The 53,397-nt window shown below is 60.6% G+C and carries 48 protein-coding genes and 1 pseudogene; 26 read left to right on the top strand and 23 right to left on the bottom strand.

The features are described 5' to 3' along the window. Window positions 1-64: 64 nt before the first annotated feature. Window positions 65-1,066, bottom strand: coding sequence for a type I glyceraldehyde-3-phosphate dehydrogenase (gap, locus tag WBR57_RS30965; protein ID WP_034109185.1), 1,002 nt, complete (start codon window positions 1,064-1,066; stop codon window positions 65-67). A 221-nt stretch (window positions 1,067-1,287) separates the two neighbouring features. Here gap and edd point away from each other — a divergent pair, with 221 nt between their 5' ends. From edd to WBR57_RS30945, 4 genes are all read left to right on the top strand, one after another. Then, window positions 1,288-3,114, top strand: coding sequence for a phosphogluconate dehydratase (gene edd, locus WBR57_RS30960; RefSeq protein WP_424089515.1), 1,827 nt, complete (start codon window positions 1,288-1,290; stop codon window positions 3,112-3,114). Continuing rightward, window positions 3,111-4,067, top strand: coding sequence for a glucokinase (locus tag WBR57_RS30955; protein WP_424089513.1), 957 nt, complete (start codon window positions 3,111-3,113; stop codon window positions 4,065-4,067). The genes edd and WBR57_RS30955 overlap by 4 nt, the downstream gene beginning before the upstream one ends. Window positions 4,068-4,141: 74 nt before the next feature. Continuing rightward, a complete protein-coding gene (locus tag WBR57_RS30950; protein WP_122541106.1) occupies window positions 4,142-4,876 on the top strand; it encodes a response regulator transcription factor in 735 nt (244 codons plus the stop codon). A gap of 28 nt (window positions 4,877-4,904) precedes the next feature. Continuing rightward, on the top strand, window positions 4,905-6,332 hold the full coding sequence (locus WBR57_RS30945) for an ATP-binding protein (RefSeq protein ID WP_424089519.1): 1,428 nt from the start codon (window positions 4,905-4,907) through the stop codon (window positions 6,330-6,332). A gap of 34 nt (window positions 6,333-6,366) precedes the next feature. On the opposite strand, the gene WBR57_RS30940 is transcribed toward WBR57_RS30945, so the two are convergent. Beyond that, window positions 6,367-7,296, bottom strand: a complete 930-nt coding sequence (locus tag WBR57_RS30940; protein WP_424089510.1) for an AraC family transcriptional regulator — start codon at window positions 7,294-7,296, stop codon at window positions 6,367-6,369. 328 nt (window positions 7,297-7,624) lie between these two features. On the opposite strand from WBR57_RS30940, the gene WBR57_RS30935 reads away from it, so the two are divergent. Beyond that, window positions 7,625-7,966, top strand: coding sequence for an antibiotic biosynthesis monooxygenase family protein (locus WBR57_RS30935; protein WP_122758497.1), 342 nt, complete (start codon window positions 7,625-7,627; stop codon window positions 7,964-7,966). Window positions 7,967-8,008: 42 nt separating this feature from the next. Next, window positions 8,009-8,254: a hypothetical protein gene (locus tag WBR57_RS30930; protein ID WP_122772562.1), complete on the top strand. Its 246-nt coding sequence runs from the start codon at window positions 8,009-8,011 to the stop codon at window positions 8,252-8,254. A 48-nt stretch (window positions 8,255-8,302) separates the two neighbouring features. Here WBR57_RS30930 and WBR57_RS30925 read toward each other — a convergent pair whose 3' ends face one another. The 5 genes from WBR57_RS30925 to WBR57_RS30905 all read right to left on the bottom strand — a co-directional run bounded on the left by WBR57_RS30925 (window position 8,303) and on the right by WBR57_RS30905 (window position 15,423). Beyond that, entirely contained in the window at window positions 8,303-8,935 is a 633-nt protein-coding gene (locus WBR57_RS30925; protein ID WP_424089507.1) for a flavin reductase family protein, read from the bottom strand. 151 nt (window positions 8,936-9,086) lie between these two features. Next, complete coding sequence (locus WBR57_RS30920) at window positions 9,087-10,406, bottom strand: MFS transporter (RefSeq protein WP_424089505.1); 1,320 nt, start codon at window positions 10,404-10,406, stop codon at window positions 9,087-9,089. A 260-nt stretch (window positions 10,407-10,666) separates the two neighbouring features. Beyond that, window positions 10,667-11,992 (bottom strand): sigma-54-dependent transcriptional regulator, encoded by a 1,326-nt coding sequence (locus tag WBR57_RS30915; RefSeq protein WP_424089503.1) that lies wholly within the window; start codon window positions 11,990-11,992, stop codon window positions 10,667-10,669. Then, complete coding sequence (locus WBR57_RS30910) at window positions 11,986-13,752, bottom strand: ATP-binding protein (RefSeq protein ID WP_424089501.1); 1,767 nt, start codon at window positions 13,750-13,752, stop codon at window positions 11,986-11,988. The genes WBR57_RS30915 and WBR57_RS30910 overlap by 7 nt, the downstream gene beginning before the upstream one ends. A 147-nt stretch (window positions 13,753-13,899) precedes the next feature. Beyond that, window positions 13,900-15,423, bottom strand: a complete 1,524-nt coding sequence (locus WBR57_RS30905) for a fumarate hydratase (RefSeq protein ID WP_424089499.1) — start codon at window positions 15,421-15,423, stop codon at window positions 13,900-13,902. Between the two features lie 214 nt (window positions 15,424-15,637). On the opposite strand from WBR57_RS30905, the gene WBR57_RS30900 reads away from it, so the two are divergent. Both WBR57_RS30900 and WBR57_RS30895 read left to right on the top strand, forming a co-directional pair. Then, a complete protein-coding gene (locus WBR57_RS30900; protein WP_424089497.1) occupies window positions 15,638-16,570 on the top strand; it encodes an iron-sulfur-binding ferredoxin reductase in 933 nt (310 codons plus the stop codon). Window positions 16,571-16,600: 30 nt separating this feature from the next. After that, window positions 16,601-17,350: an enoyl-CoA hydratase-related protein gene (locus WBR57_RS30895; RefSeq protein ID WP_424089496.1), complete on the top strand. Its 750-nt coding sequence runs from the start codon at window positions 16,601-16,603 to the stop codon at window positions 17,348-17,350. Window positions 17,351-17,538: 188 nt separating this feature from the next. Here the strand turns inward: WBR57_RS30895 and pyk are convergent, their stop codons facing one another. Beyond that, a complete protein-coding gene (gene pyk / locus WBR57_RS30890; RefSeq protein WP_122538680.1) occupies window positions 17,539-18,990 on the bottom strand; it encodes a pyruvate kinase in 1,452 nt (483 codons plus the stop codon). Window positions 18,991-19,165: 175 nt separating this feature from the next. Between pyk and WBR57_RS30885 the strand changes: the two genes are divergently transcribed. After that, entirely contained in the window at window positions 19,166-19,540 is a 375-nt protein-coding gene (locus WBR57_RS30885) for a tetratricopeptide repeat protein (protein ID WP_424089493.1), read from the top strand. Between the two features lie 225 nt (window positions 19,541-19,765). Beyond that, entirely contained in the window at window positions 19,766-20,125 is a 360-nt protein-coding gene (locus WBR57_RS30880; protein WP_424089491.1) for a PilZ domain-containing protein, read from the top strand. A 55-nt stretch (window positions 20,126-20,180) separates the two neighbouring features. On the opposite strand, the gene WBR57_RS30875 is transcribed toward WBR57_RS30880, so the two are convergent. The 6 genes from WBR57_RS30875 to WBR57_RS30850 are packed head-to-tail and all read right to left on the bottom strand — an operon-like array spanning window position 20,181 to window position 26,863. Further along, entirely contained in the window at window positions 20,181-21,512 is a 1,332-nt protein-coding gene (locus tag WBR57_RS30875) for a DUF58 domain-containing protein (protein WP_424089489.1), read from the bottom strand. 7 nt (window positions 21,513-21,519) lie between these two features. After that, window positions 21,520-22,515, bottom strand: a complete 996-nt coding sequence (locus WBR57_RS30870) for an AAA family ATPase (protein ID WP_424089487.1) — start codon at window positions 22,513-22,515, stop codon at window positions 21,520-21,522. Further along, window positions 22,512-23,681, bottom strand: coding sequence for a DUF4350 domain-containing protein (locus tag WBR57_RS30865; RefSeq protein ID WP_424089485.1), 1,170 nt, complete (start codon window positions 23,679-23,681; stop codon window positions 22,512-22,514). The genes WBR57_RS30870 and WBR57_RS30865 overlap by 4 nt, the downstream gene beginning before the upstream one ends. Next, window positions 23,678-25,207: a DUF4129 domain-containing protein gene (locus WBR57_RS30860; RefSeq protein WP_424089483.1), complete on the bottom strand. Its 1,530-nt coding sequence runs from the start codon at window positions 25,205-25,207 to the stop codon at window positions 23,678-23,680. The genes WBR57_RS30865 and WBR57_RS30860 overlap by 4 nt, the downstream gene beginning before the upstream one ends. Further along, window positions 25,194-26,174: a stage II sporulation protein M gene (locus WBR57_RS30855; protein ID WP_424089481.1), complete on the bottom strand. Its 981-nt coding sequence runs from the start codon at window positions 26,172-26,174 to the stop codon at window positions 25,194-25,196. The genes WBR57_RS30860 and WBR57_RS30855 overlap by 14 nt, the downstream gene beginning before the upstream one ends. Next, entirely contained in the window at window positions 26,171-26,863 is a 693-nt protein-coding gene (locus WBR57_RS30850) for an RDD family protein (RefSeq protein WP_424089479.1), read from the bottom strand. Before WBR57_RS30850 ends, WBR57_RS30855 begins: the two co-directional genes overlap by 4 nt. Window positions 26,864-27,030: 167 nt before the next feature. Here WBR57_RS30850 and sbcB point away from each other — a divergent pair, with 167 nt between their 5' ends. Next, window positions 27,031-28,458, top strand: a complete 1,428-nt coding sequence (gene sbcB / locus WBR57_RS30845) for an exodeoxyribonuclease I (RefSeq protein WP_424089477.1) — start codon at window positions 27,031-27,033, stop codon at window positions 28,456-28,458. A gap of 90 nt (window positions 28,459-28,548) precedes the next feature. Here sbcB and mvaT read toward each other — a convergent pair whose 3' ends face one another. Next, complete coding sequence (gene mvaT, locus WBR57_RS30840) at window positions 28,549-28,923, bottom strand: histone-like nucleoid-structuring protein MvaT (protein ID WP_005790963.1); 375 nt, start codon at window positions 28,921-28,923, stop codon at window positions 28,549-28,551. Window positions 28,924-29,273: 350 nt separating this feature from the next. On the opposite strand from mvaT, the gene purU reads away from it, so the two are divergent. Both purU and WBR57_RS30830 read left to right on the top strand, forming a co-directional pair. Continuing rightward, a complete protein-coding gene (purU, locus tag WBR57_RS30835) occupies window positions 29,274-30,122 on the top strand; it encodes a formyltetrahydrofolate deformylase (RefSeq protein ID WP_424089474.1) in 849 nt (282 codons plus the stop codon). Between the two features lie 83 nt (window positions 30,123-30,205). Continuing rightward, window positions 30,206-30,394, top strand: a complete 189-nt coding sequence (locus WBR57_RS30830; protein ID WP_424089472.1) for a hypothetical protein — start codon at window positions 30,206-30,208, stop codon at window positions 30,392-30,394. 17 nt (window positions 30,395-30,411) lie between these two features. Here WBR57_RS30830 and WBR57_RS30825 read toward each other — a convergent pair whose 3' ends face one another. Together WBR57_RS30825 and WBR57_RS30820 are read right to left on the bottom strand one after the other, a co-directional pair. Beyond that, complete coding sequence (locus WBR57_RS30825; protein ID WP_424089517.1) at window positions 30,412-31,176, bottom strand: methyl-accepting chemotaxis protein; 765 nt, start codon at window positions 31,174-31,176, stop codon at window positions 30,412-30,414. Window positions 31,177-31,269: 93 nt separating this feature from the next. Next, window positions 31,270-32,301 (bottom strand): annotated as a pseudogene (locus WBR57_RS30820) (HAMP domain-containing protein); the annotation flags it as partial. A 204-nt stretch (window positions 32,302-32,505) separates the two neighbouring features. Here WBR57_RS30820 and WBR57_RS30815 point away from each other — a divergent pair. After that, window positions 32,506-33,984, top strand: coding sequence for a helicase HerA-like domain-containing protein (locus WBR57_RS30815; RefSeq protein ID WP_424089470.1), 1,479 nt, complete (start codon window positions 32,506-32,508; stop codon window positions 33,982-33,984). Window positions 33,985-33,988: 4 nt separating this feature from the next. Here the strand turns inward: WBR57_RS30815 and WBR57_RS30810 are convergent, their stop codons facing one another. Further along, window positions 33,989-34,444, bottom strand: coding sequence for a DUF721 domain-containing protein (locus WBR57_RS30810; protein ID WP_424089468.1), 456 nt, complete (start codon window positions 34,442-34,444; stop codon window positions 33,989-33,991). Between the two features lie 305 nt (window positions 34,445-34,749). Between WBR57_RS30810 and secA the strand changes: the two genes are divergently transcribed. The 3 genes from secA (at window position 34,750) to WBR57_RS30795 (ending at window position 39,791) form a co-directional block, all read left to right on the top strand. Further along, window positions 34,750-37,485, top strand: coding sequence for a preprotein translocase subunit SecA (secA, locus tag WBR57_RS30805; protein WP_424089466.1), 2,736 nt, complete (start codon window positions 34,750-34,752; stop codon window positions 37,483-37,485). Window positions 37,486-37,608: 123 nt separating this feature from the next. Next, window positions 37,609-38,826, top strand: coding sequence for a bifunctional glutamate N-acetyltransferase/amino-acid acetyltransferase ArgJ (gene argJ / locus WBR57_RS30800; protein WP_424089464.1), 1,218 nt, complete (start codon window positions 37,609-37,611; stop codon window positions 38,824-38,826). A 20-nt stretch (window positions 38,827-38,846) separates the two neighbouring features. Beyond that, window positions 38,847-39,791: a Nudix family hydrolase gene (locus WBR57_RS30795; protein ID WP_424089462.1), complete on the top strand. Its 945-nt coding sequence runs from the start codon at window positions 38,847-38,849 to the stop codon at window positions 39,789-39,791. A gap of 111 nt (window positions 39,792-39,902) precedes the next feature. Here WBR57_RS30795 and WBR57_RS30790 read toward each other — a convergent pair whose 3' ends face one another. Genes WBR57_RS30790 through WBR57_RS30780 form a run of 3 tightly spaced genes read right to left on the bottom strand, consistent with a single transcriptional unit; the run spans window position 39,903 to window position 43,484 of the window. After that, complete coding sequence (locus WBR57_RS30790; protein ID WP_424089460.1) at window positions 39,903-40,481, bottom strand: cob(I)yrinic acid a,c-diamide adenosyltransferase; 579 nt, start codon at window positions 40,479-40,481, stop codon at window positions 39,903-39,905. A 2-nt stretch (window positions 40,482-40,483) separates the two neighbouring features. Beyond that, window positions 40,484-42,520: an ATP-binding protein gene (locus tag WBR57_RS30785; RefSeq protein WP_424089458.1), complete on the bottom strand. Its 2,037-nt coding sequence runs from the start codon at window positions 42,518-42,520 to the stop codon at window positions 40,484-40,486. Between the two features lie 46 nt (window positions 42,521-42,566). Continuing rightward, the gene (locus tag WBR57_RS30780) at window positions 42,567-43,484 is read right to left on the bottom strand and encodes a putative 2-dehydropantoate 2-reductase (protein WP_424089455.1); all 918 of its coding nucleotides are present in this window, start codon (window positions 43,482-43,484) and stop codon (window positions 42,567-42,569) included. Window positions 43,485-43,607: 123 nt separating this feature from the next. Between WBR57_RS30780 and WBR57_RS30775 the strand changes: the two genes are divergently transcribed. Further along, window positions 43,608-44,093 carry a YajQ family cyclic di-GMP-binding protein gene (locus tag WBR57_RS30775; RefSeq protein ID WP_116628665.1) on the top strand — a complete coding sequence of 162 codons (486 nt, stop codon included), beginning with the start codon at window positions 43,608-43,610 and terminating at the stop codon, window positions 44,091-44,093. A 136-nt stretch (window positions 44,094-44,229) separates the two neighbouring features. Continuing rightward, window positions 44,230-45,072 (top strand): mechanosensitive ion channel family protein, encoded by an 843-nt coding sequence (locus WBR57_RS30770; RefSeq protein ID WP_424089453.1) that lies wholly within the window; start codon window positions 44,230-44,232, stop codon window positions 45,070-45,072. A 191-nt stretch (window positions 45,073-45,263) separates the two neighbouring features. Here the strand turns inward: WBR57_RS30770 and WBR57_RS30765 are convergent, their stop codons facing one another. Then, on the bottom strand, window positions 45,264-46,544 hold the full coding sequence (locus tag WBR57_RS30765) for an OprD family porin (RefSeq protein WP_424089451.1): 1,281 nt from the start codon (window positions 46,542-46,544) through the stop codon (window positions 45,264-45,266). A gap of 872 nt (window positions 46,545-47,416) precedes the next feature. On the opposite strand from WBR57_RS30765, the gene WBR57_RS30760 reads away from it, so the two are divergent. Together WBR57_RS30760 and WBR57_RS30755 are read left to right on the top strand one after the other, a co-directional pair. Beyond that, the gene (locus WBR57_RS30760) at window positions 47,417-47,842 is read left to right on the top strand and encodes an HIT domain-containing protein (RefSeq protein ID WP_424089449.1); all 426 of its coding nucleotides are present in this window, start codon (window positions 47,417-47,419) and stop codon (window positions 47,840-47,842) included. 3 nt (window positions 47,843-47,845) lie between these two features. Further along, a complete protein-coding gene (locus WBR57_RS30755) occupies window positions 47,846-48,052 on the top strand; it encodes a SlyX family protein (RefSeq protein ID WP_015885618.1) in 207 nt (68 codons plus the stop codon). An 82-nt stretch (window positions 48,053-48,134) separates the two neighbouring features. Here WBR57_RS30755 and WBR57_RS30750 read toward each other — a convergent pair whose 3' ends face one another. Then, entirely contained in the window at window positions 48,135-48,737 is a 603-nt protein-coding gene (locus WBR57_RS30750; RefSeq protein ID WP_424089446.1) for a cold shock domain-containing protein membrane protein, read from the bottom strand. A 419-nt stretch (window positions 48,738-49,156) separates the two neighbouring features. On the opposite strand from WBR57_RS30750, the gene WBR57_RS30745 reads away from it, so the two are divergent. The 5 genes from WBR57_RS30745 (at window position 49,157) to WBR57_RS30725 (ending at window position 53,318) form a co-directional block, all read left to right on the top strand. Then, window positions 49,157-49,630 carry a Dps family protein gene (locus tag WBR57_RS30745; protein WP_122720393.1) on the top strand — a complete coding sequence of 158 codons (474 nt, stop codon included), beginning with the start codon at window positions 49,157-49,159 and terminating at the stop codon, window positions 49,628-49,630. Window positions 49,631-49,809: 179 nt separating this feature from the next. Continuing rightward, window positions 49,810-50,151: a ribbon-helix-helix domain-containing protein gene (locus WBR57_RS30740; protein WP_424089443.1), complete on the top strand. Its 342-nt coding sequence runs from the start codon at window positions 49,810-49,812 to the stop codon at window positions 50,149-50,151. A gap of 167 nt (window positions 50,152-50,318) precedes the next feature. Then, on the top strand, window positions 50,319-50,540 hold the full coding sequence (locus WBR57_RS30735) for an FmdB family zinc ribbon protein (protein WP_003193872.1): 222 nt from the start codon (window positions 50,319-50,321) through the stop codon (window positions 50,538-50,540). A 107-nt stretch (window positions 50,541-50,647) separates the two neighbouring features. Next, window positions 50,648-52,423 carry an aspartate--tRNA ligase gene (gene aspS, locus WBR57_RS30730; protein ID WP_424089441.1) on the top strand — a complete coding sequence of 592 codons (1,776 nt, stop codon included), beginning with the start codon at window positions 50,648-50,650 and terminating at the stop codon, window positions 52,421-52,423. Window positions 52,424-52,571: 148 nt separating this feature from the next. Next, on the top strand, window positions 52,572-53,318 hold the full coding sequence (locus WBR57_RS30725) for a YebC/PmpR family DNA-binding transcriptional regulator (protein WP_424089439.1): 747 nt from the start codon (window positions 52,572-52,574) through the stop codon (window positions 53,316-53,318). The last annotated feature ends 79 nt before the right edge of the window (window positions 53,319-53,397 follow it).

Genomic DNA, 53,397 nt, shown 5'->3' with positions numbered 1-53,397 from the left:
CCGTCTTCGCGAGCAAGCCCGCTCCCACACAAGCCCACTCCCACAGAGAGGCTTCGTTACCTGCTTACTCGGCGTTGCACAGCGCCAGGCAGTTATCCAGCATACGGTTGGAGAAACCCCACTCGTTGTCGTACCAGGCCAGCACTTTGAGCAGCTTGCCGCTGGCCTTGGTGTGGTTGGCGTCGAAAATCGACGACAGCGGGTTATGGTTGAAGTCGCTCGAAACCAGCGGCAAGGTGTTGTAGCCGAGGATTTTCGAGTGCTGGCTGGCTTCTTTCAGCAGCGCGTTGACTTCATCCGCCGTGGCGTCTTTTTTCAGCTGCACGGTGAGGTCTACCAGCGACACGTTGATCACCGGTACGCGCACCGCCATGCCGGTCAGCTTGCCCGCCAGTTCCGGCAGCACCAGGCCTACCGCTTCGGCGGCGCCGGTCTTGCTCGGGATCATGTTCTGGGTGGCCGAGCGCGCACGGTACGGGTCGGTGTGGTAGACGTCGGTCAGGTTCTGGTCGTTGGTATAGGCGTGAATGGTGGTCATCAGGCCGCTTTCGATGCCCAGCTCGCGGTGCAGCACTTGAGCCACGGGCGCCAGGCAGTTGGTGGTGCACGATGCGTTGGAGATGATCTGGTGGGATTGACGCAAAATGTCATGGTTCACCCCATAGACCACCGTGGCGTCCGCGCCTTTGGCCGGGGCCGAGATGATCACCTTGCGCGCGCCGGCAGTAATATGGGCGGCAGCCTTGTCACGGTCGGTGAACAGGCCGGTGCATTCGAACACCACGTCGATCTTGTGCGCAGCCCACGGCAGGTCGGCGGGGTTGCGAATGGCACTGACGGCAATCCGGTCACCATTGACGGTCAGGCTTTCCTGATCGTGGGCGACCTCTGCTTCGAAAGTGCCATGTACGGTGTCGTATTTGAGCAGGTGGGCATTGATCGAACTGTCGCCCAGATCATTGATGGCGACGATCTGCAAATCCTGGCGGTAGCCTTGGGTATACAGTGCGCGCAGGACATTACGGCCGATACGGCCAAAACCATTGATTGCGATACGAAGAGTCATTGGAAAGTGCCTGTCGTCGATTTGTTGTAAGAATTACAAGATTATTCGCATAAAAATAGAAAACAAGCCTTTTTAGTGGCAATATTTTGTTCAATCTACAACGAGTGACCTGAATCAACTGGTCCGATGATACAAACGTCACCCTGCCATCCCATGCGCTGCGGGCGTTTGATCAGCATAGACACTCAGGTCGCCACATCCGTTAGCCTGGAGTTCTACACATGCATCCCCGCGTTATTGAGGTCACCGAACGGCTTATCGCCCGCAGTCGTGCAACCCGCGAGGCTTACCTTGCGCTCATTCGCGGCGCAGCCAGCGACGGCCCGATGCGCGGTAAGCTGCAATGTGCCAACTTCGCCCACGGCGTGGCCGGCTGCGGCACTGAAGATAAAAATAGTCTGCGAATGATGAATGCCGCCAACGTGGCAATTGTTTCGTCATATAACGACATGCTCTCGGCGCACCAGCCGTATCAATATTTCCCTGAACAGATCAAGGAAGCCCTGCGCGAAGTCGGCTCGGTCGGCCAGTTCGCCGGCGGCACCCCGGCCATGTGCGACGGCGTGACCCAAGGTGAGCCCGGCATGGAGCTGAGCCTGCTCAGCCGCGAAGTCATCGCCATGTCCACGGCGGTAGCGCTGTCCCACAACATGTTCGACGCCGCACTGATGCTGGGCATCTGCGACAAGATCGTCCCCGGCCTGATGATGGGCGCGCTGCGCTACGGCCACCTGCCGATGATCTTCGTCCCGGGCGGGCCGATGCCGTCGGGTATCTCCAACAAGCAGAAAGCCGATGTGCGCCAGCGCTACGCCGAAGGCAAGGCCACCCGCGAAGAGCTGCTGGAATCGGAGATGAAGTCCTACCACAGCCCCGGCACCTGCACCTTCTACGGCACCGCCAACACTAACCAGCTGCTGATGGAAGTGATGGGCCTGCACCTGCCGGGCGCCTCGTTCGTCAACCCGTACACGCCGCTGCGCGACGCGCTGACCCGCGAGGCCGCGCACCAGGTCACGCGCCTGACCAAAGCCAACGGCAACTTCACGCCGATTGGCGAGATCGTCGACGAGAAGTCCATCGTCAACTCGATCATCGCCCTCAACGCCACCGGCGGTTCCACCAACCACACCCTGCACATGCCGGCCATCGCCATGTCGGCGGGCATCATCCTCACCTGGGACGACATGGCCGACCTCTCCGAGGTGGTGCCGACCCTGTCCCACGTGTACCCGAACGGCAAGGCCGACATTAACCACTTCCAGGCGGCAGGCGGCATGTCGTTCCTCATCCGCGAGCTGCTCGAAGCCGGCCTGCTGCATGAAGACGTCAACACCGTGGCCGGCAAGGGCCTGAGCCGTTATACCCAGGAGCCGTTCCTGGTCGACGGCGAGCTGATCTGGCGCGATGGCCCCATCGAAAGCCTCGACGAAACCATCCTGCGTCCCGTGGCCCGTGCGTTCTCGCCGGAAGGCGGCTTGCGCGTGATGGAAGGCAACCTCGGCCGTGGCGTGATGAAAGTCTCGGCCGTGGCGCCGGAGCACCAGATCGTCGAAGCACCGGCGGTGGTGTTCCAGGATCAACAGGATCTGGCCGACGCGTTCAAGGCCGGCCAGCTGGAAAAAGATTTCGTCGCGGTGATGCGCTTCCAGGGCCCGCGCTCCAATGGCATGCCGGAACTGCACAAGATGACCCCGTTCCTCGGCGTGCTGCAGGACCGTGGCTTCAAAGTGGCGTTGGTGACAGACGGGCGTATGTCCGGCGCGTCGGGTAAGATCCCCGCCGCGATCCACGTCAACCCCGAAGCCCAGAGCGGCGGGCCACTGGCGCGCGTGCGCGATGGCGATATCATTCGCGTGGATGGCGTCAAAGGCACCTTGGAGCTTAAGGTGGACGCCGAAGAATTTGCAGCGCGCGCGCCTGCCACGGGCCTGTTGGGCAATAACGTGGGGGCCGGCCGCGAGCTGTTTGCGTTTATGCGCATGGCCGCAAGCTCCGCAGAGCAGGGCGCCAGCGCCTTTACCTCTGCCTTGGAGACGCTTAAGTGAAGCTAGCGCTGGTCGGTGATATCGGGGGAACCAACGCTCGTTTTGCGTTGTGGCGGGATCAGGCACTGCATTCGATCCGGGTGCATGCCACGGCGGACCACAAAAGCCCTGAGGATGCGATCAAGGCTTATCTCAAGGAAGAAGGCCTGGAAAGCAGCGACATCGGTGCGGTGTGCCTGTCGGTCGCCGGGCCGGTGAGCGGGGATGAATTCAAGTTCACCAATAATCACTGGCGCCTGAGCAAGACTGCGTTTTGCAAGACGTTGCAGGTGGATGAGCTGCTGCTGGTCAATGACTTCACGGCCATGGCCCTGGGCATGACCCGCCTGCAGCCGGATGAATTTCGTGTGGTTTGCGAAGGTACGCCCGAACCGTTGCGCCCGGCAGTCGTGATCGGCCCGGGCACCGGCCTGGGCGTCGGCACGCTGCTGGATTTGGGCGAAGGCCGTTACGCGGCGTTGCCGGGGGAGGGTGGCCATGTCGACTTGCCCCTGAGCAGCCCGCGTGAAACCCAGCTGTGGCAGCATATCTTCAATGAAATCGGCCACGTCAGCGCCGAGACGGCCTTGAGCGGTGGCGGTTTGCCACGCGTGTACCGGGCGATTTGTGCGGTAGACGGGCACACACCGGTGCTGGACACCCCCGAGGCGATCACGGCGGCGGGCCTGGCCGGTGACCCGATCGCCATGGAAGTCTTGAACCAGTTCAGCATCTGGCTGGGGCGGGTCGCAGGCAATAACGTGCTGACTACCGGTGGACGCGGTGGTGTGTATATCGTGGGTGGGGTGATACCGAGGTTTGCCGACTTCTTTATCAACAGCGGCTTTGCCAAAAGCTTCAGTGACAAAGGCTGCATGAGCGACTACTTCAAAGGTATTCCGGTGTGGCTGGTGACCGCGCCGTATTCCGGGTTGACCGGGGCGGGTGTTGCGCTCGAGCAGGCTTTTGCATAGGCAATGAGGGCCTCATCGGGGGCTTGCCCACGATAGGTCCCTCAAGAACACCCCATAACAACAAGGAGGACCCCGTGAGCGTAATCAGTAAATCGATTCTCCTCGTCGACGACGACCAGGAAATCCGCGAATTGCTGCAGACCTACCTCAGTCGCGCCGGTTTCCAGGTGCGTGGCGTGCCGGATGGTGCGGGGTTCCGCCAGGCGATGAACGAGGCGCCGTGCGACCTGGTCATCCTCGATGTGATGTTGCCGGACGAGGACGGTTTCAGCCTCTGTCGCTGGATCCGCCAGCACCCGCGCCAGGCGCAGGTGCCGATCATCATGCTCACCGCCAGTTCCGACGAGGCCGACCGCGTGATCGGCCTGGAGCTGGGCGCCGATGACTACATCGGCAAGCCGTTCAGCCCGCGCGAGTTGCAGGCACGGATCAAGGCCCTGTTGCGCCGCTGCCAGTTCGGCCAGGAGCGCAGCGGCAACAGTGACGTGCTGGTGTTCGATGAATGGCGCCTGGACATGATCAGCCATCGGCTGTTCCACGTTGACGGTGAAGAGGTGATCCTTTCCGGTGCCGACTTTGCCCTGCTCAAGCTGTTTCTCGACCACCCACAACAGATTCTCGACCGCGACACCATCGGCAACGCCACCCGTGGGCGCGACCTGATGCCGCTGGACCGGATCGTCGACATGGCCGTGAGCCGCCTGCGCCAACGCCTGCGCGACACCGAAAAACCCCCGAGGCTGATCCGCACCGTGCGCGGCAGCGGTTATCAACTGGCAGCCAGCGTGGTTGCCGGCAATGCCCACTGAACACCTGACCGAGCGCCGCCGCGTTCCGGTGCCGCGCTCGCTGCTGGGGCGCATGCTGTTGCTGACCTTGCTTGCGGTGCTGGTCGCCCAGGCGCTGTCCAGCGTGATCTGGGTCTCGCAATTGCGCGCCACCCAGCTCGAAGGCCTGGTCACCAGCGCCCGCAGCCTGGCGCATTCGATGACCGCCAGCGTGAGTTATTTCCGTTCGTTGCCGGTGGCCTATCGGCCATTGGTCCTCGACCAATTGCGCAGCATGGGCGGCACGCGGTTTGTGGTGACCCTCAATGACCGCCCCTTGGACATGCAGGTATTGCCCGAAACCCCGCGCAAGCAAGCGGTGCTGGTGGCGGTGGATGAGGTGTTGCGCCAGACCCTGGGCGCCGACGTGCACATCTCGGTGGAGTTCGTCAGCGCCGAAGACCTGCGCATCTTCAATGCCGGTTTGAAACTCGATGAACTGCCGCGCTCCTGGGCGCATTACGCGCTGACCCTGGAGCCGGTAAACCCGCCGGTACTGGTCACGCAGATCCAGCTCGCCCCTGGCGAATGGCTGTACATCGCCTCGCTGCTGCCCGAGCCCTACACCAGCCTTGAAGAACAGGGCCTGCCGTCACAGCAGGTGTGGTTTATCGTGCTGACCAGCGGCTTTCTGCTGCTGTTTATCGGCCTGCTGGTGCATTGGCAAAGCCGGCCGCTCAAGCGCCTGGCGCGGGCGGCGCGGGACATGTCGCTGGGCGCGGACGTAGAACCGGTGGCCGAAGGCGGCGGCAGTGAAGTGGTGGAAGTGGGCCGCGCATTCAATGCGATGCGCGAGCGCATCAGCCGTTACCTGACCGAGCGCAGCCAGCTGTTCAGCGCGATTTCCCACGACCTGCGTACACCGATCACCCGCCTGCGCCTGCGCGTGGAGCTGCTCGAAGACGAGAACCTGCAAAACAAATTCGGCCGCGACCTGGATGAGTTGGAGTTGCTGGTGAAGGGCGCGCTGCAATGCGTGAAAGACACCGATATCCACGAAAACATCGAGCCGGTGGACCTCAACCACGTACTCGATTGCCTGGTGGAACCTTACGTGGCGCCCAACGGCAACGGCCGCGTGACCCAGCACGGCCGCGCGCTGACTACTTATCCGGGCAAGCCGCTGGCGCTCAAGCGCTGCATCGGCAACCTGATCGACAACGCGTTGAAGTACGGCCAGAACGCGCATTTGCACATCGAGGATGATGGCGCGGAATTTATCCTGCACGTCGACGACGAAGGCCCCGGCGTGCCGGAGCAGCGCTTGGAGCAGGTGTTCGAACCGCATTTCCGGTTGGCCGGCCAGCAGCAGGGGTATGGGCTGGGGTTGGGGATTGCGCGCAACATTGCCCACAGCCATGGCGGCGAGGTGAGTTTGCAGAATCTTCGCGAGGGAGGTTTGCGCGTGACGTTGCAGCTACCCCGCGGATTAGACTGAATACACTCGGCCCGAATGTGGGAGCTGCGTCAGGTCAGATGCTTTGGCGCAGACGGGCCAAATCCCTCAAGGGCGGCGCACCAAACAACCGGCTGTACTCGCGGCTGAACTGCGACGGGCTTTCATAGCCCACCCGATACCCCGCCGCCGACGCTTCCAGCCCTTCAGCGAGCATCAGCCGGCGAGCCTCCTGCAAGCGCAGTTGCTTCTGGTATTGCAGCGGGCTCATCGCGGTGATTGCCTTGAAGCGATGGTGCAAGGTCGAAACGCTAAGGTTCACTTCCTTGGCCAGGTCATCAATGCGCAGCGGTTGTTCATAGTTACCGTTCAACCACTTGATCGCCTGGCTGACGCGATGGCTCTGACTGTTGGCCACGGCGATTTCATACAAGCGATAACCCTGCGGCCCACGCAACAAACGGTAGAGAATCTCGCGGTTGATCAACGGCGCAAGCATCGCGATGTCTTTGGGCGAGTCCAGCAAACGCGCCAGGCGCAGCACGGCGTCGAGCAATTGCGTGTCGATACGGTCAACGTACATGCCACGCGAGGTCGGCCGCGACGGCACGCCCATCGGGCCAGCCTCGGCGATCAGGGCGGTGAGCTGCGCCGGGTCGATATTGATGCGCACCGACAGGTTGGGGTCGTCCGGGGTGGCTTCGATGATCCGGCCCGCCACCGGCATCGCCACCGAAAACACCAGGTAATTAAGGGGGTCGTACGCAAAAACTTCATCCGCCAGGCGTACTTCCTTGCGGCCATGGGCCAGGATGCACAGCGCGGGTTCCACCAGCACCGGCATGAAGTCGCGCGGCGCGTTGTGGCGGTTCAGAAACAGGGAGGTGATCGCTGTGCCGTAGGAGCCGTCCTCCCAGGTATGCCGGCAGACGATGCAGGCCAGCTCTTCGCGCTGTTTTTCCATATCGGCATCAAGGGGCAGGGCGTGATATTCGGGCGACGACATGGAGCGTCCTCTGCGTGCTTTTACGATGGGCTCAGCTTAGCCGCGGCTTTTCAAACAGTGTTACGTCGATTCTGCACAATCCTTGCCTGATCCTGCGACAGTTCGTGAATCAGGCAAGCAATGCACCTGTCATCTCATTGAAACAAGGCGTTTGGCCATGGACTAAAACGGCGGCGCCAGACGTCCTGTCTACGCTTCTCGCAGGATTGTGCAATAAGCCGGCAGGAATCGACTAACCACGGCCACGCCCGCGCCGCTATCTTTGATCCTGTGGCAACACGCCCTCACAGTGCTTGCCGAGCATCACTTCTCAACGGGAGAGTCGAACATGTCCACCCCCATTCCCGCGAGCCATATGGCCTTTATCCGTGCCCGTACCGGGTGCAGCATCGAACTCGGTGCACGCTTGAGCAGTTTGATCGAACCGGGCCGCCAGGCTCAGGGTTGCCTGCAATTCTCGTTGCAGCACTCCCAGGTCGATCCTGATGTGTGGCTGGTCTCGGGCTTCTGGAGCAGCGAGCAGGCGATGAGTGCTTACTTCAATTCCCCGGCCCTGATGATCTTTACCGAGCTGTTGAACGATATGGTGGTCCGCAGCATGGATTTCCAGACGTTCACCGATGCGTCCGCCGCCCACGCGTACGGCGAGTACCTGCAACTCGCCGGTTAGGGTTTAGAATGGCCGACTTTTCCATTGGCCAGGACCTGCAACATGGCACGTAAACAATTTGCCCACCACGAAGCCGTTTCCGCCGTAGTACCGGGTGAAGGGGGCTACAGCGCCGCCGTCGCCGTCAAGGCACTGGATGGCATGGGCGCACCGCAGTTTCACAAGATCCTTGATGGCCAGAAGTTCAAGACTGCTTCCGACGCCGACGATGCAGCGACGCTGCAGCTGGAGTGCCTGGTGGACGTGGACGAAGAAGGCCAACTGACCTGGGCGACTGCCGCGAACTAAAACTGTGGGAGAGGCGTGTCCCCTCCCGCAGTTTTGACTGCATTTCAGTCAGGGCTTTGTGGCACCTGGGCGATACATCTTGAACAGGGCCTCAGGCCCCAACTGGAAGTAATCCGCCGGGCCGCCGCCACGCAGGATCGGCTCGGCGGCCGCAGTGTCGTAGATACCATCCTTGAGCAGCCACTTGGCAATGTGCACCGCGACCACCTCGCCCAGCACCAGCCAGCTTGGCACCACTTGCCTGTCGGCACGCTGCAGCTGGATGATCTGCGTAACCTTGCACTCGAAGGACACCGGGCTCTCGCCCACCCGTGGCACGCCGACGATCTTCGACGCCACTGGCGTCAGGCCGGACAATTCGAACTCATTGACTTCGGGCGATACCGCGGCGCAACTCTGGTTCATCTGCTCGGCCAAGGGGCGGGTGGCCAGGTTCCACACGAACTCGCCGGTCTGTTCGATATTGTTCAGGCTGTCTTTGCGCCCGACACTGGAAAACCCAATGATCGGCGGAATGTAGTTGAACGCATTGAAAAAACTGTAGGGCGCCAGGTTCAGGCGGCCCTCGCTGTCGTGCGAGGAGATCCAGCCGATCGGCCGTGGCCCGACAATGGCATTGAAGGGGTCGTGGGGCAGGCCGTGGCCATTGGCGGGTTCGTAGAAGTGGATAGCGTCAGACATGGCCTGTTCTGCTCTCGATTATGGGGAGCACATCATATCCAATGTGTGTGCGGGCTTGCTCGCGAATGCTCAGTGTCAGTCACCGGACAGGGTGACTGATCCACCGCTTTCGCGAGCAAGCCCGCTCCTACATGTTTACTGCATCAAGCTGTTAGTCCGTGGTGATCCGCGAGTGCTTGCGGGTGTCCTTCATGGTCACGTAAACCACCAGCGACACCGCGATGCACGCCGTGACGTACCAGTAATAGCCGGTTTCCATGCCGATACTCTTGAACCACAGCGCGACGTATTCAGCGGTACCGCCGAAGATCGACACGGTCAATGCATACGGCAGGCCCACGCCCAGGGCGCGGATTTCAGTCGGGAACAGTTCGGCCTTCACCACCGCGTTGATCGAGGTATAGCCGCTGACGATGATCAGCGCCGCCATGATCAGGAAGAACGCGCCCCACCAGCTTTGGATGGTGTGCAGGGTGGTGAGGATCGGCACGGTGAACAGGGTGCCGAGGACGCCGAAGGCGATCAGGATCGGTCGGCGGCCGACCTTATCCGACAGCCCGCCGACCAGGGGTTGAATGCACATGAACAGGAACAGCGTAGCCGCCGAAATGGTGGTGGAGTCGGAAATGCTCATGCCGACGGTGTTCACCAGGTATTTCTGCATGTAGGTGGTGTAGGTGTAGAAGGCCAGGGTGCCGCCCATGGTCAGGCCGACCACGGTCAATACTTCCTTGGGGTGGCGCATCAAGGTGCGCATGGCGCTTTCCTTGGCTTTTTCCTTCTTGGTGAATGACTCGGTTTCCTCCATGCCACGACGCAGGTAAAGCGCGACGACTGCACACAATGCACCGATGACGAACGGGATACGCCAGCCCCACGCGTACAGCTGCTCGGTGGTCAGGGTTTGTTGCAGCACGATCAGCACTGCCAGGGCGATGAGCTGGCCGGAGATCAGGGTCACGTACTGGAAGCTCGAGAAGAAACCACGACGCTCCTTGGTCGCCATTTCGCTCAGGTAGGTGGCCGAAGTACCGTACTCGCCGCCGACCGACAGGCCTTGGAGCAGACGCGCGAATACCAGCAGGATCGGTGCACCGATGCCGATGGTGTCGTAGCCCGGGGTCAGGGCGATCAGCAGGGAGCCGAAGCACATCAGCAGGACCGATGCCATCAGCGCGGCCTTGCGACCTTTGTAGTCGGCATAGAGGCCCATCAGCCAGCCACCGATCGGACGCATGATGAAACCCACGGCGAAGATCGCGGCGGTGTTCATCAATTGAGCGGTGGAGGAACCGGCGGGGAAGAAGGTCTTGGCGAAGTACAGCGAGAAGGCGGCGTAGACGTACCAGTCGTACCACTCGACCATGTTGCCGACCGAACCGCTGAAGATCGATTTGATCCGGCTGGAAGTCGTGCGTTCTTTTGCCGGCGCAGCCGCCGACCCCAGAGGCAGGGCGTTGGAGTTATCCATTGAAGGATCCTTCATCTAGTTGTTTTTATGGAGCGTGCGTCAGCACAGCCTGGCTGGGGCTATAGCAGAAGCTGTGCCAGGTCGATGGAGGTCCGGTTTAGAAGGGGTTCAGGAATTTTCTGAGCGGAAAGTCGCTGATGAATTGAGGGCAGTGAGCGGAAATCCGCTTATGGCTGCCACTCCCACCGGTTGAAATGCATTCCAGATGTGCGAGCGGGCTTGCCCGCGAAGGCGACCTGCCCGGCAACACGAGATTAGGCCTACAGAAACGTCTCCCGCACCAACCCATGCCGCTGCATCTTCTCATTCAAGGTGCGCCGCGGCAGTTGCAGTTCGGCGAGCACCGCCTTGATATCGCCCTTGTGCCGGGTCAGCGCGGCTTTCAGGCAATGAGCCTCAAAGGCTTCCTGTTGCGCGGCCAACGATTGCCCAGGCTCGATGCCTTCCGGTTCCGGCTCGCCCAGGCCGAGCACCTGGCGTTCGGCGACGTTGGCCAGTTCACGCACATTGCCCGGCCAGTCATGGCTGAGCAGGCGCCCCAATTGCGCGCCACTCAACGGTTCGAGACTTCGCCCCAGGCGCTCGGCGGCCTGTTGGGCGAAGTGCTCGTACAGCAGCGGGATGTCTTCGCGACGTTCGCGCAACGGTGGCAGGCGCAGTTGCGCGACGTTCAGCCGATAGGCCAAGTCTTCCCGGAAGCGCCCGGCGCGGGCTTCTTCCAGCAGGTCTGGCTTGGTCGCGGCAATGATGCGCAGGTCCACATGAATGCTCTGGTTGGAGCCCAGGCGTTCGAGCTTCTGCTCCTGCAGTACACGCAACAGTTTCACCTGCTGGGCCAGGGGCATGCTTTCGATTTCATCGAGGAACAGCGTGCCGCCATGCGCGTATTCCAGCTTGCCGATGCGCTTGCCCTGGGCGCCGGTGAACGCGCCGCTTTCGTGGCCGAACAGTTCGGCCTCGAACAGTTGCTCGGGAATGGCCGCGCAATTGAGCGCCACGAACGGCTTTTTCGCGCGCGGGCCGAAATCGTGCAGGCAGCGGGCAACCAGTTCTTTGCCGCTGCCGGTCTCGCCACGGATCAACACATTGACCGGCAAGCTTGCCAGGTCCAGCACTTGGCGCCGCAGGTTCTGCAAACCACGGGACACGCCGAGCAGGCTGGACTCCAATTGCGCCCGATGATCAGCCTGTTGATGCAGGCGACGGTTTTCAAGGATCAGCCCGCGTTTGTCCAGCGCGCGGCGCAGGCTGTTGAGCAGTGCGTCGGGGCTGAAGGGTTTTTCCAGAAAGTCGTAGGCGCCATCGCGCATTGCCTCGACGGCCATCGGCACATCGCCGTGGCCGGTCAGCAGGATCACTGGCAAGTCGGGGTCACGCCGTTGCACTTCTGCGAGCAGCTCCAAGCCACTGAGGCCGGGCATGCGCACGTCGCTTAAGATCACGCCGGGGAAGTCCTTGGGCAGTGTCGCCAGGCATTCCTCGGCGCGGCTGAACAGCTGCACGTCAAAGCCCGACAGGCTCAACCATTGCTCGACGGCCGTGCGAATGCTGGCTTCGTCATCGACCACAATCACCGCGTTCAACATAGGTCCGGCGTCTCCAGCGCAATAGGCAAGGTCAGGGTAAACACCGCGCCGTCGCCACGGTTACCGGCGGTCAAGCGACCGCCCAGTTCATGCACGATGGCGTACGACACCGCCAGCCCGAGGCCAAGCCCGTCGCCCACCGGCTTGGTGGTAAAGAACGGGTCGAACACGTTATTCAGATGTTCTTCGGCAATCCCGCCGCCGCTGTCGCTGACGGTCAGTTGCCAAAGCTGCTCATCCGCGTGCAGGCGGATTTCCAGGCGTTTGCGCGGTTTGTCGGCCATGGCGTCGAGGGCGTTGCGCAGCAGGTTGATCAGCACTTGCTCGAGGCGGATCGCGTCGCCACGCACCCAGGCTGGGCGGGTCATGTCCAGCACCAGACCAATGGCTTCGTCGCGCAGGCGCGCGTCGAGCAGCTGCAAGGATTGGTCGACCACGGTGGCCAGGTCCAGGCGTTCGCGCAGGCCGCTGGGGCTTTTGCGCGCGAAGGTCTTGAGGTGGCCGGTGAGCGCGGCCATGCGCGTGAGCATGTCGTCCAGCGGGGTCAGCGCCTGGTAGGCGTCGTCCACGCGGCCGTGGTCCAGCAGCAGGCGCAGGGTCGCCAATTGCATGCGTTGGGCGGTCAGCGGCTGGTTGATTTCATGGGCGAGGGCGGCCGACATCTGCCCCAGCGCCGCGAGCTTGGCCGATTGCACCAAACCATCCTGGGCGGTGCGCAAGGCCTGGGTGCGTTCTTCAACCAGTTGCTCAAGCTCCTCGCGGCTGCGCTGGCGCAAACGGGCGAGGCGCCAGCGCTGCGTCAGGAACAGCACCAGGAACACCAGCGCCAGCCAGGACCCCGCGGCGGCCAGGCCGGCGTTGCGCTGGTCTTCAAAGGCGAACTGGGGTTTGCGCAACAGGTGCAGGGTCCAGCCTTCGGCCTTCAGCGGCAGGGATTCCCAGATGTAATTGGCGTTACCGTCCGGGCCGTTGACGCGCATCAGGTGGCTGTTTTCGTCGAAGCGCTGCAGGGGCTGAACGTCCAGCGGCTGCAATTGTTTTTTGTCATATTGGCGGGTGGCCTTGAGTTCCGCCAGGTCACTGGCCGACAGTGGCCGCAGGTTGCGATAACGCCAGCCCGGCTGATTGGCGATAAACACGATACCGCGCGCGTCGCTGACCAGCAGCAGGTCATTGCCTTGGGCCCACTCGCGCTCCAACTCGGGGAATTCCAGTTTCACCACCATCGCGCCGAGGAACTGCTCGTGTTCGTCGACCACCGCGCTGGAGAGGAAATAACCCGGAATGCCAGTGGTTACCCCCACCGCGTAAAAGCGCCCGGTGCCCTGGCTCAGGGTCTGGCTGAAATAAGGGCGGAAGGCGTAGTTGTGCCCGACGTAACTGCTCGGCAGGTTCCAGTTGCTGGCGGCCACGGCCAGACCGCTGCGGTCCATCAGTTCCAGCGTGGAAGATTGCGCGGCACCGTTGATGCGCTCCAGCTTGCGGTTGAGCAGGTCCTGGGTCGTGGCATCCAGCGGGCCCTTCAAGGCGCTGATCATTTCCGAATCCAGCGCCAGCACAGCGGGCAGCGCGCGGTAGCGTTCGATCAGGGTGTGCAGCGAGTTGGCGTACAGCGCCAGCTGCTGGTTGGCGCGGGCGGCGTCGTCCACCAGAGCCTGGCGCTCGGCATGGCGCGTGGCCAAGGCAGCGGCCAGCACCGCACCGGCGATGATCAGCAACGAATAGAAGGTCAGGCGCAGGGGGCGAGGGATCACGATCATCGTTGATGAACAGGCACAGTGAGGGGAGAGCACCATAGCATGAGCTGTCCGGATCTTGTGGTGAGTGGATTGTGTGGGAGGGGGCAGCCATAAAAAAGGCGACTGGGCCATGGGGCCGCAGTCGCCTTTTTCCTTGTGCGAGGGTGCTTACTGCACTTCTACCGCCAGGCTTTCACTGATCTTTTTCTGCCAGATGGCAGGACCGGTGATGTGCACCGATTCGCCCTTGCTGTCCACCGCAACGGTGACCGGCATGTCCTTCACGTCGAACTCGTAGATCGCTTCCATGCCCAGTTCGGCGAACGCGACCACGCGCGATTGCTTGATGGCCTGCGCCACCAGATAAGCGGCGCCGCCGACGGCCATCAAGTACACGGCCTTGTGGTCCTTGATCGCTTCGATGGCGGTAGGGCCGCGCTCGGATTTGCCGATCATGCCCAGCAGGCCGGTTTGCTCAAGGATCTGACGGGTGAACTTGTCCATCCGCGTCGCGGTGGTCGGGCCAGCCGGGCCAACCACTTCTTCGCGCACCGGATCAACCGGGCCGACGTAGTAGATGAAGCGACCTTTGAGGTCCACCGGCAGGGTTTCGCCCTTGTTCAGCATCTCGACCATGCGCTTGTGCGCCGCGTCGCGGCCGGTGAGCATCTTGCCGTTGAGCAACACGGTTTCGCCCGGCTTCCAGCTCTGCACTTCTTCCGGGGTCAGGGTGTCGAGGTTGACGCGACGGGCCGACGGGCCGGCTTCCCAGACGATCTCCGGGTAGGCGTCCAGCGGTGGCGCTTCCAGCGACGCCGGGCCCGAACCGTCGAGCACGAAGTGCGCGTGACGGGTGGCGGCGCAGTTGGGGATCATGCACACCGGCAGCGAAGCGGCGTGGGTCGGGTAGTCCATGATCTTTACGTCGAGCACGGTGGTCAGGCCACCCAGGCCTTGAGCGCCGATGCCCAGCTGGTTGACCTTCTCGAACAGCTCCAGGCGCATCTCTTCGATACGGTTGGACGGACCACGCTTTTTCAGCTCGTGGATGTCGATGGATTCCATCAACACTTCCTTGGCCATTACTGCGGCTTTCTCGGCGGTACCGCCGATGCCGATGCCCAGCATGCCCGGTGGGCACCAGCCGGCGCCCATGGTCGGAACGGTCTTGAGCACCCAGTCGACGATCGAGTCGGACGGGTTGAGCATGGCCATTTTCGACTTGTTCTCGGAACCGCCGCCCTTGGCGGCCACGTCCACTTCCACGGTGTTACCCGGGACGATGGAGTAGTGGATCACGGCCGGGGTGTTGTCCTTGGTGTTTTTCCGCGCGCCCGCCGGGTCGGCGAGGATCGAGGCACGCAGGACGTTTTCCGGCAGGTTGTAGGCCTGGCGCACGCCCTGGTTGATCATGTCGTCCAGGCTCATGGTCGCGCCGTCCCAGCGTACATCCATGCCCACGCGCACGAACACGGTGACGATGCCGGTGTCCTGGCAGATCGGGCGATGGCCGGTGGCGCACATGCGCGAGTTGATCAGGATCTGCGCGATGGAGTCACGGGCAGCCGGCGATTCTTCGCGCAGGTAGGCCTCGTGCATCGCCTGGATGAAGTCAACGGGGTGGTAGTAGGAGATGAATTGCAGGGCGTCGGCAACGCTCTGAATCAGGTCGTCTTGCTTGATCACGGTCATGAGTCGCGCTCCTCTATAAGGGAACATTCAATAAAGGTGGCTTCAGTGTTGCATCGGTCGGCTGAAGCCAGCTTCCACAGGCACGCCATTGGTGCAGGCGCGACGCTAAAAAGGCGCGGCAGTATAACCCGACGCGGTGGCCGATACACCCGACTATGGTCAAACTGTCGCAGGCATGATTCCCTGTGCGCGGCCCTTCTGATTGAGACTTTATATGCCTGAACTGCACGTCGGCGAACGCCATTGGTCGGTAGCCACCGGCAGCAACCTGTTGGATGCCTTGAATCAGGCCGGTGTGGCCGTGCCTTACAGCTGCCGGGCCGGCAGTTGCCATGCGTGCCTGGTGCGTTGCCAGGGTGACGTCGAGGACAAGCAGCCCGATGCCCTCAGCCCGGCACAACGCCAGGATGGCTGGCGCCTGGCCTGCCAGTGCCAGGTCAGCGGAGATTTGCAGGTCCAAGCCTTTGACCCATTGCGCGACGGGTTGCCGGCCCAGGTGGTGGGCGCCGACTGGTTGACTGTGAATGTGCTGCGCCTGCGCCTGCAACCGGAGCGCGGCCTGCGTTATCGGGCCGGGCAGCATCTGGTGGTGTGGGCGGGGCAGGTGGCACGCCCCTATTCACTGGCCAGCCTGCCCCAGGAGGATGCCTTCCTGGAGTTGCACATCGATTGCCGTCAGCCGGGCGAATTCTGCGATGCCGCACGCCAGTTGACCGTGGGTGATCAGCTGCGGCTGGGCGAATTGCGCGGCGGCGCGCTGCAATACGATCCCGATTGGCAATCCCGGCCACTCTGGTTACTGGCGTCGGGCACCGGCCTGGGCCCTTTGTGGGGCGTGCTGCGCGAGGCCCTGCGCCAGGATCACCAGGGCGCCATCCGCATGATTCACCTGGCCCATGATGCCAGTGGGCATTACCTGGCCGAGCCACTGGCCGCGCTGGCCGCGCAGCATCCGAACCTCAGCGTGGAGCTGTGGACTGCGGCTGAGCTGGCCCAGGCATTGGCGCAACTGCGGCTTGTTTCGCGGCAAACTCTGGCCTTACTCTGCGGGCACCCTGTCAGCGTCGAGGCGTTTTCCAAACGTCTGTTCATGGCCGGGCTGCCGCGCAATCAACTGCTGGCCGATGTGTTCCTGCCCCGTGGTTGAGCGCTGAATTCTACTGCCGCGAGACTCGCCATGACCGATGCCATCCTGCAGCTGCGTGATCGTGGGGTGCTGACCCTGCAGCTCAATCGCCCCGACAAGAAAAACGCCCTGACCCGCGCCATGTACAGCCAGCTGGCCGAGGCGCTGGAGCAGGCCGATGCCGACGCGGATATCCGCTCTGTGCTGATCCAGGGCAGCAGCGAGTGTTTTACCGCCGGCAACGATATCGCCGACTTCCTCGAACAGCCGCCCAGCGACCTCGACAGTCCCGTGTTCGATTTCATGAAAAGCCTGCTCAATTGCCGCAAGCCGGTGATCGCCGCCGTGGCGGGTGCGGCGGTGGGGATCGGCACCACGCTGTTGCTGCATTGCGACCTGGTCTATGTCAGCCGTGATGCGCGCTTGCGTATGCCGTTCGTCAACCTGGGGCTGTGCCCCGAGTTTGGTTCGAGCCTGATCCTGCCACGGTTATTGGGACACGCGAAAGCGGCGGAACTGTTGCTGTTGGGCGAAGGGTTTACCGGTGCGCAGGCGGCGACGTGGGGCATTGCCACCGAGGCGTTGGGCAGCGGCGAGGCGGCCCTGGCCAAGGCGCGGGAAATCGCCGAGCGCTTTGAAACCCTGGCCTCGGGGGCGGTGCAGGTCAGTAAGCACCTGATGAAAAGTGTCGATCGGGAGCAATTGCGCCAAGTGATCGAAGAGGAGGGGGCGTTGTTTGTGCAGCGGTTGAAGTCGCCGGAGGCGATTGAGGCGTTGTCGGGGTTTATCAGCAGACGATAGTTTTTGTTTATTGTTCTGACGTCTTCGCAAGCAAGCCCCACATTCGACCGAGTTTCTTCAGGGGGTACGCGGTCAAAAGTGGGAGCGGGCTTGCTCGCGAAGAGGCCATTGAAGCCAACCTGACCGCCAGCCTGAAATGCAAAAAGCCCCGCCATTTACAGGGCGGGGCTTTTTTTTCAGCGCGTCACTCAGACCATTGGGTCGCCAACGTGCAGGATCTTCATGCCGTTGGTGCCGCCGATGGTGTGGTAGCTGTCACCCTTGGTCAGGATGACCCAGTCGCCTTTCTCTACCACGCCGCGCTTGATCAGCTCGTCGATGGCAGCCTGGCTGACTTCGTGCGGCGGCAACGACGCCGGATCGAACGGGACGGTGTACACGCCACGGAACATGGCCGCGCGGGCCTGGGTTTCGCGGTGCGGGGAGAACGCGTAGATCGGCACCGAGGAACGGATGCGCGACATGATCAGCGGCGTGTAGCCACTTTCGGTCAAGGCGATGATCGCCTTCACGCCCGGGAAGTGGTTGGCGGTGTACATGGCCGCCAGGGCGATGCTCTGGTCGCAGCTTTCGAACACTTTGCCGATGCGGTGGCTGGAGGTCTTGCTGGTCGGGTGCTTTTCGGCACCGACGCAGATGCGCGCCATGGCCTGCACCGCTTCCAGCGGGTAAGGGCCGGCAGCACTTTCAGCCGAGAGCATCACGGCGTCGGTGTAGTCGAGCACGGCGTTGGCCACGTCGGAGACCTCGGCGCGGGTCGGCATCGGGTTCTGAATCATCGACTCCATCATCTGGGTCGCGACGATCACCGCTTTGTTGTGGCGGCGTGCGTGCAGGATGATTTTTTTCTGGATACCGATAAGCTCGGCGTCACCGATTTCCACGCCCAGGTCGCCACGGGCAACCATCACCGCGTCGGAAGCCTTGATCAGGCCGTCGAGGGTTTCATCGTCGGCCACGGCTTCGGCACGTTCGATCTTCGCCACCAGCCAGGCGGTGCCGCCGGCTTCGTCGCGCAGTTTACGCGCGTATTCCATGTCAGCAGCGTCACGCGGGAAGGACACGGCGAGGTAGTCCACTTCCATTTCGGCGGCGAGCTTGATGTCGGCCTTGTCTTTTTCAGTCAGGGCCGGCGCCGTCAGGCCACCGCCGCGACGGTTGATGCCTTTGTGGTCGGACAGCGGGCCGCCGATGATCACGGTGCAATGCAGTTCGGTTGGGGTCGCGGTGTCGACGCGCATCACCACACGGCCGTCGTCCAGCAGCAGTTCGTCGCCGACGCCGCAATCCTTGACCAGGTCCGGGTAGTCGATACCCACGACTTGCTGGTTGCCTTCGGTCAGCGGGTGGCTGGTGGAGAAGGTGAAGGTGTCACCGATCTTCAGCTCGATCCGCTTGTTGGCGAATTTGGCGATACGGATTTTCGGGCCTTGCAGGTCACCCAGCAATGCGACGAAGCGGCCATGCTTGGCGGCCAGGTCACGCACCAGCTTGGCGCGAGCCTTGTGCTCGTCCGGGGTGCCGTGGGAGAAGTTCAGACGGGCAACGTCCAAACCAGCCAGAATCAGCTGTTCGAGGACTTCCGGCGAGTTGCTGGCCGGGCCAAGGGTGGCGACGATTTTGGTACGACGGACGGACATGCACAGACTCCTGAGTTCAAGCGCTGGGGAAGGCTACTATGCTCTTTCGTTGTAGTCATTGTTCGTTTGCACTACTTATCGACGATCGGCTTGTTTTTGCTGCTGTTGATTCGACGAACACCCTTGAAGATTTTCGACGAGGGGTCGATACATTGCACAAGACAGGAGAACCCTCATGCGCATTTTGCTAATTACCGCCCTGGCCGTCAGTGTTGTCGGCTGCACCCGCTGGTCGATGGACCACCATTTGAACAACGCCTACCGTGCCTACGGGGTCGGTGATTGCCAGCGGGTCACCTTGGAGTTGTCCCAGGTCGACCGCGAGAGCCGTACCCGGCGTTATGTGCAACCCGAGGTCTCGATGTTGCGCGGGCAATGCCTGGAGCGGCAGAAACTCTTCGTGGATGCAGTGCAAACCTATCAATTCATCATCAATCAGTACCCGTCGAGTGAGTACGCGTATCGTGCCCGTGCACGGCTGGACACCCTGCAGCAATTGGGGCATTACCCCGGCGCACCTGCCGCCCAGCCGCGCCCGGCCTCTTTATAATGGTATTCGTCATTTCATAACTGGCCGGTCGCCAGTCTTGGGCTATTCTTTGAATGTTCATTTGTACAAGTTTCCAGTCAAATGAATGCGGGGCCTGGATTCGGCGGCGGTTTAGTGATGCAGCGTGGTTGGGCGTCACACCGAGATCCAGGGAGAGCGAGCGATCCTGCTCGTTCCGAATCACTGGCACGGCCAGAGTCATGGCCATTGGATGGCGATCTCACCATGTTTACCGAACGACGGATCGAGCGGCATCAACTCCCTTATTTCCTGCAAGTGTTTAACCGTCTTACCGACAAACCCATCGGTTTTTTGGGAAATGTCTCGGAAGAGGGGCTGATGTTAATCAGCCAGTTGCCCATGATGGTCGATGTGGACTTCGAGTTACGTATGAAGATCCCCGGGCCTGACGACACATTCCATGCAATCGATATTACAGCTACCTGTTTGTGGAGCCATGAAGATGTCAACCCGCAGCATTATGACTCTGGGTTCAGCGTGCTTCAGGCGTCCGAGGAATATGGGCAACTGATCAACATCCTGTTGCATTACTTCAGTTTTGACCCCTTGCAGGCTTCAGCCTAGCTACAGCGTGTGGTCCACCTGGCGTGGGGTGTTTTAGCCCCCGTCGTTTTTCCTTTCAAAAGACCCCCGCTTTCTTCCAGCCCAGGTAGCGCGTCACCAGTGCAGCGCCGAGTGCCGATGGCACAGTGTCCAGCACCGACAACCCGTGGGCGCTCAGGCGATCATGCAGTTCATCGCGTGTATTGAGGTAATCAACGGTGCCGCTGTAGGCCAGGACTTCGGGCAAGGTTTGTACCGGGGTGTGGCGTAACTGATCGAGCACTTCTTCGCGCAAGCTGGCCACGAGCACCCTGTGCTGGCGGCTGATTCGCTTGACGGCGGTCAGCAGCGCTTCATCGTCTTCATCCCGCAGGTTGGTAATCACGATCACCAATGCCCGGCGTTTTTGCCTGGCTAACAGTTGGTTTGCCGCCGCCTGGTAATCGGCGGTTCGTCGAGTGGTGTCCAGGTCGTATACGGCGTTGAGCAGCAGGTTCAACTGGCTGCTGCCCTTGACCGGTGCCAGGTAACGCGGCTGTTCGCCGGCAAAGGTGCACAACCCCACGGCATCGCCCTGGCGCAATGCGACATAGCTGAGCAGCAGGCAGGCATTGAGAGCGTGGTCAAAATGGGACAGCTCGTCGTCCTGGCTGCGCATGCGTCGGCCGCAATCAAGCATGAACACAATCTGTTGGTCACGTTCGTCCTGGTATTCCCGGGCGATGGGTGTGCGTTGTCGGGCAGTGGCCTTCCAGTCGATCTGCCGCAGGCTGTCACCCTCGCGAAACTCGCGCAGTTGATGAAACTCCAGCCCCAAGCCTCGGCGCTGGTGTTGCCGCACGCCCAACTGGCTCAGCCAGTTATCCACACCCAGCAGCTCTGCGCCGTACAGTCGGGCGAAGTCCGGGTACACACGGGTGAAATCGCTGACCTCAATAAACCGCCGCGCCGACCACAGGCCCAACGGACTGGGCAGGTGGATTTCGCAACGGGTGAAATTGAAGTGCCCGCGCCGCAAAGGCCGTAGGCGATACCCCAGCTCACTGCGCTCACCGGGGCGCAACGCTATGGACTGGGGCATGTTTTCCACCGTCAACCCATCGGGGACATGATCGATTACCTGCACTGTCAGGGGTTGCGGGTAGTCATGCTCCAGCGTCAGGCGGACTTCACCCCAGCGCCCCAGCGCCAGGCTGCCGGGCATCTGCCGCTGCAGTCGCGGAGTTTGGCGGCGGCGCTGACGCAGAGCGTCCAGCACGGCCAGCAACAGCAGTGCCAGAAGCAAACCCCACATCACTGAATACAAGGTGCCGGGCACTTTGAATTGCAAGGCTGCCGCAGCGCCCAGCAGCGTACTCAGCCCCAGTAAAGCGCCAAGCCAGTTCAGTAGCAGACGTGTCGGTTTCATGGTCGAGTCATTGTCGAGGGGCCGGAATTTGGTCCAGCAGTTGCTTGAGCACTTGGTCCACCTCCAGCCCGTCGATGTCCAGCTCTGGCGCAATCCGCACCCGGTGGCGCAATACCGCCAGGGCGCATCCCTTGATGTCATCCGGGGTGACGAACTCACCGCCGCGCAACAGTGCACGGGCGCGGGCGCCACGTACCAGTGCGATGGAAGCCCGTGGGCCGGCACCGATGGCCAGCCCAGGCCAGGTGCGGGTGGCTCGTGCCAGGCGCACGGCATAGTCGAGCACTTGTTCATCCAAGGCCAGCTCACTGGCGATCTTCTGCAGCAGCAGTACGTCCTCAGCCAGCAGGACTGTCTGCAATGGATGCACATCGAGCATGTCGGCCCGGGACGAGCGCGTCACTTCACGCACCATGTCCAGTTCCTGCTGTGCGTCCGGGTAGTCCATGCGTACTTTCAGCATGAATCGGTCCAGTTCCGCTTCCGGCAGGGGGTAGGTGCCTTCCTGTTCGATGGGGTTCTGGGTTGCCAGCACCATGAACGGCTGGCCAATCGGCAATGCCTCGCCCTCGAGGGTCACTTGTCGTTCCTGCATGGCTTCGAGCAGGGCCGCCTGGGTCTTGGCCGGGGCGCGGTTGATTTCATCGGCGAGCAACAAATGGGTGAACACTGGCCCTTTGCGCAACTTGAACTGCTCGGTATGCAGGTCATAGACGGCATGGCCGGTGACATCGCTGGGCATCAGGTCCGGGGTGAACTGGATACGCGCGAAATCACCGTCGAAACAGCGCGCCAGGGCACGTACCAAGAGGGTTTTACCCAGTCCTGGCACACCTTCAAGCAACACATGGCCACCGGCAATCAATGCGGTAAGCACGTCATCGATTACCGGGTCCTGGCCAATCACCGCCTTGCGCAGTTCAGCGCGCAAGGCCTGGGCCTGCTGGCTGGCGCGGTGCAGGGTTTCGCCGGTCAGGGCAGTGGCGCTTGGAATTTCGCTCATAGGGCATTCCTGAGTGTTTGCAGGCACGCCACTTGCCGGCTGAAATCGGCGCTGGAAAGCCGTTTTGCCGCAAGTGGGCCGAGGGCCTGGCTGATGACGTGAGGAGGTTGGTGCGTCAGGTGTTCAATCACCCGCCACTGTTCTGTGTTGTCGAGCTGTTCAAAACCGGGATGACGGCGGCGGGCTGCGCGCAGGATATCGCGCTGTAAAGCCAGCAATAGAGTGCCCTGGCCGCTGCGGCGCAGCAGGAAGTCGGCGCTGGCTTTGAGGTGCTCCTGTAATTGCCGTCGAGCCTTGGGGGCGGGCGCCTGGATCGGCCCCTGGCGCATGCCGGCGTGCCAGAGTGCCAGGGTAATCAAGGCCGCGAGAGCCACCAGCGCTTGGGGAAAATACCGTAACAACAAGCTGAACAAGTCGTCGAAATCGTTGTTGAACAGCAAGGTCACGGCAGTGCCCTGGCTCAGGTACCACAGCAGCCAGGCATTATCGTATTTGCTGATATCCGGGGTTTTCCACAGGTCGCTGTCGGTGATCACGGTGACCCTGCCTTCCCCGACGTCGAGCTGCATCAGGTGGCTCGACCTGGCGCTATTGGCCGAGAATTGCGCCAGGTGCCTGGGGTCGGTGAGGTTGAAGTCGGTGTCGAAGCTGAAATAGACCGGGGCGGTTTCATTGTCGACATACAGCTTGGTCAGGTCCGGCGCGTTCTTCCTGGACAGTTTTTTAGGGCCAGGCTCGGGTTCTTCGGGTTCGTCACTCAAGGTCTGGTGAATAGAGAGGCGATCGAGCAACAGGTCGCCGCTTTTGCCGGTTTCTTCATCCCACAACGCCTCGGCCACCAGCAACAGATGGCCGCCGGCCTTGGCCCAAGCCAGCAGTCGGTCTACCTGGCGTGGCGTCATGTTGCTCCGTTCGCCCAATAATAAAAGGCTGTTGCCCTTGGCCGGTAGGGTGATCAGCCGCTCCAGGCTATTGGCGTGCTCCACAGGCACGCCTTGCTGGCGAAGGAAGTGTTCGGCCGCCAGGTAGGGGTTGGCCAAGGCTTGCGGGGAGGGGCCGCGATCCACCACCACTTCGTAGGGAATCGCTTTACTCCAGGTGTAGAAGCCGAGCGCGGCGACCAGGCATAGCAGCAGGAGTGCTATCCACACGAATGGCCGGTTCATACGGTACCTCCTGAACCGAACAGGCTGCGCCAATCGCTGCACAGTTGTTGCTGGGCCGACGCCGGGGGGAGGTGATGACCATAGGCAAGGTTTTGCCAATGCCGGGTCAATTCGTCACTGAAGGCCAGCAGTTGAGGTTGCTGCAACTGGTGAACACGCGCCAGGACCTGGCCCTCGGTGTCGGCGCTTTTCAGCGGCAGGTTGAAGTCATGCAGCAGCCGGCTGAGCAGGCCGCGATACAGGAGGCCAAGGGCGTCCCGGGGCTGGGTGGCCCACAGCTGCTCGGCGGTGCTGGCGATATCCTGAGGCAAGGTTTCGACGCCCAGTTCCAGGCCAAACAATTGCGCAGGCACAGGTTTGGGGGCTTTGGGTTTGGGTAACCCGCGTCGGCTGACAAAGGTCTGCATCCAGCCGCGGTAGCGCCATATCAGCAGGGCCAGGCCACCGATCAGAAGGCTCCATAACAGTACCTCCAGGCCCTGGGCGAGGTGCTTGAAAGTATCGCTGTTGAAGTTGTCCAGCAGCGCCTGCAACCAGGCCGGAAGCTTGCCCTCGCCGCGTGCCTTGTTTTTAGCAGCAGGTTTATCTTCGCCAAAGCGATAACGGGTAACGGTTTCCGGGTTTTTGAAGGGCGGCTTGTCCAGCAGGGTCTTGATTGACTGGCTCGCGTTTTCGGTGCTCAGCGGTTTGGCGGGGTTGGAAGCATCCGCCATGACGGGGGGGCTCAATGGCAGCAGCATCAGCCCGATCATCAACAACAAGAGCGGCGCCACAGTGCTCAGACGCTGGCGCAGGCGGCGGAAAACCAGTTCCAGGTCCCAGGCTTCCAGTACGGTGCGGCGGTTGAGATAAAGGCTGAAGCCGCAGGCGACGTAGATGGGTTCCCAGAACACCAGCATCAAGGCATAAAAAGCATTCCCCAGGTGTTCCAGCCACAGTCCTTCCGCGTTTGCGGCCAGGACCAGGCGCTGCCAGTCCCAATCCATCTCAACGTTCTGCGGAATAAATAGATAAAACAGCGCCATGCAACCGAACCACAGACCGATCTCCAGGTGCACCCCGATAGTGGTCAACCAGCGTGCGGCACCGGCATTCTTTTGCAGCAGCACGCCCAGGCGTTTTTGGCGCGCCTGGCCATCCAGGCCTTCGAGTTGGCTGACCGGCATCACAAAGCTGCGACTCAGGCTGAGCCGCCGCCAGGTCAGGCTGGCCAGCAGTTGGCCCTTCAACAGCCGCGGCCATTGGCGCACCGCTTGCTTGAGGTTGGGCGTTTCGCCAAACAAGGCCTTGGACAGGATATACAGCGGCAGGCGGTCGAATGCTGGCTTGAGCCACCAGAACAGGAACATCGCGGTAGACGGGTACTTCCACAGCAGCGCGGTAAGCACAACGAAAACCGGCAGGCTCACCAAGGCCCAACTGCTCATCAGTAGCAGGCGGTGTTCGCGGGCCATTAATACGCCAAGGTCCATGGCTTCCCAGGAGGTCCGCGGACGAATCACCACACTTGAATCACTCAGGCGCATGGCGGGCTCTTCCTGCAAGGCTCAAGTAAGCGACCACCAACAGCCACAGTGCCGCGCCCACCAGGTATTTCACCCAAGGCATTACCCCGGTGGTGGAAGACCAGTAAGCCTCGATAAACGCTGCGATCACCAGGAACACCATCACGCCACATAACATCTGCACACTTTTATGTGCGGCCAGACGCAAGGATTCGCCACGGGTCAGGGACCCTGGGACGATCAGCGCCCAGCCCAGTTGTAATCCCGCAGCCCCGGCGAGGGCGATGGCAGTCAGCTCGAAAGCGCCGTGGCCGATGACAAACGACCAGAAGGTCTGCCCATACCCGATCTCGGTCAGGTGCCCGGAGACGGCACCGATCACCAGACCGTTGAATATCAGGAAGAACACGCTGCCCAGGCCAAACAGCAAACCGGCCGCGAAGGTCTGGAATGCGATGCCGATGTTATGCATCACGTAGTAACCAAACATCATCCAGTCTTCGCTGGAAGCCCGCTCGGCGGCGCGGCCCAGGCGACTGGCGGCGGGGTCGTACATGGTCTGCATTTCGGCGACCTGCTGGGGGCTGACGATGCTGTAGATCAGGTCGGGGAACAGGTAGACCAGCAGGGCAATGCCCAGCAGGCTGCCAAAGAACAGCAGGCTGGAGATCAGCACGAAACGCCACTGTTCCCGCACCAGCCGGGGAAAGTCGGCCAACAGGAAGCTCAGCATGTGCGCCGCCAACTGGCTGCGATGTCGGTACAGTTGCTGGTGGCCGCGCAGGGCAAGTTGTTGCAAGGGGTCCACCAGGTAACTGCTGTAGCCGCGTTCCTGGGCCAGGGCAAGGTGCTGGCACAGGCGCCGGTATTGATGAGGGAAATCGGCTACTTCACTGGCCTTGGCCTTGCCTTGTTCCAACTGCTTGAGTTGTTCTGCGAAGGCTTGCCATTGTGGCTGGTGACGGCTTTCGAACAGGCTCTGCTTCATGTTGGCCCCAACAGGCCGCGGGCCACGCCATTGAGTTGCTCCACGGCGCGGGCCGGTGATACCTGTAAGGGCGTGGCGAGGATCGAGGCCAGTTCGTGGACACGTTCGACGGACAGGTCGCCCTGGCGTTCCGCAAAGCCAAGAATGGCCCGCTGTTCGCTCAGGTCCAAAGCAAAGGGCAGGCGCAGCGCCGGTGCTTGGGGCACCTTGGGGCGTCCAAGAGGCTGTTCGCGGTAGATCACCAAGGTGCCTGCGGCCAAGTCGCCCAGACGTTTGAAATGAGGATGTTGCAGGCAGCTGATTGCGCCGAGGAAATAGCCGAACGGCAGCATGTCGACAAACCGCAACAGGTTGCGGATCAGTGACGCAGACCAGCCGATCGGGGTACCGTCGTCCTGCACTACCCGCAGGCCCATCACCTGTTTGCCCGGTGAACAGCCTTGGTTGAGTACCTCAAAGAGCACCATGTACCACCAACTGATAAGGAACAGCAGCAGCGAGCCCAGGCCGAGACCCAGGTTGCCAAGCAAGGCCAGTGGGACCAGCAGGACACCCATGACCACCCCGCGCACGCCCAGGTCGAAGGCGAAGGCCAACGCGCGTGGCATCAGGCCGGCAGGGCGCAGGGGCAGGTCGATGCCCTCCGGGGTCTCGATCTGGTAGCGGGTGTCCAATGGGGCTGATGGCATCGCAATCCTTGGCAGCGCAAAGCGGTTGGGAGACACGGATGCTAGCAGTGTCGGCAATGGAAGCAACCATTCAAGGTTTTGCTGGATGTTTGTACAGTTGAATCGGTGCTGGCCTCGGACGCCGTTCAGCGCCTAGACTTCGTCGATCTTCAGTACAGGAATAGCCCGTGACCACCCTTTTCTGGTACGACTATGAAACCACCGGCATCAACCCGCGCAACGATCGCCCGCTCCAGGTAGCCGGTATTCGTACGGACCTCGAGCTCAACGAGGTCGGCGCCCCGGTCAATCTTTATTGCCAGCCCGGCGACGATATCCTGCCCCATCCCGCGGCCTGCGCGATTACCGGTATCACCCCGGCAATACTCGCGGAGAAAGGGTTGGCCGAGGCTGATTTCATGACTCGTGTACATGCCGAGTTGGCCGCTCCGGGAACCTGTGGCGCCGGTTACAACACCTTGCGCTTTGACGATGAAATGACGCGCTACAGCCTGTATCGCAATTTTTTCGACCCCTACGCCCGGGAGTGGCAAGGCGGAAATAGCCGCTGGGATTTGATTGACGTGGTCCGCACCGCTTACGCCTTGCGCCCGGAAGGCATTACATGGCCCCAGCAGGATGGGCGCGTGACACTCAAGCTGGAGCGCCTGACCGAAGCCAACGGCATCGATCATGGGCAGGCTCACGATGCATTGTCTGATGTGCGCGCCACGATTGCCCTGGCGCGGCTGATTCGCGAGAAACAGCCGAAGCTGTATGACTGGCTATTCCAATTGCGCAGCAAACAACGGGTCATGGATCAAGTGCGCCTGCTGCAACCCATGGTGCACATCTCTGGGCGTTTCGCGGCCGAACGTCATTACCTGGGCGTCGTCATGCCGCTGGCCTGGCACCCGCGCAATCGCAATGCGTTGATCGTCTGCGATCTTGGGCTCGACCCTCAAGGGCTGCTGGATCTTGATGCGGATATCCTGCGCCAACGCCTGTACACCCGCCGTGACGCGCTGGCCGAGGGCGAGCTGCCGGTGCCGCTCAAATTGGTGCATATCAACCGCTGCCCGGTGGTCGCCCCGTTGAATGTATTGCGGGCCGAGGACCGCGAGCGCTTGCACTTGGACATGACTATTTATCAGGCGCGGGCGCTGCGACTAACTGACGCACAGGAACTTTGGCGCGATAAGTTGGCGGCGATTTACGCCGAGGAAGATTTTGCGGCGAGTACCGACCCTGAACAGCAGCTTTACGATGGTTTTATCGGCGACCGTGATCGGCGCTTATGCGAACAAGTCCGGATGGCCGAGCCCGCGCAATTAGCGCATCAGCAATGGCCTTTTGATGATGATCGTTTGCCCGAATTATTGTTTCGCTACCGCGCACGTAACTTCCCCGACACCTTGAATAATGAGGAGCAACAACGCTGGAAACTGTTTTGTCAGCAGCGTTTGTCGAACCCTGAATGGGGGGCGCCGAATACCCTTGAGGCATTTAACCAGGCCCGGCAGGAGTTGGCGGTAACTGCTACGCCGTTTCAGCGTGGGGTGCTGGAGCAATGGCAGGAATATGCCGATGCTTTAGTGGCACGGGTAAGTCTGTAGTCGATCTTTTACAGAAGATGCAGGCAATAAAAAACGCCAGCAGGCTGGCGTTTTTTAATCAGTGGTGTAGCAGGCGCATGCCCTTTGGGCTTAGCCCAGCAGAGTAGCCCAGCCTTCAACCACGTCACCGCCCCACTTGGCTTTCCACTCTTTCAGCGTTTTGTGGTTGCCACCTTTGGTTTCAATCACTTCGCCGTTGTGCGGGTTTTTGTATTGTTTGACCTTGCGAGCACGTTTGGTGCCGGTAGTTTTCACAGCGCCACGCGGTGCTTTAACTTTCGACTCTGGGTCCAGCAGCGCAATGATGTCGCGCAGGGATTTGGAGTATTCGCCCATCAGGGTGCGCAATTTACCTTCGAATTCCAGCTCGGTTTGCAGTTTGTCGTCTTGGGACAGGTTCTTCAAACGGGCTTGCAGCTCTTTGATAGCTTCTTCGGTGGCGCGGTATTCGTTGATCAAGGACATGTGGACTACCTTATGTAGAGCGCTGATTGACAGGGAAAGTGGCCTAATAATAGTCACGCGGTTTCCTCAAGTAAACATTTAAGGGCGCATTTATGTGAATTACGTTGAATGTTTGTAGCGACCCTATGCAATCGAGTTAATTACTAGGTCGTAGGCTTAAAGATAAAATCCCTGACTTTTCAGAAATAGCCTGAGGGTGACGCAGTCGATCGATATAAAGGTGGTAAAACCTTAGGTCATTAAGGGGCATGCCGGCGGCCGGCGATCAGAATAAGCGTTAACGAATACTGCAGTTTTCCTGCGCAATCGCTAGAATGGCGGCCTTTGCGAAGTTCTGGAGTTTTCCCCTAATGCGCACTTTTCGGCTGGTGATTGCTTGCCCGGACCGGGTTGGCATCGTTGCCAAAGTCAGTAACTTTCTGGCCTCTCACAACGGTTGGATCACCGAGGCGAGCCATCACTCGGACAATCTCAGCGGTTGGTTCTTCATGCGTCACGAAATTCGTGCCGATTCGTTGCCCTTTGGTCTCGAGGCTTTTCGCGAGGCATTTGCGCCGATCGCCGAAGAGTTTTCGATGAGCTGGCACATCACCGACACCGAGCAGAAGAAGCGCGTGGTGTTGATGGCCAGCCGCGAATCCCACTGCCTGGCTGACCTGCTGCACCGCTGGCACAGCGATGAGCTGGACTGCGAAATTGCCTGTGTAATCTCCAACCATGACGACCTGCGCAGCATGGTCGAGTGGCACGGCATCCCGTACTACCACGTGCCGGTCAACCCGCAAGACAAGGAACCGGCGTTCGCCGAAGTGTCCCGCCTGGTCAAGCAGCACGAAGCCGATGTGGTGGTGCTGGCGCGCTACATGCAAATCCTGCCGCCGGCACTGTGCCGCGAGTACGCCGGCAAGGTGATCAACATTCACCACAGCTTCCTGCCATCGTTTGTCGGTGCCAAGCCGTACCACCAGGCTTCCCTGCGTGGCGTGAAGCTGATCGGCGCGACCTGCCACTACGTCACCGAAGAGCTGGATGCCGGCCCGATCATCGAGCAGGACGTGGTGCGTGTCAGCCACAGCGACAGCATTGAAGACATGGTGCGTTTCGGCCGTGACGTCGAAAAGATGGTGCTGGCCCGTGGCTTGCGCTACCACTTGGAAGACCGCGTTCTGGTGCATGGCAACAAGACGGTGGTGTTCTAACGGCGGCATTTGCATTGCTGAATAAAGGGCCTGGGCGTTTAATCGTCCCAGGCTTTTTTTTGCCTGCCGTCGAGGAATGATTGATGAACGATCCGCTGGATAAAGCCACTTCCAAAGCCCCGGCGACCTTGGGGGAGGGGTGTTTAAGCCGATATGACCCGGATGACCTGGACAGTGAGGACGGCACCGAATTTCCAGGTGCCGCCGAGTTGTGGGAGCGGGAGCGGGGAGCGACCGAACCTGCGCCGGACGAACTGCCCACCGCTGACTAGAGCGGCGAGCGCGGGGGTCAGATGCGGAAGCTGCCCACCAGTTGTTTCAACCGTGCCGCCTGCTGTTCCAGGTCAGCGCAGGCGCGCAAGGTCGAGTGCAGGTTTTCCACACCTTCCTGGTTGAGGGTGTTGATCTCGGTGATGTCCATGTTGATCGACTCCACCACCGAGGTCTGCTCTTCGGTGGCGGTGGCCACTGACTGGTTCATGCCATCGATTTCGCCGATGCGTTGGGTCACGCTGTTCAAGCGTTCGCCGGCCAGGTTGGCGATTTCCACGCTGTCATGGCTGTGCCGCTGGCTTTCGCTCATGGTGCTGACCGAGTCCCGGGCGCCGACTTGCAGCTCTTCAATCATTTTTTGCACCTGTTGCGCCGATTCCTGGGTGCGATGGGCCAAGTTGCGCACTTCATCGGCAACCACCGCAAACCCGCGCCCGGCTTCCCCTGCGCGAGCTGCTTCGATGGCGGCGTTGAGTGCCAGCAAATTGGTTTGTTGGGAAATGCTGGTGATCACTTCGAGAATCTGGCCGATATTCACCGTCTTGCTATTCAGGGCTTCGATGTTGCTGCTGGAGGCACTGATCATCTCGGACAGTTGCGTCATTGCCTTGATATTGCGCTCAACGACGTGTTGACCGTCTTCGGCGAGGTGGCGTGCATCGCTGGCATTACTGGAGGCTTGCGCAGCGTTGCGCGCGATTTCCTGGGCGGCGGCCCCGAGTTCATTGATCGCGGCAGCCACACTGTTGGTGCGGTTGGCTTGCTCGTCGGAGTTGACCATCGACGAGTTGGAAGCGCTGACCACCCGCAGTGCCACTTCGTTGACCTGCTCGGTAGCCGAAGACACTTCGCGGATCGAGGTATGAATCCGCTCCACGAAGCGGTTGAAAGCGTTACCCAGCGTGCCGAATTCATCGTGATTCTGGATGGTCAGGCGGCGGGTCAGGTCACCTTCGCCGTCGGCAATGTCCTGCATGGCGCGGGTCATCACGTGCAGCGGTTGCATCAGCACGCGGATCAGCATGCCAAGCAGGGCAATGATGATCACCACGGCAATGATCGTAGCGATCACCGCGGAGGTGCGGAATTTACTGAGCATGGCGAAGGATTCGTCTTTATCGACTGAAATACCGAGGTACCAGTTCACCGAGGGCAGGCCCTTGATCGGGATAAAGGTCACGATATTGTCTTTGCCGTTGGCTTCGACTTCGCTGAAGTCGCCGCTGATCTTCGGGGTGTTTTTCGGGTACACGTCGGCCAGGGTTTTCATCACCAGGTCTTTGTTCGGGTGCACCAGCACTTTGCCGTCGGCACTGACCAGGAACGCATAGCCCATGCCGCCGAAGTTCAGCGCGCCAATGTTGTCCACCAGGGTTTGCAGGCTCAGGTCGCCGCCGACCACGCCGATGCTCTGGCTGCCCTTGGCGCTTGGGGTGGCAATCGAAATGATCAGTTTGCCAGTGGCCGCGTCGATGTAAGGCTCGGTCAGGGTTGAACCGTTGCTGCTCTGGGCTCCTGTATACCAGGGCCGCACGCGCGGATCGAAACCGTCGGGCATCTTGGCGTCGGGGCGGATGGTGAAGGCGCCTTTGCTGTCGCCGACGTAGGTTGCCATGAACGAAGACGTCAGGGCTTTCTGTTCCAGCAGGCCGGCAACTACCGCAGGCTCGGGGTTGATCGCAATATTCTGTGCAGCGTTTTCAACCAGGGCAATGCGCCCGGTGAGCCAGGTTTGAATGTTGCTGGCGGTGACATCGCCCATTTCATGCAGGTAATTGTTGAGATCGTCGCGAATGGCGTTGCGTTGCAGGTAGTCGTTATAGAGGGTGAATAACGCAAATGCGGCAATGACGATAAGGGAGGCTGCAAGCAGGATTTTGTGGCTGAAACGCAGATTTTTGTTCATGGCTTGTAGGGTCCGCTAAGGTCTTGATATCCGAAGCGCGTCCTTTTGGGAGGCGCAAAATGGCAGCGTCAAAAAAGGTGTGATACTTCTTGTGGTAGTTCTAAGGGTCCCCGTAGGAACTACCTGACCTATTTTTAGACTTTGTGGGTCTCACATAGGCCTGTATCGACCTGGCGACACTAAAGATTAACCATAGGTGACGAAATGCCTGACTCCACGCAACTCCTAATCGGCGCAGACCTTTCTGGCCAGCCCATTGCCCAGGCCATGCGCCTGGCCAACCGTCACGGGTTGATCGCCGGCGCCACCGGCACCGGCAAAACCGTCACGTTGCAACGCCTGGCCGAAGCCTTCAGTGATGCCGGTGTGGCGGTGTTTGCGGCGGATATCAAAGGCGACCTGTGTGGCCTGGGCGCGGCAGCGAACCCTCAGGGCAAGGTTGCTGAACGTATCGCCGGCATGCCCTTCCTTAACTACACGGCGAAGGCTTATCCGGTGACGCTGTGGGATATCCACGGCCAATCCGGTCATCCATTGCGCACCACCATCAGCGAAATGGGCCCTTTGCTGCTGGGCAGCTTGCTGGAACTCACTGATAGCCAGCAGTCGGCCCTTTACGCGGCATTCAAGGTGGCGGACCGCGAAGGCCTGCTGTTGCTCGACCTGAAGGACCTCAAGGCATTGCTCAATCACCTGCGCTATCACCCGCAATTGCTCGGGGACGATGCCGCATTGATGACCACCGGTTCCAGCCAGGCGCTGTTGCGGCGCCTGGCGGTGCTGGAGCAGCAGGGCGCCGAGGCGTTGTTCGGCGAGCCGGCCTTGCAGCTGGAAGATATTCTGCAGCCCACAGGCGACGGGCGCGGGCGCATCCACCTATTGGATGCCAGCCGGTTGGTGCACGAGGCGCCGAAGGTATACGCGACCTTCCTGCTGTGGCTGTTGGCGGAATTGTTCGAGCAACTGCCGGAGCGCGGTGACGCGGACAAACCGCTGCTGGCGCTGTTTTTCGATGAGGCACATTTGCTGTTTGCCGACACGCCCAAGGCGTTGCAGGATCGCCTGGAGCAGGTGGTGCGGCTGATTCGTTCCAAAGGCGTCGGCGTGTATTTCGTCACCCAATCGCCGGGCGATTTGCCGGACAGCGTGTTGGCCCAACTTGGCCTGCGCATCCAGCATGGGCTGCGGGCATTCACGACCAAGGAGCAAAAATCCTTGCGCGCCGTGGCGGACGGTTTTCGGCCGAACCCGGCGTTTGATGCCTTGGCGGTGTTGACCGAGCTGGGCACCGGTGAGGCGTTGGTGGGTACCCTGCAGGAAAAAGGCACACCGGAAGTGGTCCAGCGCGTGCTGGTTGCGCCGCCGCAATCGCGAATCGGGCCGTTGAGCGAGACCGAGCGTGCCGCGCTGGTGGCCAGTTCGCCGCTGAAGGGCCGCTATGACCAACCGATTGACCGCGAGTCAGCCTATGAAGTGCTGATGGCGCGCAAGGACTTGGGGCCGACCGAGCAGGCCAAGCCCGCTGCAGAGGAGCCGAGCTTTACCGACAAGGCCGGGGCGTTTCTCGGGACCGCGGCCGGCAAGGCGCTGAAGTCAGCCATGCAGCAAGCGGCCAATCAGATGGGGCGGCAACTGGTGCGCGGTTTGTTGGGCTCGTTGCTCGGCGGCAGCAAGCGCAAGTAGCGGTTCAGGCCTTCGGCTTGGCGTGGGCGGCCAACCGCTCGAGCGCCGCGCGCAAGGCCGGGTCGGTGATTCCGTCGGCCGTTGCCTGAATGGTTTCGGCCGCATTCGCCGATAAATCCAGGGTGTGCCCCACCGCGCCTTGCGGGACGGTCGGCGGCTGCACCTTGAACTGGATGCGGGTCAGACTGGCGAATTCATCAAATACCATTAATTGACGCTGCAGGCGTTTTTGCTGGTAGCGCAAACGGGTCGCCCAGTGGCCATCGGTGACAATTAACAGCAAATTACCTTCTCGCCACGACGCCACATGACAATGTTCGCGGGCGGCCGGTTGCAGCTGGCTTTCGACCAGGCGTTGCAAATGGCCCAAGCGTTGCGCATGGCCAAAAATGGCTTTCAACGGCTTGGCTTCGCGAAGCAACACGCTGGGCGCGCGCGCTGTAAGAGGGCGAAATGCCATGATTAGACACCTTAAGTAACAGAGCGGCCATCTTAGCAGAAAGCTCCTGCGGGGCCCCAAGCGATGCGTCGACACGGCTTTGCCCGTAAAATCAATAGGTAACTTCTGCGCTCCATGGGTTGAAGTTCCGACAAAAGCCCTTATTTTAAACAAGCCCTCTAACCGCCCCATGCCTGCATCGGGGAACAACGCCACTTTCCTCACCCACGAATCCGGGTAGAATGCGCGTTCGCATGCGGCCGTGAGGGCTGCTCGGGCCACTGACGGTGCGCCCTCCATCCCTATGTGTGGAAGAACCTGCCGATATGTTTGCGCCTTTGTTAAAGAAACTTTTTGGAAGCAAGAATGAGCGCGAAGTCAAACGCATGCTCAAGACGGTGCAGCTGGTCAATGCCTTCGAAGAGCAGATGGTTGCCCTTTCGGACGAGCAATTGCGCGCCAAGACCCAAGAGTTCAAGGCCCGCATAGCCAAAGGTGAAACCCTCGACAAGCTGCTCCCCGAAGCCTTTGCGGTCGCCCGTGAAGCCGGTAAACGTGTCATGGGCATGCGCCACTTCGACGTCCAGTTGATCGGCGGCATGACCTTGCATGAAGGCATGATCGCCGAAATGCGTACCGGTGAAGGCAAGACCCTGGTGGCAACCCTGGGTGTTTACCTCAATGCACTGTCCGGCAAGGGCGTGCACGTTGTGACGGTGAACGACTACCTGGCCCGCCGGGACGCCAACTGGATGCGTCCGCTGTATGAGTTCCTCGGCCTGACCGTCGGCGTGGTAACGCCGTTCCAGCCGCCTGAAGAGAAGCGTGCGGCCTACGCTGCCGATATCACCTACGGCACCAACAACGAATTCGGTTTCGACTACCTGCGCGACAACATGGCGTTCAGCATGGAAGAAAAATTCCAGCGCGAACTCAACTTTGCCGTGATCGACGAAGTCGACTCCATCCTCATCGACGAAGCCCGTACCCCGCTGATCATCTCCGGCCAGGCCGAAGACAGCTCGCGCCTGTACACCGAGATCAACAAGTTGATCCCGCGCCTGGAGCAGCACATCGAGGAAGTGGAAGGCGTGGTGACCAAAGAAGGTCACTTCTCCATCGACGAGAAGACCCGCCAGGTCGAGCTCAACGAAGCCGGTCACCAGTTCGTCGAAGAGATGCTGACCCAGATCGGTGAGCTGGCCGAGGGTGAGAGCCTGTACTCGGCGCACAACCTGGGCCTGTTGACCCACGTGTATGCCGGCCTGCGCGCCCACAAGCTGTTCCATCGCAACGTCGAATACATCGTCCAGGACGGCCAGGTCGTACTGGTTGACGAACACACCGGCCGTACCATGCCGGGTCGCCGTCTATCCGAAGGCCTACACCAGGCTATCGAAGCGAAGGAAGGCCTGAATATCCAGGCTGAAAGCCAGACCTTGGCCTCCACCACCTTCCAGAACTATTTCCGTCTGTACAACAAACTGTCCGGCATGACCGGTACGGCTGACACCGAAGCGTTCGAATTCCACCAGATCTACAGCCTGGCCGTGATGGTGATCCCGCCTAACAAGCCGCTGGCGCGTAAAGACTTCAACGACCTGGTGTTCCTGACGGCCGAAGAGAAATACGCGGCAATCATCAACGACATCAAGGACGGCCTGGCCCAGGGTCGCCCGATCCTGGTGGGTACCGCTACCATCGAGACTTCCGAGCACGTGTCCAACCTGCTCAACAAGGAAGGCATCGAGCACAAGGTCCTCAACGCCAAGTTCCACGAAAAAGAAGCCGAAATCATTGCCCAGGCCGGTCGTCCAGGCGCACTGACCATCGCCACCAACATGGCCGGTCGTGGTACCGACATCCTGTTGGGCGGCAACTGGGAAGTGGAAGTCGCGGCACTGGAAAACCCAAGCCCCGAGCAGATCGCCCAGATCAAGGCTGACTGGCAGAAACGCCACCAGGCCGTGCTGGAATCCGGTGGTTTGCAGGTGATCGCGTCCGAGCGTCACGAATCGCGCCGTATCGACAACCAGCTGCGTGGCCGTGCCGGCCGTCAGGGTGACGCCGGTTCCAGCCGTTTCTACCTGTCGCTGGAAGACAGCCTGATGCGTATCTTCGCCTCGGATCGGGTGAAAAACTTCATGAAGGCCCTGGGCATGCAGTCCGGTGAGGCGATCGAACACCGCATGGTGACCAACGCCATCGAGAAGGCTCAGCGCAAGGTTGAAGGCCGCAACTTCGATATTCGTAAGCAACTGCTCGAGTTCGATGACGTCAACAACGAACAGCGTAAAGTGATTTATCACATGCGTAACACGTTGCTGGCCGCCGACAACATTGGCGAGACCATCGCCGACTTCCGCCAGGACGTGCTCAACGCCACCGTCAGCGCCCACATCCCGCCACAGTCCCTGCCTGAGCAGTGGGATGTGGCCGGCCTGGAAGCGGCGTTGAAGAGCGACTTCGGGGTCGACTTGCCGGTCCAGCAATGGCTCGACGAAGACGATCATTTGTATGAAGAGACGCTGCGCGAGAAGCTGATGACCGAGCTGCTGGCCGCGTACAACGAGAAAGAAGAGCAGGCGAGTGCCGAAGCGCTGCGCACCTTCGAGAAGCAAATCGTGCTGCGTGTGCTGGATGACCTGTGGAAAGACCACCTGTCGACCATGGACCACCTGCGTCACGGTATCCACCTGCGTGGCTACGCCCAGAAGAACCCGAAGCAGGAATACAAGCGCGAGTCGTTCACGCTGTTCTCCGAGCTGCTGGATTCGATCAAGCGCGATTCGATTCGCGTGCTGTCCCACGTTCAGGTGCGTCGCGAAGACCCGATCGAGGAAGAAGCCCGCCTGCGTCAGGAAGCCGAGGCCCTGGCCGCGCGCATGCAGTTCCAGCACGACGAAGCGCCAGGTCTGGAGGCTCCTGAGGTGTTGGGCGAAGAGGTCGATGTGGCCTTGGCTCAAACCCCGGTGCGCAATGACCAGAAACTGGGTCGCAACGAACTGTGCTGGTGTGGTTCGGGCAAGAAGTTCAAACACTGCCACGGCGAAATCAACTAAGATTTTTGCCTGACGCTGCAACACCCTGCGCCGCGACCGGCCTTTGCCGTCGCGGCGTTTTGCCATTAATTTCACCGTCGATCACGACGGCACAGACATCATCTATTTATAAGGAGCGCATTCATGGCTGTTGGTCTTGGTCCTTTGCCCACTTTGCACCCGGTTGCCGGTTTTGAGCTCGGTATCGCCTCGGCCGGCATCAAGCGCCCAGGGCGCAAGGATGTCGTGGTGATGCGCTGTGCCGAAGGCTCGACCGTCGCGGGTGTGTTCACCCTCAATGCCTTCTGTGCCGCACCGGTGATCCTGGCCAAGCAGCGCGTGGCCGGCCCGATCCGTTACCTGCTGACCAACACCGGCAATGCCAACGCCGGCACCGGCGAGCCTGGCCTGGTGGCTGCCGCACGCACCTGCGCCAAGCTGGCGCAACTGACCGGCGTAGACGCCAGCCAGGTGCTGCCGTACTCCACGGGTGTGATCGGTGAGCCGCTGCCTGTCGAGAAAATCGAAGGCGCCCTGCAAGCCGCGCTGGATGACCTGTCGGTGGATAACTGGGCGGCCGCCGCCACCGGCATCATGACCACCGACACGTTGCCAAAAGGCGCGAGCCGTCAGTTCGTGCACGACGGCGTGACCGTCACCGTGACCGGTATCAGCAAGGGGGCAGGGATGATCCGCCCGAACATGGCCACCATGCTCGGCTACATCGCCACCGACGCCAAAGTCTCCCGCGACGTGCTGCAACGCCTGATGCTGGACGGTGCCAACAAGTCGTTCAACCGCATCACCATCGATGGCGACACCTCGACCAACGACTGCTGCATGCTGATCGCTACCGGCCAGGCCAACCTGCCGGAAATCACTTCCACCGACGGCCCGCTGTTCGCCGCGTTGAAGCAGGCGGTTTTCGAAGTGTGCATGGACGTGGCCCAGGCCATCGTGCGTGATGGCGAAGGCGCCACCAAGTTTGTAACGGTCGAAGTCAACGGCGGCGGCAACCACCAGGAATGCCTGGATGTCGGCTACACCGTAGCCCACTCGCCGCTGATCAAGACCGCGCTGTTTGCCTCCGACCCGAACTGGGGCCGTATTCTGGCTGCCGTCGGCCGTGCCGGTGTACCGGACCTGGACGTAAGCAAGATCGACGTGTTCCTCGGCGACGTGTGCATCGCCAGCCGTGGCGCGCGTGCCGAAACCTACACCGAAGCCCAGGGCTCGGCGGTGATGCAGCAGGAAGAAATCACCATCCGCATTGAGTTGGGCCGCGGCGAGTGCAGCGAAACCATCTGGACCACCGACCTGTCCCACGAGTACGTGAAGATCAACGCGGAATACCGTACCTGATAGCCAAGAGGAATAGCCCGGTGAAACGAGTGCATGTAGCAGCGGCGGTGATCCGCGGTGTCGACGGCAGGATCCTGCTGGCGCGCCGTGCCGATACCCAGCACCAGGGCGGGCTCTGGGAGTTTCCCGGCGGCAAGGTGGAGGCCGAGGAATCGGTCGCTGCCGCGCTGTCCCGCGAATTGCAGGAAGAGCTGGGCATTGAGGTCATCACCGCCCGACCGTTGATCAAGGTGCAGCACGACTACCCGGACAAACAGGTGTTGCTGGATGTCTGGGAAGTCTCGGCTTTTACCGGTGAGCCCCATGGCGTTGAAGGGCAACCGCTGGAATGGGTGGCCCCACGGGACTTGATCAACTATGAGTTTCCGGCAGCGAACGCGCCGATTGTTGCCGCCGCGCGCTTGCCTGCCGAGTACCTGATCACCCCCGGCGAGCTGGAAACCCCGACGTTGCTGCGTGGCATCCAGAAAGCCATCGCGGGCGGGATCAAGCTGATCCAACTGCGCGCACCCAATGGTTACGATCCCAAGTACCGTGACCTGGCGGTGGATGCCGTGGGCCTGTGTGCCGGCAAGGCGCAACTGATGCTCAAGGGGCCGTTCGAATGGCTCGGGGATTTCCCTGCAGCCGGCTGGCACATGACCGCGGCACAACTGCGTAAATACGCGAGCAAGGGCCGGCCACTGCCAAAGGATCGCTGGTTGGCGGCCTCGTGCCACAACGCTGAGGAACTGGCGCTGGCGCACATGATGGACGTGGACTTTGTCACGCTGTCGCCGGTGCAGCCGACGTTGACTCATCCTGATGCCCAGCCGTTGGGTTGGGAGCAGGCGGCCGAGTTGATCCGTGGGTTCAGCAAGCCGGTGTTTCTGTTGGGCGGCGTTGGGCCGGCTGAGCGGGAACAGGCGTGGGAGGCTGGGGCTCAGGGTGTGGCGGGGATTCGGGCGTTCTGGCCGCAGGTTTGATGGTGCTTTGACTGGCCTCTTCGGGGGCAGGCCCCCTCCCACAGTTGAAATACATTCCCGTGTGGGAGGGGGCTTGCCCCCGATGAGGCCCTAACCGGCACCCAATAATCATCAGTGTGGCTTGGCGGCCGCCTGCCACAATACCTCGGCAACACCCTGGCGCCTGGCAATCACCCGCGCCGCCACAAACAGCAAATCCGACAACCGATTGATATACGCCAACCCCACCCCTTCCAACGGTTCCACTGCATTCAAATGCTGACACCGTCGCTCCGCACTGCGCGCCAGGCTGCGGCACACATGGGCCTGGGCGATCAGCGCTGAGCCCCCGGGCAGGATGAAGTTTTCCAGCGGCCCGACTTCCTCGTTCCAGCGGTCAATTGCCGCCTCCAGTCGATCCACTTCTGCGGCATTCAACGCCTTGTAGACCGGCATTGCCAGCTCACCGCCGAGGTCAAACAGGCGATGCTGGCAGGGCGTAAGTACGTCGATCACATCCTTCAGTTCCGGGTGCTTGCCGCTTTGTTCCTCAAGGCCCGCCAGTAGCAGACCCAGCTGGCTGTTCAGCGTATCGACCTCGCCGATCGCCTCCACCCGGGGATGATCCTTGGGCACGCGGCGGCCGTCGCCCAGGCCGGTTTCGCCCTTGTCCCCGGTGCGGGTGTAAATCTTCGACAGGCGAAAGCCCATGGTCAGTGCTCCAGTTGGGTAAGTTCGTAGGGCGGCAATTGGCTGCCGGCCAAGGGCAGGCGCAAGGTGAAGCACGTGCCTTGGCCGAGGGTGGAATGCACTTCCATCTGGCCCTTGTGGTTGTTGGTGATGATGAAATACGACACCGACAGCCCGAGCCCGGTGCCTTGGCCGATTTCCTTGGTGGTGAAGAACGGTTCGAAGGTGCGTTTGCGCACGTTTTCACTCATGCCGATGCCGTTGTCCTCCACCTGGATCTCCGCCCACGGCGGGTTGAGGCGGGTACGCAGGATGATGCGCCCCGGCTCGCTGTCGTCTTCACGCAAATGAATCGCCTGGGCGGCGTTTTTCAGCAGGTTGAGCAGCACCTGTTCCAGCTCGTTGGCCGTGCCCGGCACCGGGCCCAGTTGCGGGTCGAACTGGCGGATGATCGCCTGGCCCTTGAAGTCGAAGCCGATGGCCAGGTCGAAGTCGTTGCCAGCGATTTCCACCGCCTGGTCGATCAGCGCCGGCAAATCGCAAGGCGCCATCTGCCGGTTGCTCAGGCGGCTGAAGCTGAGCATGTGGGTGACGATTTTCGCCGCCCGTGCGCCGGCTTGCTGAATACCGTCGAGCAGTTGCGGCACTTCGCGGCCGTCGAGATAGCGGTTGACCATGTCCAGCTCGATGCCTGCCTGTTCGGCATGCTCCAGGTTCTTCGGCAGGTCGGGGGACAGTCGGCGGCGAATGTTTTGCACGTTGTGCAGGATTGCGCCCAACGGGTTATTGATTTCGTGGGCCATGCCCGCAGCCAGGCCGCCCACGGAAAGCATTTTCTCCGATTGCACCATCATTTCTTCCAGGGACAGGCGCTGGGTGATGTCATCGATACGGATCACCACACCACGCCCGGCACCGCCGGTCAGCGGGTAGAAGGTCAGGGCGTAATGCTTGGCCTCATCGTCCTTGACCCAGGTAACGCGCTCGATGCGTTCGACAGTATGCTGTTCGACGGTCGCCTTGATCTGCGGCAGGTAGGGTTTGAGCGGTTGGAAAGCCAGGTAAATCGGCTGGTTCAGGGCCTCATCCAGGCGCGTGCCGGAAAGCGCGCTGGCTTCCTGGTTCCACTGTGTCACATAGAGTTGCTCGTCCAGGGCGATGAGCGCCGACGGCATCGAGTCGATAATGCTGTTCAGATAATTCTGAAACCCTGTGAGTTTCTTCTCGATCTTGCTGCGAACCTGGACTTCCAGCTCGAGCTTGCGGTTGGTGTGCCGCGTTTCTTCGGCCAGGCCCTGGGCCTGGTCGTAAGCGGCCTGGGAGTCGTCCCGCGCGCGCTTGAGTTGCTGCTCACGGGCTTCGATGCGCGACAGCATGGTGTTGAAGGCTTCGGCCAGGCTGCCGATTTCATCGTGGTTACCGCGCCCGGCACGCAGGGCGTAGTTCTCTTCGCGGGTGACCTGGCGGGACAGTTCTTCCAGTTCATGGATGGGCCGGGTGATCAGGCGCTTGATCTGCCGGGCGATGATCAGCCACAGCAATACGCTGAAAATCAGGATGCCGAGGCTGGCCGTCAGCGTGCCGGTATAGAACGCCACCGGCAGCTCACTGCTGGCCACCAGCAGCAAATGCCCGGACGCCTGGCCGGCGCGGGGCAGGGTGATGATCTGGTTGCTGCGAAATTCGGTGACACGCCAGGCCTCGATATGCCGATAGTTGTCTGGCAGGTGCAGGCGATCACCGTGCTGCATCTGCGCCAGGCGGTTGCCTTCGCCGTCGTACAGGGCGGCGGCGCGCAACGGCGAGTAACTGGTCAGCTCATTGAGCAGGGCGTCGGCCTTGGCGGGGGACTCAAGGGCTTCGGCGGCCAGCGCCGGGTTGGACACCAGCCGGCCGATGGCCTGCAAGGCCTGGGGCGCCATGCTTTCCTGGGAGATCCAGTAGGCGGCGCTGATAAAGGTCAGGTTGGCCACCAACAAGACGGTGGTCAGCAGCACCAGCAGGGCGGCCAGTAGTTTCTGCCCGACCGGTAGGTTTTCTAGACGCTGGCGCAGCGGCATCAGGGTTTTCCCAGGTAATAGACAGGCGGGCAGGGTAGCGCGTGGCTCAGTCGCGGGGCAATCCGCGTGCAAGTAACTGTTCAACCAGTCGCACTTGCAGCTGTTGCAAATGCGGCAGGCTCAGTTGGTGACGGGCTGCCGCCTGGCAAGCATAGCCCAACAAGTAGCTGATTTCGGTACGGCGGGCGTTGGCCACATCCTGGTACATGGAGGAGTAGTTGGCCGCGGTGGCCTGGATCACCCGTTGCACTTCGCTGTGCAGATCCTCGGCGGCGGCGGGCTGGCCGCAGCATTCGAGCAGCTCGGCCAATTCGGCGCACAAGGTCGCGACTTCGCACTGATGAGCCTGCAGGCCGCCGTTGCGGCATTGGTACAGCACGGTCAGCGGGTTGATCGCGCAATTGAGCGCCAGCTTGCGCCACAGGCGCGTGAGGATATCGGTGCTCCATTCGTGGGGGATGCCGGCAGCTTGCAGGTCGTCCAGCCACAGCGGCGGGGTAGGGTGGCCGGCGTCTCCAAGCCAGGTGTAGCCATGCCCGGCAAACACCACGCGCCAGTCGCCCTCGCGGAACGCGCCCTCGGTGCTGGAGGCGAAGACACAGCGCGCCTGGGGCAGTTGCGCGGCGACCGCGTCCTGGCTGCCAAGGCCGTTCTGCAGCAGGATCAGCTCGGCATCTGGTGCCAGCCGGTGTTGCAGCTGTGCGACAGCGCCCTGGGCGTCGTAGGCCTTGCACGCTACCAGCAGGCGATGGATCGGCTCCGGGCTGTCGGGTGTTTCGCCAACCACCGGGTAGGTGTGCGCTTCACCGTGCTCGACCAGGGTCAGCCCCTTGACCTTCTGGTAACTGGCCAATCGGGCATTGTCGCGCAGGATCAACCTTACGGGCACGCCGGCGCGCGCCAGCCTTGCTGCCCAGAGTGTGCCCAGGCTGCCGGCGCCGAGAATATGCCAGGGGGTCGACATGAGTTTTTACTCCGTAGGGTCGCTCACAGTGAACGGGGCGAAAGAACCGCTATAATGCCCCGGCATTTTAACTCGGGCGCGCTCCATCTCTACTGAACCCGCCCCTTATATTGGAGATATGACATGCCTTCGTTCGACGTGGTATCCGAACTGGACAAACACGAAGTCACTAACGCCGTCGAGAACGCCGTCAAGGAACTGGACCGTCGTTATGACTTGAAAGGCAAGGGCAGCTTCGAATTCAAGGAAAAGGAACTGACCGTCAACCTGACCGCTGAAGCCGATTTCCAGCTGGAAGCGATGATCGAGATCCTCAAGCTGGCCCTGGTCAAGCGCAAGATCGATGCGCAGTGCCTTGAAATCAAGGATGCCTACGCCTCCGGCAAGCTGATGAAGCAGGAAGCCGTGCTCAAGGAAGGCATCGACAAGGAGCTGGCGAAGAAAATCGTCGCCCACGTCAAGGATGCCAAGCTCAAGGTCCAGGCCGCCATCCAGGGCGAGCAGGTGCGTATTACCGGCAAGAAGCGTGACGACCTGCAAGAGGCCATTGCAGCCCTTCGCGCCAAGACGTTCGATATGCCACTGCAGTTCAATAACTTCCGCGACTGATGGCATTTCGGGGAACCTGAGGGGGTTTTCGACGTCCCACGCCCCAGAACCTGCGCCTACACTTGAGCCCCCCGGGGCTCATTTGCGTTTATAGGCAGTCAATAAAGCCGCACATCCGCGAAACAGGAGAATGTAGATGGACTTGAACGCTGAAATGGACCACTTGGTGAAGGCCTCGCAAGCCTGGATCCCGATGATCATGGAGTACGGCAGCCGCGTATTGCTGGCCGTCATCACCCTGATCATCGGCTGGTGGCTGATCAACAAGCTGACGCACAAGATGGGTCGCCTGCTGGCCATGCGCAATGCCGACCTGGCGTTGCAAGGCTTTGTGGTGAGCATCGCGAACATCGTGCTGAAGATCATGCTGGTTGTGAGTGTGGCCTCGATGATCGGCGTCGAGACGACTTCGTTCGTGGCCGCCATCGCGGGTGCGACCCTGGCCATCGGCATGGCGCTGCAAGGCAGCCTGGCCAACTTTGCCGGCGGCGTGCTGATTCTGCTGTTCCGCCCGTTCCGCATTGGTGACTGGATCGAAGCCCAGGGCACCTCGGGCACTGTCGACAGCATCCAGATCTTCCACACCGTGCTGCGTACCGGTGACAACAAGACGGTGATCGTGCCCAACGGCATTCTGTCCAACGGCATCATCACCAACACCAACCGTCAGCCAACCCGCAAGGTGGTGTTTGACGTGGGTGTCGACTATGAAGCTGACCTGCAGAAAGCCCGTGAAGTGCTGCTGGAGCTGGCGAAAGACCCGCGTGTACTGGCTGACCCGGCCGCTGCGGCGGTTGTTTCGACATTGGGCGACAGTTCGATCACCGTTTCTCTGCGCTGCTGGACCAAGACGTCGGATTATTGGGACGTGGTGTTCATGTTGAATGAACTGGCACGCGACCGTTTGAAAGCCGCGAATATTGATATTCCGTTTCCGCAACGGGTTATTCGCGTGATGCAGGAAACAGCAGCCAAGTAATCAGCAACAACCGCATCGAACTTGGCCAATAGGTCAGGTTTAACGCGGCGAGTTCAAACTAGATAGTTAGCTTGCTAGTTATCCCAGCGCTGAAACAATACAGCCATAAAAAAGCCGCCCCCTTGTTTACAAGAGGGCGGCTTTTTAGTTAAGGCCGGAGCCTTAAGTCATCGTTGTAATTAAACCGTCAATTACAAGATGTTCAACGGGTATTGCGCGATCAGACGCAGTTCGTCGATGGACGAAGAACCGTAGTACACGCCGTCAGACGAACGATAGGTCGCTTGACGTACGCGCAGGCTCAGGTCTTTGGCTGGGCCGCTCTGGATCACGTATTTGGCTTCGATATCGCGTTCCCACTCTTTGCCGTTCGACGTAGTGGCGGTGTTGGCGCCGCTACCCGTTACGTAACGAGTCATGAAGCTCAGGCCAGGAACGCCAAAGGTCGCCATGTTGATGTCGTAACGCGCCTGGTAGGACTTCTCGCCTTCGGCGTTGAAGTCGGAACGGGCGATGGAGTTGGCCAGGAACACGGTGCCGCCGCCGTCTACGCCGTAGCCGTAGTCGCCGTCGCCGGTAACTTTCTGGGCTGCCAGGGTGAAGGTGTGAGCGCCGATGGTGTACGCGCCCTGCAAGCTGAATGCGCGGTTGTCGAGCTTGGTAGTACCGTCGTTTTCAGCGCGCTGCTTGCCTTCACCATCGCTCTTGGTGTCGTAGATGTTGAAGTCGAAGGCCAGGGACTGGTCGTCGCTCAGAGCGTGGGTCCAGTTGACGTTACCGTAGTATTTGCGCCAGTAGTCTTCGGTTTTCGCGTAGTAGAGGCTGGTGGTCAGCTCTGGGGTCCACGAGTACACACCGCCGACGAAGTCAGTCTTGGTCAGGCCCAAGCTGTCATGGTAGGTCTGGGCTTGCGAGATGCTGGAGGTGAAGTGACCGCCTTCCAGTTTCAGGCCCTTGATCTCGTTGCTGGTGATCGAGATACCTTGTGGCAGTTCTGGCAACAGACGGCTGTCGTCCGAAGCAAACACAGGGGCCGTGGTGTATTGGTCACCGATTTTCAGGACCGTATCGGAGATACGGAACTTAACGGCGCCGCCGCCTTTGGAGTAATCATCTTGCGAGCGGCCGTCGGAACCCGTTGGGAACAGACCCGTGCCTGCACGACCCTTGCCGCTGTCGAGCTTGACGCCCAGCAGGCCGATCACATCAACACCGACACCGATGGTGCCTTGGGTGAAGCCCGAAGAGTACAGCGCGTTGAAGCCAAGACCGGACTCTTCGGCACGGCTCTGGGAGCCAGGGCCCGACGGGTTGTTACGGAAATCGCGGCTGAAATACAGTGCGCGGGTATTGATGCTGAAAGTGCTGTCTTCAACAAAGCCCTTTGCGTCGTCCTGGGAGGACGCCATTGCGAACTGCGAGGTGCCTGCTGAAACAGCCAGGGCGATCATGCTCCACTTCATCACGCGCATCGTGATTTGCTCCTTTGGTTTTAGGAAGAGTACTGCCGTCCCACCTGTATTTTTGTCTGGGCGGCTCTTTCTTTTTTGTGTCGGCGCAAAGGTATATCACGCTGACGATAATTGGCGATACTGGCTTATCTTTCCTTTCAGCTTCTTTACGAGCTGGTCGTGAATTGCTATGTCCATGTCGCAATTCCACAGCCTCAAAATAATGAGGCTGACAACTTCAATATTGTTTTCAGACCGTTAAAAGAACGCATAAAACGTTACTTTCAAAGTGTGAAGTCTTCCTTGGTACGCATTGAACCGCTGTTGTTTTCATCGCGATACACCTGCTTCCATCCAGGTGCCGTTGCCGACGATACTGGGATGAATGCAACAAGCGCGCCCAACTTGGTAACCGAATGTCATTTTTTTGTGAAAAACGTCCTAAGCGCGTGAAAACCGCATAAGCACGGGGCTTTTACGCCGATTAGTTTGGCCCTGACCCCCGTATGGCACGACGTTGCGGTGGGGCATAAATCATCAACCTCGGAAAAACGTTACCCGTTCACCCCAGTCAGTGGGTAATCGGCGGATGTGTTTAAGGCATAAATGGGTCATTTTGGTGCATGGCCGCATTTGCATGAGCCGTGAGTGATGGCTCAATGCCTTGTGTGTAAAGGTCTCTGTATCGCGGTTCTCGGCAATTTTCCTGCATTCAAGGTCGGCTTAAAGGCCGCCTGGTTGGTCATTGAGCGTAGTCGAAATATCGGCTTGTCTCTAAATGGTGCGCTTTTTTTCGTAATGCCTTGCCGGGGCGCAGCGTGGTTGGCGTGAAGCATCAGCCATTCGCAGGTATGCTGGACCCTTGAACCTGACCTGCCGAACGGAGTGCCGTGGTGTTCGCCTTAGATCAACGCCTGCAACAAGACACGCTGGCCATTGGAGATTTCCCGCTGTGCCGCCTGCTGCTGTCCAACGACTCGAACTACCCCTGGTTCATTCTGGTGCCACGTATCGACGCTATCAGCGAAGTGTTTCAGCTGGATGTCGCCGATCAACAGACGCTGTGGCAGGAAACGACCGCCCTGGCAAAAGTGCTGAATGAAGGCTTGGCCGCCGACAAGATGAACATTGGCGCGCTGGGTAATGTGGTCAACCAGTTGCACGTGCATGTGATCGTGCGCAAGCGCGATGACGCCGCCTGGCCGGCGCCGGTGTGGGGCAAGCACCCGGCAGTGCCTTATACCGAACAACAGGTAGCGGCTATTCGCGCGCGCATGCGTGAGTTGCTGCCTGCCGACTTTATTTTTGCCCAGGACTGACCCATGGATTTGCAAGACCGCGTGACGGACCTCGAAAGCCGCCTGGCTTTTCAGGACGACACCATCGAGACCCTCAATGACATCCTCGTGACCCAGCAGCGGGCCGTCGAGCGCCTGCAGTTGCAGATGACCGCGCTGCTCAAGCGCCAGGAAGAAATGGGCGGCCAGTTCGAAACTTCTGAAGAAGAAGCGCCGCCGCCTCACTACTGATGTTCCGCTATTAATAGCAGGCGATAAAAAACCGCGATTCAGACAACGCCGAATCGCGGTTTTTTTTGCTGCGAAGCTGGGATCAGCGACGCGGCAGGGCAGCAATCACGTCTTCGGCCTGCAGGCCTTTGTCGCGATTCATCACGGAGAACTCCACGCGCTGGCCTTCCACCAGGACGCGATGGCCTTCGCCGCGAATAGCCCGGAAGTGGACGAAGATATCGTCGCCCGAATCGCGGGAAATAAAGCCGAAGCCTTTGGACGTGTTGAACCACTTGACGGTACCGGTATCCCGGTTGGTCATGTCGTAGTTTTGCGACGCGGCCGCTGGGGACGAGCGGTAGAAGCTGATGGCCAGGTGAAGAACGATGGCGACCACAGCAATCACCAGGCTGAGCAGGATGGCCGGGTGGCCGCCCACTTCAGGCATAGGTGCCAGGAGGGTGAGGGTTTGTACGACGACGGTCAGAACCAGCAGCGCGCTGACCAGGTTTTGCAGTTGATGACGTGTGCCTTTGTTCCAGTAGGGAATGACCGGTGCCAGCGTCAGGTTAAGAAGGCCGAACAAGGCCAGGTACAGAGCGTCGTGTTGTTCCAGGTAGGGAGGACTTCCCTCTTGCAAGCTCGGTATAAAGGACAGCAGCAAAGCTGCAACGCCCGTTAGCAGGTGGACGATTTTCAACATTTTGATTAACTCACGTTAAGACGGATCACAAGGAAGAGCTGACTGGCACGGTTCGCTTCTGAACAATGGGAGGCGTTGGGCACGTGCGCGGGTATCAGCCTATGTCGCTGGCCGCGGAAATTAACGGCAGCGACACGCTGCCTATTTAACAGCAAAGGCTGTGCCTACTCAAATCAAGCATTTCCGAGTGTTGCAAGACCCACGGCATTTCTGCGTTAAACACTTGTCCTAGACAGGTGCAGGCGCTTCAGGTGGCACGCGGTATATTTTCCTGCCCCGCCAGACGGCCCGTCCGGCAGTGACGCCGGGGCGATTTGTCGCACATCGGCTGGATGCGCCAGGCTGCGCATCGCCGGCGCTCTTGCTAGAGTGGTCCTGCACCTGATCAATGAATGTTCGTCAATTGAAGGGGATAACACATGGCAATCGATATCGGTATCAGCGAAGCAGATCGTAAATCCATCGTCGATGGGCTTTCACGGCTGCTTTCCGATACCTATGTACTGTATCTGAAGACCCACAACTTCCATTGGAACGTTACGGGCCCGATGTTCCGTACGCTGCACTTGATGTTCGAAGAGCAGTACAACGAGTTGGCGTTGGCGGTGGACTCCATTGCAGAACGTATCCGCGCCCTGGGCTTCCCGGCGCCGGGGGCATATTCGATCTACGCCCGTCTTTCTTCCATCAAGGAAGAGGAAGGCGTGCCCAGCGCTGAAGAAATGATCAAGCAACTGGTGGCGGGCCAGGAAGCGGTCACTCGCACCGCTCGCGGCATCTTCCCCTTGCTCGACAAGGTAAGCGATGAGCCGACTGCCGACTTGCTGACCCAGCGCATGCAGGTTCACGAGAAAACCGCGTGGATGCTGCGCTCCCTGCTCGAAAATCAGTAACAGTACCCCGCAGTGGCGCCGTCCTGGCGCCGCTCGCTGGTTTCCGCGCATTTCCTGGCGTTGTCCTACGCCTATCAACGTTCCGTCTTCTGGCTGCGTCTCTCTGCCTGCTGTTTTATAGGGCCACTGCCCAATGGGACGTCCCATGGGCTGCTGTTTGGCAATGGAGTGTCAGGTGTATGTCATGTGGAGTTGGTAATGGAATGCTGGAAGCAGGTGGTTTCCATAAGATAAAGGTCGATCCTTTTGCGAAAGGGTTCGACATGGGATTGGCCAAGCCATTGTCCCGGTCGGTGAGGCTCAACGGGTTTTCCACTTGCCTGCGGCTTGAGCAGATCTATTGGAATATCCTCACGGAAATAGCCAGGATCAACGCCTGCTCGGTCAGTGCGTTGCTGTCTTACGTCGATCGGGAAGTGCACTTGCGCTATGGAGGTGTGAAGAACTTCAGTGGGTTGGTCAGGGTGGTGTGTGTGGTTCACCTGTTAAAAGGTCGGGTCGCCTCGCCGAACCCGGAGTAATCGGCTGGGGCCGGGGCCGGCCTGCTGTCGAAGTGGGTGGGGCTCCGGGCAGAAAGCCGGCTGCGCTGCCTCGATTTACCAGATATAATCCCGCGCTTTGCTACGCGTGCCCAAGCTCTGCGCTTGGCAGCGTGGCGCAGTAACGATCTGATCGCCGAGACATCTCCATGCCCATGTACGACTATCAATGTGCTTCCTGTGGTCATCAGTTGGAAGCCATTCAGAAGATCAGCGCCGCGCCGTTGGTCGATTGCCCTGCCTGCCAGGCTCCTGAGCTGAAGAAGATGTTATCCATGCCGGGCTTCCGCCTCAGCGGCAGTGGCTGGTACGAGACCGACTTCAAGACCGGCGCCAAGAAGAATCTCGCGGGCGGCGACAAAGCAGACTGAGTTGAACTCTACGCGCAGGCTCCTGCATTATCCGTCCCCTGCTTTAATGTACGGTGACGAGGCAGGCCTCCACCGAATTTCGAATTACGAGAAGTGAAACCACTACCATGATGCGCAGCCACTATTGCGGCCAACTGAACGAGACCCTGGATGGTCAGGAAATCACCCTTTGCGGATGGGTTCACCGTCGCCGCGACCACGGCGGGGTAATCTTCCTCGATATCCGTGATCGTGATGGTCTGGCCCAAGTGGTGTTCGACCCGGACCGCGCCGACAGCTTCGCCGCCGCCGACCGTGTGCGCAGCGAGTACGTCGTGAAGATCACCGGCAAGGTGCGCCTGCGTCCGGCCGGTGCCGTGAACGCGAACATGGCGTCCGGTGCGATCGAAGTGCTGGGCTACGAGCTGGAAGTGCTGAACGAGTCGGAAACCCCGCCGTTCCCGCTCAACGAATATTCCGACGTGGGCGAAGAAACCCGCCTGCGCTACCGCTTCCTGGACCTGCGTCGCCCGGAAATGGCCGAGAAGCTGCGCCTGCGTTCGCGCATGACCACCAGCATCCGCCGCTTCCTCGACGACAATGGCTTCCTCGACGTTGAAACGCCGATCCTGACCCGGGCCACCCCGGAAGGCGCGCGTGACTACCTGGTGCCAAGCCGTACTCACGCCGGTAGCTTCTTCGCCTTGCCGCAATCGCCGCAGCTGTTCAAGCAACTGCTGATGGTGGCCGGCTTCGACCGTTACTACCAGATCGCCAAGTGCTTCCGCGACGAAGATCTGCGCGCCGACCGCCAGCCGGAATTCACCCAGATCGACATCGAGACCAGCTTCCTCGATGAAAAAGAGATCATGGGCATCACCGAACAAATGATCCGCAACCTGTTCAAGGAAGTGCTGGACCTGGAGTTCGGCGAATTCCCGCACATGACCTTCGAAGAAGCCATGCGTCGCTACGGTTCCGACAAGCCAGACCTGCGTAACCCGCTGGAACTGGTGGACGTGGCCGACCAGCTCAAGGAAGTCGACTTCAAGGTGTTCAGCGGCCCGGCCAACGACCCTAAATGCCGCATTGCCGCCCTGCGCGTGCCTGGCGGCGCGAGCATGCCGCGCAAGCAGATCGACGACTACACCAAGTTCGTCGGCATCTACGGTGCCAAGGGCCTGGCGTACATCAAGGTCAACGAGCGCGCCAACGGTGTTGACGGCCTGCAATCGCCGATCGTGAAAAACATTCCGCTGGAAAACCTCAACGCGATCCTCGATCGCGTCGGTGCGGTCGATGGCGACATCGTGTTCTTCGGCGCCGACAAAGCCAAGATCGTCAGCGAAGCCTTGGGCGCGCTGCGCATCAAGCTGGGCCATGACCTGGACCTGCTGACCTGCAAATGGGCGCCGATGTGGGTCGTCGACTTCCCGATGTTCGAAGAGAACGACGACGGCAGCTTCAGCGCCTTGCATCACCCGTTCACCGCGCCGAAGTGCTCGCCTGAAGAGCTGGAAGCCAACCCGGCAGGCGCACTGTCCCGCGCCTATGACATGGTGTTGAACGGCACCGAGCTGGGTGGCGGTTCGATCCGTATCCATCGCAAAGAGATGCAGCAAGCGGTGTTCCGTCTGTTGGGCATCAACGAAGATGAGCAGCAAGAGAAGTTCGGCTTCCTGCTCGATGCCCTGAAATATGGCGCACCGCCCCACGGTGGCCTGGCCTTCGGCCTGGACCGCCTGGTGATGCTGATGACCGGCGCCCAGTCGATCCGTGAAGTGATTGCCTTCCCGAAAACCCAGAGTGCTGCGGACGTCATGACCCAGGCTCCGGGTGTGGTGGATGCCAAGGCGCTGCGCGAGCTGCACATCCGTTTGCGCGAGGCGCCAAAGGCTGAGTAAGGCCGCTGCGTGAAAGCGCACTGAGGTTTACGCAGTCTAAAAAGGCGCATCTTCGGATGCGCCTTTGCGTTACAAGGGTTGTGCTTTTAAGAGAGAAATCCTGCCCTGCAGGATTGTTAAGGTTTCTAGAGAATTTCGGAGTTGTGTTATGGCTGGCCATTCCAAGTGGGCGAACATCAAGCACCGCAAAGAGCGTCAGGATGCCAAGAAAGGCAAGATCTTCACCAAGTGGATTCGCGAGCTGACCGTCGCTGCCCGCCAGGGCGGTGGTGACCCGGGCTCCAACCCGCGTCTGCGCCTGGCGCTGGACAAGGCCCTCGGCGCGAACATGAGCCGCGACATCATCGACCGCGCCGTCGCGCGTGGTGCCGGCGCGGCCGACACCGACGACATGGTCGAACTGAGCTACGAAGGCTATGGCCCAGGCGGCGTGGCGGTGATGGTCGAGTGCATGACCGACAACCGCAACCGTACCGCAGCGGCCGTGCGCCATGCGTTCAGCAAGTGCGGCGGCAACCTCGGCACCGACGGTTCGGTGGCCTACCTGTTTGAGCGCAAGGGGCAGATCTCCTTCGCGCCGGGCGTGGACGAAGATGCCTTGATCGAAGCGGCGATGGAGGCAGATGCCGATGACGTGGTCACCAACGAAGACGGCTCGATCGACGTGTTTACTTCGTTCGCCGGCTTCTACGCGGTGCGTAACGCGCTGGAAGCTGCTGGTTTCAAGGGCTCCGACGCGGAAATCGTGATGCTGCCGACCACCAGCGCCGAGCTGGACCTGGACGGTGCGCAGAAGGTCTTGAAGATGCTGGACATGCTCGAAGACCTGGATGATGTGCAGAACGTTTACTCGAACGCCGATATCCCGGAATCTGTAGCCGAGCAGCTCACCTGAGAACAATGAGGATCCCCTGTGGGAGCGGGCTTGCTCGCGAATGCGGTGTGTCAGTCACTTGATGCATTAACTGAATGGC

This window comes from Pseudomonas sp. (genome assembly GCF_049590575.1).
Lineage (GTDB): Bacteria > Pseudomonadota > Gammaproteobacteria > Pseudomonadales > Pseudomonadaceae > Aquipseudomonas.
Note: the sequence above shows the minus strand (reverse complement) of the source record. Positions and strands in the feature narration are given on the sequence as shown.

What these genes read in the sequence shown, in the direction of transcription:
- WBR57_RS30740 (WP_424089443.1), top strand. Translation starts at nt 49,810, where the DNA reads ATGTCATGTGGAGTTGGTAATGGAATGCTGGAAGCAGGTGGTTTCCAT.
- WBR57_RS30855 (WP_424089481.1), bottom strand. Translation starts at nt 26,174, where the DNA reads ATGAAGCAGAGCCTGTTCGAAAGCCGTCACCAGCCACAATGGCAAGCC.
- pyk (WP_122538680.1), bottom strand. Translation starts at nt 18,990, where the DNA reads ATGTCCGTCCGTCGTACCAAAATCGTCGCCACCCTTGGCCCGGCCAGC.
- purU (WP_424089474.1), top strand. Translation starts at nt 29,274, where the DNA reads ATGCGCACTTTTCGGCTGGTGATTGCTTGCCCGGACCGGGTTGGCATC.
- WBR57_RS30920 (WP_424089505.1), bottom strand. Translation starts at nt 10,406, where the DNA reads ATGGATAACTCCAACGCCCTGCCTCTGGGGTCGGCGGCTGCGCCGGCA.
- WBR57_RS30830 (WP_424089472.1), top strand. Translation starts at nt 30,206, where the DNA reads ATGAACGATCCGCTGGATAAAGCCACTTCCAAAGCCCCGGCGACCTTG.
- WBR57_RS30770 (WP_424089453.1), top strand. Translation starts at nt 44,230, where the DNA reads ATGGACTTGAACGCTGAAATGGACCACTTGGTGAAGGCCTCGCAAGCC.
- gap (WP_034109185.1), bottom strand. Translation starts at nt 1,066, where the DNA reads ATGACTCTTCGTATCGCAATCAATGGTTTTGGCCGTATCGGCCGTAAT.
- WBR57_RS30880 (WP_424089491.1), top strand. Translation starts at nt 19,766, where the DNA reads ATGTTTACCGAACGACGGATCGAGCGGCATCAACTCCCTTATTTCCTG.
- WBR57_RS30745 (WP_122720393.1), top strand. Translation starts at nt 49,157, where the DNA reads ATGGCAATCGATATCGGTATCAGCGAAGCAGATCGTAAATCCATCGTC.
- WBR57_RS30850 (WP_424089479.1), bottom strand. Translation starts at nt 26,863, where the DNA reads ATGCCATCAGCCCCATTGGACACCCGCTACCAGATCGAGACCCCGGAG.
- WBR57_RS30885 (WP_424089493.1), top strand. Translation starts at nt 19,166, where the DNA reads ATGCGCATTTTGCTAATTACCGCCCTGGCCGTCAGTGTTGTCGGCTGC.
- WBR57_RS30905 (WP_424089499.1), bottom strand. Translation starts at nt 15,423, where the DNA reads ATGACCGTGATCAAGCAAGACGACCTGATTCAGAGCGTTGCCGACGCC.
- WBR57_RS30940 (WP_424089510.1), bottom strand. Translation starts at nt 7,296, where the DNA reads ATGTCGTCGCCCGAATATCACGCCCTGCCCCTTGATGCCGATATGGAA.
- WBR57_RS30930 (WP_122772562.1), top strand. Translation starts at nt 8,009, where the DNA reads ATGGCACGTAAACAATTTGCCCACCACGAAGCCGTTTCCGCCGTAGTA.
- WBR57_RS30785 (WP_424089458.1), bottom strand. Translation starts at nt 42,520, where the DNA reads ATGCCGCTGCGCCAGCGTCTAGAAAACCTACCGGTCGGGCAGAAACTA.
- edd (WP_424089515.1), top strand. Translation starts at nt 1,288, where the DNA reads ATGCATCCCCGCGTTATTGAGGTCACCGAACGGCTTATCGCCCGCAGT.
- WBR57_RS30725 (WP_424089439.1), top strand. Translation starts at nt 52,572, where the DNA reads ATGGCTGGCCATTCCAAGTGGGCGAACATCAAGCACCGCAAAGAGCGT.
- WBR57_RS30925 (WP_424089507.1), bottom strand. Translation starts at nt 8,935, where the DNA reads ATGTCTGACGCTATCCACTTCTACGAACCCGCCAATGGCCACGGCCTG.
- WBR57_RS30765 (WP_424089451.1), bottom strand. Translation starts at nt 46,544, where the DNA reads ATGCGCGTGATGAAGTGGAGCATGATCGCCCTGGCTGTTTCAGCAGGC.
- WBR57_RS30790 (WP_424089460.1), bottom strand. Translation starts at nt 40,481, where the DNA reads ATGGGCTTTCGCCTGTCGAAGATTTACACCCGCACCGGGGACAAGGGC.
- WBR57_RS30865 (WP_424089485.1), bottom strand. Translation starts at nt 23,681, where the DNA reads ATGAACCGGCCATTCGTGTGGATAGCACTCCTGCTGCTATGCCTGGTC.
- WBR57_RS30775 (WP_116628665.1), top strand. Translation starts at nt 43,608, where the DNA reads ATGCCTTCGTTCGACGTGGTATCCGAACTGGACAAACACGAAGTCACT.
- WBR57_RS30900 (WP_424089497.1), top strand. Translation starts at nt 15,638, where the DNA reads ATGCCTGAACTGCACGTCGGCGAACGCCATTGGTCGGTAGCCACCGGC.
- WBR57_RS30825 (WP_424089517.1), bottom strand. Translation starts at nt 31,176, where the DNA reads ATGGTCAACTCCGACGAGCAAGCCAACCGCACCAACAGTGTGGCTGCC.
- WBR57_RS30875 (WP_424089489.1), bottom strand. Translation starts at nt 21,512, where the DNA reads ATGAAACCGACACGTCTGCTACTGAACTGGCTTGGCGCTTTACTGGGG.
- mvaT (WP_005790963.1), bottom strand. Translation starts at nt 28,923, where the DNA reads ATGTCCTTGATCAACGAATACCGCGCCACCGAAGAAGCTATCAAAGAG.
- WBR57_RS30910 (WP_424089501.1), bottom strand. Translation starts at nt 13,752, where the DNA reads ATGATCGTGATCCCTCGCCCCCTGCGCCTGACCTTCTATTCGTTGCTG.
- WBR57_RS30755 (WP_015885618.1), top strand. Translation starts at nt 47,846, where the DNA reads ATGGATTTGCAAGACCGCGTGACGGACCTCGAAAGCCGCCTGGCTTTT.
- WBR57_RS30810 (WP_424089468.1), bottom strand. Translation starts at nt 34,444, where the DNA reads ATGGCATTTCGCCCTCTTACAGCGCGCGCGCCCAGCGTGTTGCTTCGC.
- WBR57_RS30815 (WP_424089470.1), top strand. Translation starts at nt 32,506, where the DNA reads ATGCCTGACTCCACGCAACTCCTAATCGGCGCAGACCTTTCTGGCCAG.
- WBR57_RS30860 (WP_424089483.1), bottom strand. Translation starts at nt 25,207, where the DNA reads ATGCGCCTGAGTGATTCAAGTGTGGTGATTCGTCCGCGGACCTCCTGG.
- WBR57_RS30750 (WP_424089446.1), bottom strand. Translation starts at nt 48,737, where the DNA reads ATGTTGAAAATCGTCCACCTGCTAACGGGCGTTGCAGCTTTGCTGCTG.
- secA (WP_424089466.1), top strand. Translation starts at nt 34,750, where the DNA reads ATGTTTGCGCCTTTGTTAAAGAAACTTTTTGGAAGCAAGAATGAGCGC.
- WBR57_RS30895 (WP_424089496.1), top strand. Translation starts at nt 16,601, where the DNA reads ATGACCGATGCCATCCTGCAGCTGCGTGATCGTGGGGTGCTGACCCTG.
- WBR57_RS30735 (WP_003193872.1), top strand. Translation starts at nt 50,319, where the DNA reads ATGCCCATGTACGACTATCAATGTGCTTCCTGTGGTCATCAGTTGGAA.
- WBR57_RS30780 (WP_424089455.1), bottom strand. Translation starts at nt 43,484, where the DNA reads ATGTCGACCCCCTGGCATATTCTCGGCGCCGGCAGCCTGGGCACACTC.
- argJ (WP_424089464.1), top strand. Translation starts at nt 37,609, where the DNA reads ATGGCTGTTGGTCTTGGTCCTTTGCCCACTTTGCACCCGGTTGCCGGT.
- WBR57_RS30935 (WP_122758497.1), top strand. Translation starts at nt 7,625, where the DNA reads ATGTCCACCCCCATTCCCGCGAGCCATATGGCCTTTATCCGTGCCCGT.
- WBR57_RS30915 (WP_424089503.1), bottom strand. Translation starts at nt 11,992, where the DNA reads ATGTTGAACGCGGTGATTGTGGTCGATGACGAAGCCAGCATTCGCACG.
- WBR57_RS30870 (WP_424089487.1), bottom strand. Translation starts at nt 22,515, where the DNA reads ATGAGCGAAATTCCAAGCGCCACTGCCCTGACCGGCGAAACCCTGCAC.
- aspS (WP_424089441.1), top strand. Translation starts at nt 50,648, where the DNA reads ATGATGCGCAGCCACTATTGCGGCCAACTGAACGAGACCCTGGATGGT.